The organism is Pandoraea soli (assembly GCF_902459595.1).
GTDB lineage: Bacteria > Pseudomonadota > Gammaproteobacteria > Burkholderiales > Burkholderiaceae > Pandoraea > Pandoraea cepalis.
The window spans coordinates 114,786-172,456 of sequence record NZ_CABPSG010000006.1; the positions used below are offsets into that span (position 1 = coordinate 114,786).

49 protein-coding genes (2 of these 49 cut by a window edge) are annotated in these 57,671 nt (G+C 65.4%); 19 read left to right on the top strand and 30 right to left on the bottom strand.

Going from position 1 to position 57,671, the window contains the following annotated elements; translation table 11 throughout:
• A protein-coding gene (gene hpnC, locus PSO31014_RS12590) for a squalene synthase HpnC (protein ID WP_150551934.1) crosses the window boundary here: on the top strand, positions 1–606 show its 3' portion. It extends 258 nt beyond the left edge of the window; 606 of the gene's 864 nt are visible here — the last part of the coding sequence; the start codon falls outside the window, past its left edge; the stop codon is at positions 604–606.
• A gap of 198 nt (positions 607–804) precedes the next feature.
• A complete protein-coding gene (locus PSO31014_RS12595; protein WP_150551935.1) occupies positions 805–1,983 on the top strand; it encodes an NAD(P)H-dependent flavin oxidoreductase in 1,179 nt (392 codons plus the stop codon).
• A gap of 6 nt (positions 1,984–1,989) precedes the next feature.
• Here the strand turns inward: PSO31014_RS12595 and PSO31014_RS12600 are convergent, their stop codons facing one another.
• On the bottom strand, positions 1,990–2,631 hold the full coding sequence (locus PSO31014_RS12600; RefSeq protein ID WP_150551936.1) for a hypothetical protein: 642 nt from the start codon (positions 2,629–2,631) through the stop codon (positions 1,990–1,992).
• A 181-nt stretch (positions 2,632–2,812) separates the two neighbouring features.
• Positions 2,813–3,544, bottom strand: coding sequence for an SDR family NAD(P)-dependent oxidoreductase (locus PSO31014_RS12605; protein ID WP_150551937.1), 732 nt, complete (start codon positions 3,542–3,544; stop codon positions 2,813–2,815).
• 166 nt (positions 3,545–3,710) lie between these two features.
• Here PSO31014_RS12605 and PSO31014_RS12610 point away from each other — a divergent pair, with 166 nt between their 5' ends.
• Positions 3,711–4,664, top strand: coding sequence for a LysR family transcriptional regulator (locus PSO31014_RS12610; RefSeq protein WP_150551938.1), 954 nt, complete (start codon positions 3,711–3,713; stop codon positions 4,662–4,664).
• 21 nt (positions 4,665–4,685) lie between these two features.
• Here the strand turns inward: PSO31014_RS12610 and PSO31014_RS12615 are convergent, their stop codons facing one another.
• From PSO31014_RS12615 to PSO31014_RS12630, 4 genes are all read right to left on the bottom strand, one after another.
• Entirely contained in the window at positions 4,686–5,126 is a 441-nt protein-coding gene (locus PSO31014_RS12615) for a hypothetical protein (RefSeq protein WP_150551939.1), read from the bottom strand.
• A gap of 108 nt (positions 5,127–5,234) precedes the next feature.
• Positions 5,235–6,683 carry a short-chain fatty acid transporter gene (locus PSO31014_RS12620; protein ID WP_246176613.1) on the bottom strand — a complete coding sequence of 483 codons (1,449 nt, stop codon included), beginning with the start codon at positions 6,681–6,683 and terminating at the stop codon, positions 5,235–5,237.
• Between the two features lie 126 nt (positions 6,684–6,809).
• A complete protein-coding gene (gene lhpI / locus PSO31014_RS12625) occupies positions 6,810–7,754 on the bottom strand; it encodes a bifunctional Delta(1)-pyrroline-2-carboxylate/Delta(1)-piperideine-2-carboxylate reductase (protein WP_150551940.1) in 945 nt (314 codons plus the stop codon).
• A 34-nt stretch (positions 7,755–7,788) separates the two neighbouring features.
• Positions 7,789–11,250 (bottom strand): molybdopterin-dependent oxidoreductase, encoded by a 3,462-nt coding sequence (locus PSO31014_RS12630; RefSeq protein WP_150551941.1) that lies wholly within the window; start codon positions 11,248–11,250, stop codon positions 7,789–7,791.
• A 98-nt stretch (positions 11,251–11,348) separates the two neighbouring features.
• On the opposite strand from PSO31014_RS12630, the gene PSO31014_RS12635 reads away from it, so the two are divergent.
• Complete coding sequence (locus PSO31014_RS12635; protein ID WP_150551942.1) at positions 11,349–12,275, top strand: LysR family transcriptional regulator; 927 nt, start codon at positions 11,349–11,351, stop codon at positions 12,273–12,275.
• Between the two features lie 38 nt (positions 12,276–12,313).
• Here the strand turns inward: PSO31014_RS12635 and pdxA are convergent, their stop codons facing one another.
• The 3 genes from pdxA to PSO31014_RS12650 form a co-directional block, all read right to left on the bottom strand.
• Positions 12,314–13,315, bottom strand: coding sequence for a 4-hydroxythreonine-4-phosphate dehydrogenase PdxA (gene pdxA / locus PSO31014_RS12640; protein WP_150551943.1), 1,002 nt, complete (start codon positions 13,313–13,315; stop codon positions 12,314–12,316).
• Positions 13,316–13,409: 94 nt separating this feature from the next.
• Complete coding sequence (locus PSO31014_RS12645) at positions 13,410–14,702, bottom strand: four-carbon acid sugar kinase family protein (protein WP_150551944.1); 1,293 nt, start codon at positions 14,700–14,702, stop codon at positions 13,410–13,412.
• Positions 14,699–15,688: a 2-keto-3-deoxygluconate permease gene (locus PSO31014_RS12650; protein ID WP_150551945.1), complete on the bottom strand. Its 990-nt coding sequence runs from the start codon at positions 15,686–15,688 to the stop codon at positions 14,699–14,701. The genes PSO31014_RS12645 and PSO31014_RS12650 overlap by 4 nt, the downstream gene beginning before the upstream one ends.
• Before the next feature lie 338 nt (positions 15,689–16,026).
• Here PSO31014_RS12650 and PSO31014_RS12655 point away from each other — a divergent pair, with 338 nt between their 5' ends.
• Entirely contained in the window at positions 16,027–16,791 is a 765-nt protein-coding gene (locus PSO31014_RS12655) for a DeoR/GlpR family DNA-binding transcription regulator (protein ID WP_150551946.1), read from the top strand.
• A gap of 70 nt (positions 16,792–16,861) precedes the next feature.
• Here PSO31014_RS12655 and PSO31014_RS12660 read toward each other — a convergent pair whose 3' ends face one another.
• Both PSO31014_RS12660 and PSO31014_RS12665 read right to left on the bottom strand, forming a co-directional pair.
• On the bottom strand, positions 16,862–17,014 hold the full coding sequence (locus PSO31014_RS12660) for a hypothetical protein (protein ID WP_246176614.1): 153 nt from the start codon (positions 17,012–17,014) through the stop codon (positions 16,862–16,864).
• Complete coding sequence (locus tag PSO31014_RS12665) at positions 17,011–17,937, bottom strand: PhzF family phenazine biosynthesis protein (RefSeq protein ID WP_150551947.1); 927 nt, start codon at positions 17,935–17,937, stop codon at positions 17,011–17,013. Before PSO31014_RS12665 ends, PSO31014_RS12660 begins: the two co-directional genes overlap by 4 nt.
• A gap of 322 nt (positions 17,938–18,259) precedes the next feature.
• Here PSO31014_RS12665 and PSO31014_RS12670 point away from each other — a divergent pair, with 322 nt between their 5' ends.
• Positions 18,260–19,159, top strand: coding sequence for a helix-turn-helix domain-containing protein (locus tag PSO31014_RS12670; RefSeq protein WP_150551948.1), 900 nt, complete (start codon positions 18,260–18,262; stop codon positions 19,157–19,159).
• Between the two features lie 21 nt (positions 19,160–19,180).
• Here the strand turns inward: PSO31014_RS12670 and PSO31014_RS12675 are convergent, their stop codons facing one another.
• The 6 genes from PSO31014_RS12675 to PSO31014_RS12700 all read right to left on the bottom strand — a co-directional run bounded on the left by PSO31014_RS12675 (position 19,181) and on the right by PSO31014_RS12700 (position 25,589).
• Entirely contained in the window at positions 19,181–19,933 is a 753-nt protein-coding gene (locus PSO31014_RS12675) for a cupin domain-containing protein (RefSeq protein ID WP_150551949.1), read from the bottom strand.
• Positions 19,934–20,022: 89 nt separating this feature from the next.
• Positions 20,023–21,495, bottom strand: coding sequence for an NAD-dependent succinate-semialdehyde dehydrogenase (locus tag PSO31014_RS12680; RefSeq protein WP_150551950.1), 1,473 nt, complete (start codon positions 21,493–21,495; stop codon positions 20,023–20,025).
• Positions 21,496–21,583: 88 nt separating this feature from the next.
• Positions 21,584–22,078, bottom strand: a complete 495-nt coding sequence (locus PSO31014_RS12685) for an Lrp/AsnC family transcriptional regulator (RefSeq protein WP_130025303.1) — start codon at positions 22,076–22,078, stop codon at positions 21,584–21,586.
• 119 nt (positions 22,079–22,197) lie between these two features.
• Positions 22,198–23,601, bottom strand: a complete 1,404-nt coding sequence (locus tag PSO31014_RS12690) for an aminotransferase class III-fold pyridoxal phosphate-dependent enzyme (protein WP_150551951.1) — start codon at positions 23,599–23,601, stop codon at positions 22,198–22,200.
• A 163-nt stretch (positions 23,602–23,764) separates the two neighbouring features.
• A complete protein-coding gene (locus PSO31014_RS12695; protein WP_150551952.1) occupies positions 23,765–24,691 on the bottom strand; it encodes a 2-hydroxyacid dehydrogenase in 927 nt (308 codons plus the stop codon).
• A 13-nt stretch (positions 24,692–24,704) separates the two neighbouring features.
• Complete coding sequence (locus PSO31014_RS12700) at positions 24,705–25,589, bottom strand: GNAT family N-acetyltransferase (protein WP_150551953.1); 885 nt, start codon at positions 25,587–25,589, stop codon at positions 24,705–24,707.
• 333 nt (positions 25,590–25,922) lie between these two features.
• On the opposite strand from PSO31014_RS12700, the gene PSO31014_RS12705 reads away from it, so the two are divergent.
• The 11 genes from PSO31014_RS12705 to PSO31014_RS12755 all read left to right on the top strand — a co-directional run bounded on the left by PSO31014_RS12705 (position 25,923) and on the right by PSO31014_RS12755 (position 38,732).
• The gene (locus PSO31014_RS12705; protein WP_150551954.1) at positions 25,923–27,401 is read left to right on the top strand and encodes an aldehyde dehydrogenase family protein; all 1,479 of its coding nucleotides are present in this window, start codon (positions 25,923–25,925) and stop codon (positions 27,399–27,401) included.
• A 309-nt stretch (positions 27,402–27,710) separates the two neighbouring features.
• Complete coding sequence (locus PSO31014_RS12710; protein ID WP_150551955.1) at positions 27,711–28,379, top strand: haloacid dehalogenase type II; 669 nt, start codon at positions 27,711–27,713, stop codon at positions 28,377–28,379.
• 48 nt (positions 28,380–28,427) lie between these two features.
• The gene (locus PSO31014_RS12715; RefSeq protein WP_150551956.1) at positions 28,428–29,705 is read left to right on the top strand and encodes an NAD(P)/FAD-dependent oxidoreductase; all 1,278 of its coding nucleotides are present in this window, start codon (positions 28,428–28,430) and stop codon (positions 29,703–29,705) included.
• A 74-nt stretch (positions 29,706–29,779) separates the two neighbouring features.
• Positions 29,780–31,393, top strand: coding sequence for an ABC transporter substrate-binding protein (locus PSO31014_RS12720; protein WP_150551957.1), 1,614 nt, complete (start codon positions 29,780–29,782; stop codon positions 31,391–31,393).
• 115 nt (positions 31,394–31,508) lie between these two features.
• The gene (locus tag PSO31014_RS12725; protein WP_130025295.1) at positions 31,509–32,465 is read left to right on the top strand and encodes an ABC transporter permease; all 957 of its coding nucleotides are present in this window, start codon (positions 31,509–31,511) and stop codon (positions 32,463–32,465) included.
• Positions 32,462–33,406, top strand: a complete 945-nt coding sequence (locus PSO31014_RS12730) for an ABC transporter permease (protein ID WP_150551958.1) — start codon at positions 32,462–32,464, stop codon at positions 33,404–33,406. Before PSO31014_RS12725 ends, PSO31014_RS12730 begins: the two co-directional genes overlap by 4 nt.
• Positions 33,403–35,289 carry an ABC transporter ATP-binding protein gene (locus PSO31014_RS12735; RefSeq protein ID WP_246176615.1) on the top strand — a complete coding sequence of 629 codons (1,887 nt, stop codon included), beginning with the start codon at positions 33,403–33,405 and terminating at the stop codon, positions 35,287–35,289. Before PSO31014_RS12730 ends, PSO31014_RS12735 begins: the two co-directional genes overlap by 4 nt.
• Positions 35,286–35,660: a (2Fe-2S)-binding protein gene (locus tag PSO31014_RS12740; RefSeq protein WP_150551959.1), complete on the top strand. Its 375-nt coding sequence runs from the start codon at positions 35,286–35,288 to the stop codon at positions 35,658–35,660. The genes PSO31014_RS12735 and PSO31014_RS12740 overlap by 4 nt, the downstream gene beginning before the upstream one ends.
• A complete protein-coding gene (locus PSO31014_RS12745; protein ID WP_150551960.1) occupies positions 35,645–37,084 on the top strand; it encodes an FAD/NAD(P)-dependent oxidoreductase in 1,440 nt (479 codons plus the stop codon). Before PSO31014_RS12740 ends, PSO31014_RS12745 begins: the two co-directional genes overlap by 16 nt.
• On the top strand, positions 37,081–38,298 hold the full coding sequence (locus tag PSO31014_RS12750; RefSeq protein WP_150551961.1) for an NAD(P)/FAD-dependent oxidoreductase: 1,218 nt from the start codon (positions 37,081–37,083) through the stop codon (positions 38,296–38,298). The genes PSO31014_RS12745 and PSO31014_RS12750 overlap by 4 nt, the downstream gene beginning before the upstream one ends.
• Positions 38,299–38,390: 92 nt before the next feature.
• Positions 38,391–38,732, top strand: coding sequence for a helix-turn-helix domain-containing protein (locus tag PSO31014_RS12755; RefSeq protein WP_246176629.1), 342 nt, complete (start codon positions 38,391–38,393; stop codon positions 38,730–38,732).
• 35 nt (positions 38,733–38,767) lie between these two features.
• On the opposite strand, the gene PSO31014_RS12760 is transcribed toward PSO31014_RS12755, so the two are convergent.
• From PSO31014_RS12760 to sauS, 3 genes are all read right to left on the bottom strand, one after another.
• Positions 38,768–40,144, bottom strand: a complete 1,377-nt coding sequence (locus PSO31014_RS12760) for an MFS transporter (protein ID WP_150551963.1) — start codon at positions 40,142–40,144, stop codon at positions 38,768–38,770.
• Positions 40,145–40,263: 119 nt separating this feature from the next.
• A complete protein-coding gene (locus PSO31014_RS12765; RefSeq protein WP_425494876.1) occupies positions 40,264–41,871 on the bottom strand; it encodes an AMP-binding protein in 1,608 nt (535 codons plus the stop codon).
• A gap of 8 nt (positions 41,872–41,879) precedes the next feature.
• The gene (gene sauS, locus PSO31014_RS12770; RefSeq protein WP_150551964.1) at positions 41,880–43,343 is read right to left on the bottom strand and encodes an acylating sulfoacetaldehyde dehydrogenase; all 1,464 of its coding nucleotides are present in this window, start codon (positions 43,341–43,343) and stop codon (positions 41,880–41,882) included.
• 287 nt (positions 43,344–43,630) lie between these two features.
• Here sauS and PSO31014_RS12775 point away from each other — a divergent pair, with 287 nt between their 5' ends.
• Complete coding sequence (locus tag PSO31014_RS12775) at positions 43,631–44,395, top strand: IclR family transcriptional regulator (protein ID WP_017235448.1); 765 nt, start codon at positions 43,631–43,633, stop codon at positions 44,393–44,395.
• On the opposite strand, the gene PSO31014_RS12780 is transcribed toward PSO31014_RS12775, so the two are convergent.
• The 6 genes from PSO31014_RS12780 to PSO31014_RS12805 all read right to left on the bottom strand — a co-directional run bounded on the left by PSO31014_RS12780 (position 44,385) and on the right by PSO31014_RS12805 (position 51,696).
• The gene (locus tag PSO31014_RS12780) at positions 44,385–45,797 is read right to left on the bottom strand and encodes a four-carbon acid sugar kinase family protein (protein WP_246176616.1); all 1,413 of its coding nucleotides are present in this window, start codon (positions 45,795–45,797) and stop codon (positions 44,385–44,387) included. The genes PSO31014_RS12775 and PSO31014_RS12780 overlap by 11 nt on opposite strands.
• A gap of 11 nt (positions 45,798–45,808) precedes the next feature.
• Positions 45,809–47,089 (bottom strand): ribulose-bisphosphate carboxylase large subunit family protein, encoded by a 1,281-nt coding sequence (locus tag PSO31014_RS12785; protein ID WP_150551965.1) that lies wholly within the window; start codon positions 47,087–47,089, stop codon positions 45,809–45,811.
• Positions 47,086–47,640 carry a VOC family protein gene (locus tag PSO31014_RS12790; protein ID WP_150551966.1) on the bottom strand — a complete coding sequence of 185 codons (555 nt, stop codon included), beginning with the start codon at positions 47,638–47,640 and terminating at the stop codon, positions 47,086–47,088. The genes PSO31014_RS12785 and PSO31014_RS12790 overlap by 4 nt, the downstream gene beginning before the upstream one ends.
• Before the next feature lie 155 nt (positions 47,641–47,795).
• A complete protein-coding gene (locus PSO31014_RS12795; protein WP_150551967.1) occupies positions 47,796–49,715 on the bottom strand; it encodes a TRAP transporter large permease in 1,920 nt (639 codons plus the stop codon).
• 1 nt (position 49,716) lies between these two features.
• Positions 49,717–50,769, bottom strand: coding sequence for a TRAP transporter substrate-binding protein (locus tag PSO31014_RS12800; RefSeq protein ID WP_150551968.1), 1,053 nt, complete (start codon positions 50,767–50,769; stop codon positions 49,717–49,719).
• Between the two features lie 111 nt (positions 50,770–50,880).
• Positions 50,881–51,696, bottom strand: a complete 816-nt coding sequence (locus tag PSO31014_RS12805; protein ID WP_150551969.1) for an SDR family NAD(P)-dependent oxidoreductase — start codon at positions 51,694–51,696, stop codon at positions 50,881–50,883.
• 215 nt (positions 51,697–51,911) lie between these two features.
• On the opposite strand from PSO31014_RS12805, the gene PSO31014_RS12810 reads away from it, so the two are divergent.
• On the top strand, positions 51,912–52,934 hold the full coding sequence (locus PSO31014_RS12810) for a LacI family DNA-binding transcriptional regulator (protein WP_150551970.1): 1,023 nt from the start codon (positions 51,912–51,914) through the stop codon (positions 52,932–52,934).
• 132 nt (positions 52,935–53,066) lie between these two features.
• Here PSO31014_RS12810 and galE read toward each other — a convergent pair whose 3' ends face one another.
• The 4 genes from galE to pelG form a co-directional block, all read right to left on the bottom strand.
• Positions 53,067–54,089, bottom strand: coding sequence for a UDP-glucose 4-epimerase GalE (gene galE, locus PSO31014_RS12815; protein ID WP_150551971.1), 1,023 nt, complete (start codon positions 54,087–54,089; stop codon positions 53,067–53,069).
• 30 nt (positions 54,090–54,119) lie between these two features.
• Positions 54,120–55,952, bottom strand: coding sequence for a glutamine--fructose-6-phosphate transaminase (isomerizing) (gene glmS, locus PSO31014_RS12820; RefSeq protein ID WP_150551972.1), 1,833 nt, complete (start codon positions 55,950–55,952; stop codon positions 54,120–54,122).
• 162 nt (positions 55,953–56,114) lie between these two features.
• Positions 56,115–57,014, bottom strand: coding sequence for an endo alpha-1,4 polygalactosaminidase (locus PSO31014_RS12825; RefSeq protein ID WP_246176617.1), 900 nt, complete (start codon positions 57,012–57,014; stop codon positions 56,115–56,117).
• Positions 57,015–57,040: 26 nt separating this feature from the next.
• Positions 57,041–57,671 carry the 3' portion of an exopolysaccharide Pel transporter PelG gene (gene pelG, locus PSO31014_RS12830; protein WP_150551973.1) on the bottom strand. The gene runs 749 nt beyond the window's last position, so the window shows 631 of its 1,380 coding nt (coding positions 750–1,380); its start codon lies off the right edge, out of view; the stop codon is at positions 57,041–57,043.

Below are 57,671 nucleotides of genomic sequence, written 5' to 3' on the forward strand. Positions count from 1 at the left end.
GCCGAGCATCGGCTTTCCGTCCAGCCGTTCTCCGACCTGCTGAGCGCGTTCGATCAGGACATCGACGTCAAGCGATACGCCACATTCGCCGACCTGCGCGACTACACGCGCCGCTCGGCCGACCCGGTCGGGCGCATCATGCTCGCCCTGTTCAAGCTCGACACCCCCGAAAACATCGCCTGCTCGGACGACATCTGCACGGCCCTGCAACTCATCAACTTCTGGCAGGACGTGGAAGTCGACTGGCGCAAGGCGCGCGTGTACCTGCCGCAGGACGACATGGCCCGCTTCGGCGTGACCAACGCCGACATCGGCGCGCAGACGTTCGACGATCGCTGGCGCGCGCTCATGCGCTACGAGGTCGACTTCGCGCGGCGGATGATGCTGCGCGGCGCGCCGCTCGCCAACCGCGTACCTGGCCGTTTTGGGCTCGAACTGTGCTGCGTGGTGCATGGCGGGCTGCGCATTCTCGACCGGATCGAAGCCGTCAACTACGACGTCTTCCGTCATCGCCCGCAACTGGGGAAGGCCGACGGGCTGCGCGTGTTCCTGCGCGGCCTCGGCATGAAACTGAGCGGCACGCCGCCCAAAGCCCGCGCGGACTAGCGTCTGCTCACAAGCGGCCACTCGCGGGGCCAGCGGCTGCGGCGTCATGCCGCAGGCTCCGCACCGCCTGAGCGCGCCCGCGCTTGACCCATCGCAAGACCCGTTCGCGGGGCAGGTGCCAGACTGCCCTTTTCGCGTGGGCGCGCCGTCACACGGCGCCATCGCCCGCGCGAGCCCACCTCGACGAACGGAACTGACATGAACGAGCAATGGTTGACGCTGGCTGGCCGCCGGCTGGTGCCGGTAGTGCAAGGCGGCATGGGCATCGGCATCTCCGCGCACCGGCTCGCCGGCACGGTGGCACGGCACAACGGCATGGGGACGATCGCGAGCATCGATCTGCGCCACCATCATCCCGACCTGCTCGCCGAAGTCGACGACATTCACGCCCCAGAGGGCAAGAAGGCGGCCATCGAGGCAGTCAACCTGATTGCGCTGGACCGCGAGATTCGCGCCGCCAAGGTGATTGCCGACGGTAACGGACTGGTGGCGGTCAACGTCATGAAGGCGGTGAGCGCGCACGCATCGCTGGTACGGCAGGCGTGCGAGAGCGGCGCCGACGCCATCGTCATGGGTGCCGGATTGCCGCTCGACCTGCCGGAACTCACGGCGTCTCATCCAGGCGTCGCTCTCATCCCGATTCTGTCGGACTCGCGTGGCATCAGCCTTGTATTGCGCAAGTGGCTGAAGAAGGGCCGACTGCCGGACGCCATCGTCATCGAGCATCCGGCGCATGCGGGTGGGCATCTCGGCGCGTCGCGCATCGAGGAGTTGGGTGACGCACGCTTTTCATTCGATCGCGTGCTCGCGGAGTGCCGCGAGATCTATGCGACGCTCGGCATCGAATGGTCCCGCGTGCCGCTGATCGTGGCCGGCGGGATCCACCGTCACGAGCAGGTTCGGCACTGGCTGGAACATGGCGCGGCGGGCGTGCAGTTGGGCACGGCGTTTGCCGTGACCGAGGAATCGGACGCGCACCCGGCGTTCAAGGCGGTGTTGGCGAGCGCACGGCCGGAAGACATTGCCGAGTTCACCAGCGTGGCCGGGCTGCCTGCGCGTGCAGTGCTGACACCGTGGCTGAAGAAGTACCTCTCGCGAGAGACGGCCTTGCAGGCAAAGGCGAAGGTGCGCCAATGCCTGGAAGGGTTTGATTGCCTGCAGGCCTGCGGGCTGCGCGACGGCGTGGCCCGCATCGGGCAGTTCTGCATCGATCTGAAACTCGCCCAGGCGGTACGTGGCGATGTAGCGCGCGGACTCTTCTTCCGTGGCCGCGACCCGTTGCCCTTCGGCGAGCGCATTCGCCCCGTGGCCGATCTCATGCGTTACCTGTTGACGGGCGAGCAGCCGAACGACGGCGACACGACTGTGCTCGCATAGCCGTGCTCACTTGGCCGGCGCCGCCGGTACGGACGGCGCGCTGGCCGCGGCATCCTCCCCCGCGCTCGGAGAGCTGGCCCCCCCGGCATCGTCCGCACTGACCGGTGCGGCACGTGCCGCAATACGCCGGTCAAAGAACGCGGCGAGCGCCGGGTCATTTACCTTGAGATCGAACTGACGGTCATCCACCGCCGAGAAATAGCCGTCGCACAGATCCGCTTTCGCGCTCTCGGTCGGCTGATCGTCGATGCTGCGGGAATAGACGACAAACTGGCGCTCGACAAGCATCGGCAATTGGTTGCGCAGCAAGTCGTTGAAGCGCGCGCGGGCTTCGGGATCGGTATAGGTGGATTGCAATTCGGCGCGCACCCGCCGGCCCTCGGCGAGATAGTCGCGATGACGCGTCTGCCACGCGCGCAATGCCGCATTCCCGTGCGTTCGGGTGGAGGCGCCATAGAGCCCGCACTTCTGCACGAGCCGCCCCAGCACCTCACCGACACCTTCGGGGGACGCTATCGCCGCCCCCATCAACTCGGCATCGTTCTTGTACTGCGGCGGCTGCGCCAGCGCCGCGGGGGCGTACCAACCTGCTACACCCAGGATCACGCAGGCGAACAGGCGTCGCCCACCGTTACGAAATGGCTTCATTGCCGGATTGTCGGGATGGCGGGCTCAGGCGGCCCCACTCTCGGAGATATCGCATCGGCCACGACGTCGATGCATGCATCTTAGCCGAAGTGGTGTCCCGAGGTGCGCGGCGGTAACGTCTTTCGCCGAACGCTGCACTCGACAGACCGCTGCGGCAGCAGCAATCCGTTGTGGCGCATCATCACCATGGCACCGTACGGCCGAGATAGTCGACGTAGTGCAGTCCGGCGCGCCCCTCGTGCGCCGTGATGGTATCGATCAAGTTGGGGATGCTTTCCTCGATGCTCAGACGCGCATCCGCCCCGCCCATGTCCGTGCGCACCCAGCCGGGGGCCGTCAGCAGCAACGTGCGCGAGTCGTCGCCATGCCGCGCCGCGAAACTGCGCATCAACATGTTGAGCGCCGCCTTGCTGGCCCGATAGACCTCGTAGTGGCCGTTCGTGTTGTTCGTCACGCTGCCCTGCCCGGATGACATCACGCCCAGCGTCCCGCCGGGAGGCACAAGCGACTCGAACGTCTCGATCACCCGCATTGGACTCAGCGCGTTCGTCACCATGACGCGCACGAACTCGTCGGTCGACACGTCGGCAATCGTCTCTCGGTCGTCGTTCTTCACCCCGGCGTTCACGAACAGCAAATCGACACGGCGCCCCGCCAATCGCTCGCGCAATGCGGTGACTTGCGCCGGTATCGCGATATCGACCGTTTCGACCTCCAGCGTACCGCCGGTGGCTGCGCCCAAGCTATCAACCAACGCATCGAGCGCGCCAGACGACCCTTGCCGAGCCGTGGCGATGACATGCCAGCCGCGCCCGAGATACGCCTGCGCCATTGCGAAACCCAGACCGCGCGATGCGCCGAACAGCAAGACAGTTTTTTGCGGGGAAACTTGGGGGATTGTTTCGTTCTGCATGCATCGTTCCTCGTATCCAACGTCGCCCGCACGTCCGCGACGGAATGCCGGGATGCGGTACGACGTGTGCTGTGAGGGACTATAGGGCGATGCAAGACATGGCGGAAGACGCAGCCGTTGCACTGATAACATGCACATAACGCCACATCTCGTTCCGTCGCCGCCGATGACCGACCCCGATCTGAACCTGCTCATCGCGCTGGACGCCCTGCTCGCCGAAGTCAGCGTGGCAAGCGCCGCACGCCGGTTAGGGCTGAGCGCATCGGCGATGAGCCGTACGCTGAGCCGCCTGCGCGAAACCACGGGCGATCCGCTGCTGGTTCGCGCCGGTCGCCGCATGGTGCTCACGCCGCACGCCGAGCAATTGCGGACGCGCAGCCGGGCGGCCGTCGACGAAGCTCGCATTCTGCTCGCGCCCGCCACATCATCGCCAGACTTCGCCACACTGCGCCGCACCTTCACGCTTCGCGCCAACGATGGCTTCGTCGACGCCTTCGGTGCGTCGTTGATTGCCGCGCTCACACAGGCGGCCCCGTTCGTGAACCTGCGCTTTCTGTCCAAGGCGGAAAAGACCGCGATGCCGTTGCGAGGCGGGGAGGCCGATCTGGAAATCGGCGTGCTGGGGGGCATCGGAGAAGCCAGCAACATGGGGCCGGAGATTCGCGTGCAGACCCTGTTCCGCGATCACTTCGTGGGCGTGGTGCGTTCGGGCCATCCGCTCGTCGCGCACGGCGCGCCGGACGCCGAGCGATACGTTGCGTTCGGGCATGTCGTGGCGTCGCGGCACGGCGTGGGCCGGGGGCCTGTCGATGTCGCGCTTGAGGCGTTGGGTCTGCACCGCGACATTGTCGCGGTGGTGCCAAGCTTTCCGGCGGCGTTGTCCGTGGCGCAAGCGTCCGACTTGATCGCGCTGGTGCCTGCGTCACTCATGAGGCAACGCGCCGCACAGTGGGTCGCAACCTCATCCGCGTCGGTCCACGTGTTCGACCTGCCGGTGACGACCGGACAGATTGCCGTGTCGTTGATGTGGCATCCTCGAATGGACGCGGACCCCGTTCATCGCTGGCTTCGACAACAGGTGCTGTCGGTGTGCCGCCCGGACGATGCCGCATCGCGATAATCGAAAGCGGTAAGACGGCGCTTATCGTGAGGTGGTCGCCCCACATTGCACCTGCCCCGACACCGGATCTCGCTTGCAAGCGGTGGGCCCCTGCTCGTTGAAGTAGACCGCACCCTGCGCGTTCGTCGACGCGCCCGGGAAACGACCTTGCGGCGCGCGTTGCGGATCCGTCAGTTGCCTCATCTGCATATCGTTCGTCGCGGACGACTCGCGCTGGCGTTGCGCCTGCCGCTCACCCTCCGCCATGCCCTGCTTGAACCGAGCGCCAACGCCGCCTTCCCTGTTATGTGTCGACGCAGGCGGCGTAAGCCCCACGCCGGGCTGACCACCCGGCAAAGCCTGATTCGATTGGCGGATGCTGTTCAGATCGCCACTCTGCAAGTAGGACTGAGCGACCGCGCCACCGGCCACCGATATTCCTGCGGTGGCCAGGCAGGCGATCAGCAAGGTTCTGGCTGACATGTTTCGAATTCCCCCGTGAAGTGCGACATGGATCACTTTTTTCGGGGCACAGTGTAGCGCCAATCGCAATCCGCTTCGACATCCGAAGTTCCCGCGACAACCTATACTTCACGGCATGACCGGCGGGTGATACGTCAATGTCTGCGCGAGCAGCCACAGCATGACGATGACCACGGGGAAGTGCACCACCAACTGCGTGAACGTGTATCCGACAATGTCGCGCGCGCGCAGGCCTAGCACCCCCAGCAGCGGAAGCATCCAAAACGGATTGATCAGATTCGGCAGCGCTTCGGCAGCGTTGTACACGGTCACCGCCCACCCCAGGTGCACGTGCAGGTCGTTGGCCGCCTGCATCACGTACGGGGCCTCGATGATCCACTTGCCGCCGCCCGACGGCACGAAGAAGCCCAGTACCGCCGAATACACGCCCATCACACCCGGGAAGGACGTCTGTGACGAGATCGCCACGAAGAAGCTCGACAGGTGGTGCGAAAGCGTCGCCCCATCGATGCCCGGCGCTTTGGTCAGCAGGTAGGCAATGCCGCCGTAGAGCGGGAACTGGATCAGCACGCCCGCCACGGACGGCACCGACTTCGCGATCGCATCGAGAAACCGGCGGGGACGCCAGTTCAGCAACATGCCCAACATCAGGAACACGAAGTTGTAAGTGTTCAGATTGGAGATCGCCAGCAACGGATCCTTTGTCGTGAACTCATGTCCGATCCAGAGCACGCCCAGCGCCACGATCAGCACCGTGACTACGGGGCTGTATTCAAGCCAATCTCCCGGGCGCTGCGCACGCACGTAAGGCTTCGCCATATCGTCGAGCGACACACCGAGGTCGGCCGCGATGGTTGCGCGGTCGTCGCGCGGTGCCGAGTAATAAGCCAGCGCCACCGACACCACCGTCAGCACGGCGGCAATCGCCATCGATTGCGGCAGGAAGATGGTGTCGGCGAACGGAATCACGCCGGTGATCTCGACCAGCGCCTTCGGTAAGCTTGCCGGGTTGGCCTGCAACTGTGCCGCCGACGAACTCAGGCCGAGCGCCCACGTCGCCCCCATGCCCAGATACGCCGCGGCGCCCCCTGCACGGTAGTCCATGCGAATGTCGTCGCGGCGCGCAATCGCGCGCACCAGCAGGCCGGCGAAGACCAGGCTGATGGCCCAGTTGAACAGCGAGAGCACGATACTCACAAATGCCACATAGGCCACTGCGCTACGACCGCTGCGCGGCAGCGTGGCCATCTTGCGGATGAGCAACGCCGCGGGCGGCGAGACGGCCACCACATAGCCCGAGATCGCCACGATGGCCATCTGCATCGTGAACGGGATCAGGCTCCAGAAGCCGTCGCCGAAGGCCACACCCACTTTGACCGCCGGCACACCGATGGCGAGCGCGCCGCCCGCGCATACGATGACGGCAAGCGCCGCGAAAAGATAGGCGTCCGGAAACCAGCGCTCGGACCAACGCGTAACCGCCGCCGCCAGACGTTCCAGAAGTCCGCCGTCCTGCGGCGTCTCCGACATGCTCGAAAGTGAATTTCCCGGTTTCATTGCCTGTGTTCCCTTAGGTTTGTCATGATCGGCACCGCCGCACCTCGCGATGCTCGCCCCGTGCCCCGCCCTGCGACAGCGACCTTTCATCGCCGCCGTCGTCCATTGCCCGCTGCCTGCGTCGTGTCAAGCGTGTTGTGTCGCCTGCCAGACGAGCGTGGCGGCCGCGAGATCTTCCAGCGCAGTCCCTACGGCCTTGAATACCGTGCGCTCACCCTCGCCGTTACGACATCCGCGTCCTGCGCGACACAGGTCGGCCAGCGTGCCGCGCACGTCCGACGCGGTGAACACGCCTCGCGACATCGGTCCGAGCAACTCCCCCGATTTCGCCAGCGCTTCGTCGGTGTCGACGTACAACGAGGCGCCGGCAAAGCAGAGATCGTCGGCTTCGCGCATCTGCGGCGTAAAGCTGCCGATCAGATCCAGATGGACGCCCGGCGCCAACCAGTCGCCCTGCACGACGGGCTCGGTCGCCAGCGTTGCGCAGGTGACGATGTCCGCGCCCTCGACGGCCGACTTCGCGGTATGGCACACGACCGCGTCGAGACCTTGCGCACGCAGGCGATCGACCAGACGCCCGGCCGCCTGCGCATCGCGATCCCACACACTCACGCGCGTGATCGGGCGCACCGCGCGATACGCCAGCGGCACCAGCGACCCCACGCGGCCCGCGCCGAGCAGCGCGAGGTGCGATGCCTCCTCACGCGCCAGATACGAGGCGGCCAGCGCCGAGGCCGCCGCCGTGCGCCGCGACGTGATCTCGTTGCCGTCCATCTGCGCGAGCGGCACGCCCGTCGTGGCGTGGTAGAGCAGATAGGTTGAATGCAGCCCCGGCACGCCGCGCCGCGCATTGGCCGGTGCGATGTTGACAGTCTTGATGCCGAGATATCCGCCGGGCTGCCACGCGGGCATGATGAGCACGGTCATCGCATCGCGCGTACCCGATTCTGGGATGACGTGCGTGTGGCGCAGCGGCACTTCGCATCCCGTGACGAACAGGCTGCGAAGCGCGTCGAGCAACGGGCCGAAAGCCAATGCCTCGCGCGTGGCGTCGGCGTCGATGAATTTCATGAGTACAGCTCCTCGTCGAGGTGGAAATGAGATGTCAGGCGTCGAGCACGATGGCTTCGCGCGGCACGGCCTGACAGGCCAGACACATGCCGGGCTCGTCGAGCGCCACGTCGCCCATGTGCTCGACCTCGCCGGCCAGCACGCGCACCGCGCAACTCTCGCATTGCCCGACACGGCAACCGCTTGGCAGTGCCAGCCCCAGCGACTCGGCAAACGACAACAGGCTGCCGTGCGAAGGCGTCCAGACAGCCTCGCGGCCCGAGCGGGCGAACGTAACGGGCCACGCGGCCCCGGCGTCCACACGCGGCGCGCTTGGTGAACGGAACGCCTCCTTGAACATGTCGAACGCGGGTACGCCACGCGCCGCCACCCCCTCCATCACGGCCGTCATCATGGGCGCCGGACCGCACAGGTAGAAGCGTGCGCGGCGCTTGATCAGGTCATCGGACACCACGGCCGCAGACAGCCGTTCTGCCGAGGCGTAGTCGCGACCGAGCACATCCGCCTCGCGCGGCGCGTCGTAGTAGTTGAAGACGCGCACGTTGGGCAGGCGCTGCGCAAGCGCCGCCAGCCGATCCCGAAAGGCATGCGTGGCGCCATTTCGGTTGGCGTAATGCAGCCAGACGTCGGGCAGCGGCAAGGGCGCGCGTTCGGCCTGCTCCGCCAGCGATTCCAGATAGCAGAGGAACGGCGTGATACCAATGCCGCCGGCGAAGCACACCACCGGCTGGCGGCTGCGCAGCGGTATCACGAAGCGCCCGGACGGGGCGCCCAGTTCGATCACGTCGCCCACGCGAGCGCCGGTGTTCAGCCAACTCGAGACCACGCCGTCAAACGGTGCGCCCTCGGACGTGCGCCCCTGCTGATGACGCACGGCAATGCGATAGCCGCGACGGTCGCGCTCGCTGGAGGGCCCGGTGAGCGAGTACGCGCGTGTCACGGGCTGCCCTTGCCCGGGGATCGATACGCGCACGGTAACGTGCTGCCCCGGCAGATAGTCGGGTAGCCCCACGTCGTCGAGCGGATCGAGCGCGATGGCACACACCCCCTCGGCCGCGGCATCGAGCGCGGCAATGCGAAAGCGCGCCATGCCGTCCCATGGGCGGCGGGCCGGATCGCTCGCCGGGTCGCGCGCAACGTCGCATCGAAATGAGCGCAACGGCGACGCACCGCTGATCGGATCGATGTCCTGCGTCGTCACCAGCGCGTTGAAGTTGCTCGACGCATCGCCCGCCATCGCGAAACCGTCACGTCCCACGCTGTCGCAAGCCTGCCACCAGCCGTATTCGGCAAGCAGCACGTCGATGCCCAATCCGGTATCGAACGCCGCGCGAAAGCGCGCGACCCCGGCCGGCGTCGTCACCCGCACCCAATCGCCCTCCGCGATGTGCTTTCGCCTCGCCAGCGACGGATGCAGATGCACCACCGGATCGGGGGCGCGCATGCGCAGGCTCGCGAGTCCGCGATGCTGACTGTGGCAGTAGTAGCCGTTCTTGGTCGAACCGAGCAGCAGCGGGAAGCGTTGCGCCTCGTCGTCGCTCACGGCACGGGGCGCCACGTGCACCGGTACCGGCGGATATCCGTGACGCAGCAGAGGCTCTGAATACAGCTCGACGCGCCGGGTTTCGGTGGCGAATCCGCGCACATCGCCTGCCTCGGTGCGCGCGTATTTGCGCTCATATTGCGGCTGCGGGCGCGAAATGCCCTCGGGATGCGCGCGCAACGTCTGCACGTCGAGCCCGAGCGGGGCGAGTTGATGATTCCAGCCGGCATCGAGACTGCCGCCGAAGAAGGCGTCGCCCATGCCCAGGCGCACCGCGAGATCGAACACGATGTCGTTGTCGCTGCGCGACTCGCCGCGTGGCGACACCATGCGCTGGCGAAGTTGGATCAGTGCGTCGGCGCGATCGTCGATCTCGAAGCCGGCGCGCAAGCCTTCGCGTTCCCACGGCGTGTTCACCGGCAGCACGATATCGGCGAATCGCGCCGACGGTGTCTCGAACAGATCGCAATGGACGTGAAACTCGAGCGCTTCGAGCGCCTCGCGCGCCATCGCATAATCCGCCTGCGACGCCAGCACGTTGGTACCGAAGCAGAACAGCGCGCGCACACGATAGGGCGCGCCATCGAGAATCGCGCGGTAGGTATCGCGCGCGGTCACCCAGCCGCGCGCCGGCGGCCCCAGCGGACGCGCGTCGATGCCCAGCGCCCTGGCCTGCTGCTCGGGGCTCAAAAGATCGTGCTGACTGACCACGTTCAGCGGTTGACGCGTCATCACGCGATTGCCCCCGCGTCTGTCGAAGCTGCCGGTCAGTGCATACAGGACCGCGATGGCGCGCTCGATTTGCGTCGCGTTCGCATGCTGCGCGACACCTGACCATGCGTGATAAGCGACGCGCTGTGCCCCGGTGAAGAGGTCGGCGGCGGCGTCGAACTGCGCCGGAGAAACGCCGCAGAGTGCGCTTACGGTCGCCGCGTCGTAAGCGGCCAGCCCCGCGCAGAGATGATCGAACGCCGGCCGGCAGGCAATGCGCGATCCGTCGCGGGACATCACCGCAAACTCGCCGCGCAGGGCGGCTTCGTTTGCCGCGCGGCGGCTCAGCGCATGGGTCGTCTCGCACGGTTGCGGTGCCGCCGCCGCTTCGTTCCATATCACGAAGGCTTCCGGCGACACGCCGACGTGCGTCGCAGCCACATCGCATGCGCGCAGGAAGTGCCCGTTATCGTTGCGCACGAGCAGCGGCGCATTGGTCCACCGGCGCACGAACATCTCGTCATAGCGTCCGCTGTCGATCAGACGACGGGCGAGACCGAGCGCCAGCGCCGCATCGGTGCCGGGCCGCACGGGCAGCCAAGCATCGGCGTCGGCGGCAAGCGGTGTCTTGCGCGGGTCGACGACGAGCAACTTGGCGCCACGCGCCCGCCCTCGTCCGATTGCGTTCGCCTGACTCAACCATGTACTCGTGGGGTTGTGGCCCCAGACCATGATGACGTCTGCCTGCGCGTAATCGGCGGTCGGCATGCCGCACCCGAACGTGAACGCGTGCGCGAAATCCTTGTGCCAGTTGCAGATTTCCGTCGCGTAAATCGTGTTCGGGCTACCGAACACCCGGATGAAGCGCTCGATCCAGTCGATGCTGTCCGACAGCGGCGTGCCGCTCGGGGTCGTCACGCCAAACGCGACGGCATGCGCACCGCTCTCGCGACGGATGTCGCCCAGGCGCGCAGCGATTTCGGTGAGCGCTTCGTCCCATGAGATGGGCGTCCAACCCGGGTCGTCCGCCCCCTTCGGCGCCGTGCGGCGCAGCGGTGTAGTCAACCGGTCGGGGTGATGCACCAGCTCCGGCGCCGCCTTGCCCTTGCGGCACATCGCGGCGCCATTCGGATGCGACGGATCGGGTTCGACCGCCATCAGCGCATCGTTTTCCACGCGAGCCAGCGTGCCGCAGCGGGAGCGGCACAACGTGCAAAACCCGGGCTTGACCTCCTGAACCATGTCTCATGCGTCTCTATAGGAATCGATGTTCCGATGCTATACAGCCGTCACTTTTATTACTAATATAAAAAATATAGTTTGCAATATTGATTTTTTAAATGAAACCAACCCTGCGTCAGATCGAGTATTTCGTGGCCGTGGCCGAGACAGGACAGGTGATGCGCGCGGCGGAGCGATGCAGCGCGTCGCAGTCGTCGCTGACGATTGCCTTGCAGAATCTGGAAGTGATCGTCGGCACACCGCTTTTCATACGACACGCGAAGGGGCTGCGACCGACCGAGGCCGGCGAGCGATTTCTGCGTCACGCCTACCGTATCCTCAACGCCACCGACGACGCGCTGCAAGAGGCCCGCACGCTTCCGGACGATGCGGGTGGCCGTCTGCGACTGGCCGTCACCGAAACGATTTCGGCGTATCTGCTGCCTTCAGTGGCCAGCACCTTGTCCAAGCGCTTCCCGAACGTCGAACTCACGTTGATCGAGGGCGACCGCCGCGAACTGGAAGCGGCCGTACTGGCGGGCGAGGTCGACCTGGCGTTGCTGTTAGTGTCGAACGTCGTGGCTGACGGACTCGTCTCGCACACGTTGTTGCGCTCGACGCGCCGGCTGTGGACCAGCCCCGGACATCCGCTGCTCGACAAACCAAGCGTCACGCTCGACGACGTGCGCGGACAGCGCTTCCTGCTGCTTGATATGGATGAACACGTGCAGACGGTGCAGCGCTACTGGCACGCCGCGCAGGTCGAACCGGTCGTGCACTTCCGTACTCGCTCGATCGAGGCAATTCGTAGCCTCGTGGCGCAAGGCTATGGTGTATCGATTCTCTCGGACCTCGTCTATCGCCCCTGGTCGATCGACGGTGGGCGAATCCTGCGACGGGATTTGAGCACGGGCGTGCCGTCGATGGATGTGGGACTCGTATGGGCGCAGCGACGTCCGCCTGAGGGATTGACCGAGCGCATCGTCAGCGCGTTGCGCTCGCTGATCCGCGAAATCAACGATCGCGGACACATGGGGGTGGAATGATCAACTGACGACGGCGCTCGAAGCGTCGTCAGCAGCGTTCATGCCCGACGCGTAGCCAGTTCGGCCCCTTGGCGCAGCGCTTCGAGGAGGCTGCGTTCGTCGGCAATACCCTTGCCGGCGATGTCGAACGCCGTGCCATGGTCGACCGACGTGCGCACCACCTGCAAGCCGACCGTCACGTTCACGCCCGCCTCCAGGCCCAGCACCTTGACCGGGCCATGCCCCTGATCGTGGTACATGGCGACCACGAGATCGAAATCCCCGCGTCCGGCGCGGAAGAACAACGTATCGGCGGGCAACGGACCTTCGATATCCCAGCCGCGCTCACGCAAGCGTTGCACGGCCGGTACGATCTTCTCTTCCTCTTCCCCGTAGCCGAACAAGCCGTTCTCGCCCGCGTGCGGGTTGATGCCGCACACGGCAATGCGGGGATTCGCGATGCCCGCCTTGACCAGCGTAGCGTGACCGCGCTCGATCGTACGCTGGACCAGACCCGGCTCGATCTTGCGAATCGCATCGATGATGCCGATGTGGGTCGTGACGTGAATCACACGCAGATTCGGTGCGACAAGCATCATCGACACCTCTTCGATACCCGTCAGGTGAGCGAGCATCTCGGTGTGACCGGGGAACTTGTGTCCCCCCGCGTGCAGCGCTTCCTTGTTCAGCGGTGCCGTGCAGATCGCGTCGATTTCCCCGGCTTCGGCCAGCCTCGCCGCGTGCGCGATGTACCGGTACGCGGCATCGCCCGCGATCGCCGACAGTTGGCCAAACGGCAAGTCCTCGGGAATCAGGCCCAGGTCGATGCACTCGATCACGCCTGGCGTGAAGCGCGCTTGCGCGACCGTCTCGATGCGACGCACGCTCAGCGGCATCTTGACGATGGCGATGGCCTGCTCCAGACGTCGCGCGTCGCCGATCACGACCGGGCGGCATAGCTGGTAGACGCTGTCGTGCGCCAGGCTCTTGACGATAATTTCCGGACCGACGCCAGCCGCGTCACCCATGGTGATGCCAATGACGGGGAGATATTGATTCATGGCGTTTGCGTTGATATCCATTTCGTTGGGACGACATCCGGAAAGTATTCCGGGATGATGTTCTGTTGTTGCGTTACCGGCGGCTCGTGTTGCCTCAACGGCGCTCGCGCACGTCGGGCGCCGTGCGCAAATATCGGTAGGCGCTATGCAGCGCCGCTTCGCCGCCGAAAGCGCCGGCCTTCGTCACAATGCGCATCGGCGCACCATTGGCCGGCCGCCCCACGGCGACACCAGGCTCCACTTCAGCGAGCAGTTCGAGCGCGCCGATACCCACCGCGCTCAACATCGCGCGCGCCGTCTCGCCACCGGTGACGACAAGGCCCGACAAGCGCGCGAAGTGCGGCGCGATCAACGCTGCCAGCGAGGCCGATAGCTGCGCACCCTCTGCCGGATCGAAGGCATCGTCACGCCCGATTCGCACCAGCAGGTCGCTTCCCTGCCCAATGGCATCGCCGATCGCCGCACACCAGCGTGCGCTGTCGGGATGCGACGCGCCGGCGCGCAGGACCGCGGGCGGCACGATCCATTCGACCACCGCGTGCTCCGCGCATAGCCTCGCGCACTGCTGTTGCGACACGGCGGACAGGCTGCCCACCAGCGTCAGCAAGGGACCGGTCGTCCCGGCGTCGCTCGTCACGCGCGCATTGTCTCGCACGTCGCCCTTGCCGCTCGTATCGTCCGTGCCATCCGTCGGCGCGAACAATGCCGATTGTTCGGCCAGTGCGCGAGCGAGACCGCCCGAGCCGACCCAAAAGATGTCCGTCAGCCCGACGCTCGCGCGCGCCAGCATGACGAGATCGTCATCGGTCTGCGCGTCGACGATCAACGCCGTCACGCCGTCGGCGCGCGCCTGCGCAACGACATCGGTCAACGCTGCACGCGCCGCCGCAAAATCCTTGCGCAGCAAATCCGAGGACACGATCTGCGTCCTCACGCCCACAGCCGCCAACATCGGCGCGAGTCGCGCCTCCTGAGCGTCATGCTCCAGTCGCCAGGTGTCGGTCTCGGCCAATGGCACACCGCGCACGAACACTTCTCCGTCCTGCACGACGCGACCGGTGGCAGGGAATGCGGGCGCCACAATGGCAAGGCCCGCGAGCGGCTGCAGCGCAGCCACTTCCGCGACCCAGTTGCCACGCAGCGTCGAGTCGATCTTCTTGTAGAGACGCCGTTCCGGCGCGGCAAGCCGCTGCCACGCGGCGACTGCGCGCGCGGCGGCCTCCTGCGCCGACAGACGGCGCGTGTCGATGTCGATCGCCACCACTTGCGCCGTCGCATTGAAGCCTTCGATATCGAGCGACACGACGCTGCGACGACCGGCGTTGGTAAAGCCGATCGCGCAGTCGGCCGCGCCGGACAAATCGTCGGCGACAATGAGCATGCTCACTGCACCGCTCCCTTGGCCGCAGCCCCCAGACCCCGGGCCGCCACACGCTTGGCAACCGCGGCCGTCAGGATCGGCGAGACGATGGCAGTCACCACCACGCAGGCTGCCACCAGCAGCGTTGCGCTCTTGGCGGCGGCCTCGTAGACCGGATTGGCGGCAGCGATCAGCGCCGGCACCGCGGCGGCATTGCCAGCCGTGTTCGCGGCGGCGGTACCGGCCACGCCCGTCCCGCCCGTCAGGCGGTCGACGATATAAAGCGGAATACCGGTCACCACGACGACGGCAAAGCCAAGCAGGATACCCAGCAGGCCGGCCTGCCAGACCTTGTGCAGATCAAGCCCCGCGCCGAGCGCCAACGCGAAGAACGGAATCATCACCGGCACGGCACGCCCCAGAAAATCACGCATTTCACGATCGAGATTGCCCAGCAACATCCCTACGGCCAGCGGCAGGATGCTGCCCACCAGCGTCGGCCACGGGAACGCGGACAACCCCGCCACACCCAGCGTGACCATCGTCAGGAACGGACCCGATTCCAGCGACATGATCGTATAGGCGCCCACGTCTTCCGAGCGACCGTACTGCCCCATCAGCGCCATGTACAGGCCACCATTGGTGTCGTTCATCGCCGCGACCACGGCCAGCGTGGAAATGCCCGCGAACATGCCCGACGCGACCGGTGCCTCACCCAGGAAATGCCCCAGCACAATGCCGACCACAATCGCCGCGCCGATCTTGGCGGCGAACAACGCCCCGCCTTTCTTGATCAGGTACGGCGTTGCCTTGACATCGATGCTGGCGCCCATACAGACGTAGAACACCGCGAGGATCGGCAGCGCGCCCGTGAACAGCGCGTTGGTAAACGATCCGAAGAACGTCGGCATTCCCGGCATGAAGGTGGCAATCAACGAACCGATCAGCAAGGGAACGATCATCATCCCCCCCGGCACGCGCTCGATGGCGCGCTTGATACGAATTTGAGCCATGGTTGTCTCCCGACCAATGTGGATATAAACCAATCGATCATTATTTTGATCGATTTGATCAGACGGAAGTCTAATCGCTGCCAGAAAAATGTGCAAATATTGTGAACAGTGGGGCTTCTCCCGGTGAAACCCGCTCCCCAAGCGCTTTCATTACGTCGGGATCGTCGACAAAATGATCGAATCAATCATTTTTTCGACGCCCAGCGTGAATGTATCGTCGTCGTTCCGGGCGGCGCGTTGGACGATGGCTGCACGCGGGGACGCTACACTATGCGCGCCGCGCGGCGAACCTGTCCTTCGCTCGCATTTCTCTCGTTTTGCTCAGCACCGATCCACTCATGAAAGTTGCGAACCGCCGCGAGGCGATTTTCAAAGCCGTCCTGTCAGGCATGACGGATGTCGCTGCCTTGTGCGCCCATTTCGGCATGTCGGAAGCAACGGTGCGCCGCGATCTGCGCGCCCTGGCCGACGAGCGTCGCGTCGTGCGCACCTACGGCGGCGCCGCTGCGCCGATACGCATGCACGAACCCGAGGAATCGTTGGAGCTGCGTCGTGAGAGCTTCCGCGAACAGAAAGATGTCATCGCACGTGCCGCCGTGGCACACGTCGTCGACGGCGATACGATCTTTCTCGATGGGGGGACGACCACCGAAGCGATGGCGCGTTTTCTCGCCGGACGTGAGGGGGTGCACGTCGTCACGAACAACTTGCTCGTCGTCGGTGCGCTGGCGGCCAACAAGGTGCCTGTGACGCTGATCGGCGGCGACGTGCGACCGTCAAGCATGAGCGTACTCGGGCCGTTGGCACAACTGGCGCTCTCTCGCGTGTCGGTCGACAAGGCATTTCTGGGTGCCGACGGCGTCGTCGCCGGACGCGGCCTGTGCGAGGCGTCCGCCGAACAGGCGTGGCTCAAGGAGTGCATCGTCCGCCAGTCGGCCGACGTGTATGTGCTGGTCACCGCCAATAAGCTCGATCGCGCGAGTCAGCAGCACTGGACGCCGCTGGAACGACTCTGGACGCTCATCACCGAAGCGCGCGCCGACGATGACAGACTGGTGCAATTCCGCACGCATCCCGAGATCACGATCGAGTCCGCAGACTGAGGCACGGCTGACTTGAGAGGCCGCCCGATGTGACAGGCATAGCCAACAGCGATGCCAGGCAACATCTCGATCAGTCCAGTCGACGACGATGCGAACCGCGCATCTCGCTCATCGCACTGAACTTGACGTCGCCAAGACCCAGTCGCGCACGTGGCTGCATCACCGCGACCACCGACGGCACGTCGAGAACACCGGCCACTTGTGCATTGCTGAAGGTCTTCATGTCGTCGGCTCCAGCATGGCAAACTCCACCGCGCCACTGATCCAGCAGCCCGCCTCGATATGATCGGCATCACGTAACGCCACGCAGATGCACGACGGACGCCCCATCGCGAAGCCCTGATAGACCCGCATCGACGATTCGCCTTCGTTCAGCAAACCATAGTGAATCGCGCCATACAGCGTCGCCGCGGCAGCAATACCGGTGGCCGCGTCCTCCGGATAACCCGACAACCGCGGAAACTGGCGCGCATGCAGCGTCAGTGGCCGCGCGCGTTCGAGCGCGAACGGATACAGCCCCGTCGAGTCCAGTGCGTCGCATAACGTGCGCACGTCGTCCAGAGCGGGCGACAACGCATTGAGCGCCTGCACCGACCGGACCGGGATCAGCGTTTTCGTGCGACTCGTTCGCGCGTTGACGATGCCCAACGGCGCAAGATCGTCCGGATCGAGTCTGAGCACCCGACATACGGCGTCCACGAGTGACCGATCGCCAACGGGCTCGACAATGCCACGCGGCTGGCCGACATCGATACGCCGCGACGTCTCGTCGTAACGTACGTCAACGAGGCCGCTTAGCGTCTCGACGGTGGCATGGGGGGTCGTCCACCGACCGGCTTGGCGCAACAACCACATCGCGCCGAGCGTCGCATGTCCGCACATCTCCATTTCGTGCGCCGGCACAAAAAAGCGGAGCCGAACGGTGTGGCGCGGGTCGCGGCTTTGGCAGACGAAGGCGCTTTCGTGACCATAGCGCGATGCGATGGCCATCATCTCGTCGGATGACAAGTCGTCCGCATCGAACACGACAGGCGCAGGATTACCGCCGCCCGCACCTGCGGAAAACACGCTGACGAAACGCAAATCCGGCGCATCGTGGCGGCGCACGGGCAAATCGGTTGGGGGGTAAGTGTCTTCCAAGTTCATCGGGGCGTTCCGGGAGTCAAGTAGCGCAAGCATGCCGAAGCCTTGAAAAACCGTCGCGCCCGATCGGGCCACTCGGCACGCCCTATCCGGCCAAAGGCGGGCGGCGCCCGTATTTTCGCCCCCCAGGATTCGACGGTCGCCCTGCGGGGATCCGGCAGCCGTTGCCGCTTCCCGTCACCTGGCAACCTGATGTCGCCGCGCCTCTCATCGCGCTTCGCCAAGCGTTATACTGAGCCTCGACTGCCAACACGCCATCCACCGCGTTGCGTTCACGGCCGTCTGCGCGGGCTGCAAGTGTCCCGTCACGCAAAGGAAGCGCCTGGTGAAACCCTATCCGACTGCCCCTCGTCATCTCGATGGCGACCGCGTCGCCGATGTCCGGCATGTCTCGGTCGGCGAATACCGCACGCGGCCGCATCGGCACGACGACGAATTCATGTTCCTGCTCCCCAGGACGGGACAACTCGTACTCAACGTCGAATCGAATGTCGCGCCGGTACGCGTTGCGCCGAAATCGTTCGTCGTCGTGCCGCCCCAACGTCTGCACGACACGCGAGGCTACCGCCCCGATCAGACCCATGTGGCGGTGTACGTCGCGAGCGATTTCGTGGTCTTTTGCGAACGCAAGGCGCGACGCAAGCTATCGTGCGCGCGCATCTCGATCTGGTCGGCGCCATTGCTGTTGCTAGATGCGGCGCGCGTCGCCACGGGCACGGCGCGCTCAAGTGAGGGCCCGACGAGCGAACTTGCGGAATTCCACGCGGAGCTTGCCGCCCGCACCTTGGCCGCAAGCTGTGTGCAAGCCGGCTTGATGGCCGCCGCGTTGCCATCAAATCGCGCCGATGCGCGTGCCGAAATCGTGCGCGACATCTGCGCATTTCTCGATGAAACGCTCGATCAGCCGATCTCGCTGGAGCGTATCGCCTACGAATTCGGGCTATCGCAGCGTTCCCTGACGCGCGTCTTTCGCGAGGCCACCGGCGAGTCCGTCGTCGACTATCAATCCCGGCGACGCGTGGAAATCGCGGCAACGCTTCTGAATTCGCCCGGCATGACCGTGCTCGCGGCCGCGGCGGCCGTCGGCCTGGAGTCGCCGTCGTACCTCGCGCGGCTGTTCAGAAAGTATGGCTACGGGCCGCCGAAGGGGTATAAGGGCGACGCCACGCCGATCGAGCATGCCGCCTCCCTTGCCGCAATCGTGCGCGACGTGCCGACGTCGTAGCGACACCGTCGGCAGGCGGCGTCAGGCGGGGCGGTAGATCGCGTACACCTTTGCCACTTTGTCCCGACTTTCCCAACTGCACTGCGCGTTCTGTTCGACGAGAAAGATGTCGCCGCGCGAGAACGTGCCGCTGCGTCCGGTTTCGTCCACGAAGGTCACGCTGCCTTCGAGTAGATACATGAGTTCGTAATGGGCGTAACGCATCGCGATGCGATGATAAGGCGTCGAATCCCACGTGCCGCAAGTGAATGTCGCATCCGATGAGCGAAAGTCCGTGAAATTGCGGCACACGGGGGCCGGCGTGAGGAGCAGTTCAGCGGCAGGCGCCCCCGAGGGCGTCAACGACGGGCTCGGATCGATCTGCACGAGACTGCGATCGGCAACATTCCCGCCCTCGCAGCGCATGAAGACGATCGATGTGGAACCCTGCGTCGACCACATGAATGCCGAGCCCCGAGGGAGCACCGCGCTGCCCCCCGGCCCGAGCGTGAATGCGCGCTCCCCCTGCTGGAACATGATCGCGCCTTCGGAGACGATGACGAATTCGTCCGCTGGGTGAGACGACACCGCTCCGTTCGCCGCGTCGAGGGCAATGACGCCGACCGTCACAGGCCCCGGCAGTAGCGCCGCCAGACGGCGGCTTGCCAGAAAGCGGTCGTCGCTTGCCGACGTCGCCGGGGCAGTGCCCTGGCGCGCATCCGACGCAAAAGCCTTGAGGTCCAAGAACGATCGGGGGCGATCACACGGCGCCATGGCGCGTTGCAGTTCGGGCATCTTGTCTTCCAGCGAGGTTCATTGAGTGAGCGCGGTTGCCGCCCAGGACTCGGGGACGGCACCGAAAGTCATCGTGCAGGCAAATCCCGTTAGCTCAGATTGCCCTGACAGAGATACTTGATGGCGAGATAGTCGTCCAACCCGTACTTCGATCCCTCCCGACCGTATCCCGATTCCTTGATACCGCCGAATGGCGCCGCCTCGCTCGCGAGCGCGCCCTCGTTGATACCGACAATACCGGCTTCGAGCGCGCTAGCCACCCGCTCGATGCGCCGCAGATTCTCGCTGTAAAAGTAAGCCGCGAGGCCGAAAGGCGTATCGTTGGCTCGCTCGATGGCCTCGCCTTCCGTCTCGAACCGGAACAGCGCCGCCACCGGCCCGAAGGTTTCCTCGCACGACAGCGCCATGTCTTCATGGGCGTCGCACAACACGGTGGGCGCATAGTAGTTCGGCCCCAAGGCCGCAAGACGTTGCCCGCCGGTCATCACGCGCGCCCCCTGAGCGAGCGCATCGTCCACGTGACGCGCAATCTTCTCGACCGCTCGCGCATTGATCATCGGGCCGATCTGCGCGAGGGCATCCGTCGCCGGTGCCACCTTGAGCGAGGCCACGGCCTCGGTCAGCAACCCGGCAAAGCGGTCGTAGACGCCCGCCTGGACATAGATCCGGTTCGGGCTCACACACGTCTGACCGCCATTGCGGAACTTGGCCGCCATCAGCCCGGCGACGGCCGCCGGCAGATCCGCATCGTCGAAAACAATGAACGGCGCATTGCCTCCCAGCTCCAGCGACAGCTTCTTGAGCGTGGCCGCCGACTCACGCGCCAAATGCTTGCCGACCGGTGTCGATCCCGTGAACGTCACCTTGCGCACACGCGGATCGGCGAGCCACTGCGCCACGGCATTCACCCCCTGCTCTCGCGACGCGGCAATCATATTGAGCACGCCGGCCGGCAGACCCGCCTCGTGCGCGAGATAGGCCAGTGCCAGCGCGGTGAGCGGTGTGTCCTCGGCGGGTTTGGCGACCACGGTGCAACCGACGGCAAGCGCCGGGGCGATCTTTCTCGCAATCATCGCGAGCGGAAAATTCCACGGCGTGACGGCCGCGACGATTCCGATCGGTTCTTTCACGGCGCTCATGCGCTTGCCGCGCGTCTGCGTCGGGATAAGGTCACCGTAAACCCGCGTCGCTTCGTCGGCAAACCACGCGACATACGACGCGCCGTAGTTGACCTCCCCAAGTGCCTCGGCCAACGGCTTGCCCTGTTCCCGCGAAATGAGGCGAGCGAGATCGTCGCGATGGGCCACGATCGCCGCATGCCAGCGCCGCAGAAACGCCGCACGCTCGGCGGGTAACGTCGCTCGCCACGCCGGCAGCGCGCGTTCGGCGGCGTCTACCGCATCTCGCGCATCGGCCGGTTGAGCGTCCGACACCATCGCGACGGTATCGCCCGTCGCCGGGTCGACGACTGTGAAACGCTGCCCGGTGGCGGCGCCCCGCCATTGTCCAGCGATCCATAGTTGCGTGCGCAGCAATTCGCCACGCGTGAGGTCAAGCGTCATGATGGGGTTCTCCGACTTGCGGGATAGGGTCGCACGTCAGCCGCCCCGCCATTCGGGGGGCAGACGATTGCGCAAGCCGACGACGATGTCAGCCTTGCGGCGGGAATAGGGTTTCGAGCGGGTAGTGCGTCTTGACGAAGGGTGACTTGATGATCACGAAGCTGAAATACTTCTCGATGCCGATATCGCGTTCGAGCAGCCCCTCGATGATGCTTTGATAGTGACTCACGCTGCGCGTGACGAACTTGAGCAGGTAGTCGTAGCCACCACTGGCGAGATGGCATTCGACGATTTCGTCGACGTCTCGGATCGCATCGACGAAGCGGATGAAATCCTCCCGTCGATGGTCGGCGAGCGTGACCTCGGTAAACACGATCTGAATGTCTCCGAGCTTTTCGAGTTGAATCCGTGCCCCATAGCCGACGATATAACCCGCCTTCTCCAGGCGCTTGACGCGGATCAGGCAGGGGCTGGGCGACAAGCCAACGGCGTCGGCGAGTTCCACGTTCGTGATACGCCCGCGCTTTTGCAGTTGGCAAAGAATGCGCAGATCGATGCGGTCGAGTTTGCTGTCCGTGCCCATCGTAATGTCGAAGCGCCAACAGGGGCGCGGTCAATCGTGAATCGTGAACGATCTTAACACAGCGGATTCGCCGCGCAGGCTCGACCCTAACCGTATCGGTTATCACGTCAATCTCCTGTTTACGCGGCTTTCCGAGCACCTAGCGCGGCGCGTCGAGCGGCACTGACCGCGTCGTCCGCCAGCACTTCGTCGAGCGTTGCCCTCACACGCTCGACCATGAGTGCCACATCCTGTTCGGTGAAACAAAGCGCTGGCGCAAATCCCAGAATGTTGTCGGCAAACGCTCGAAAGATCACGCCATTCCGATACGCCGCGGCCGAGATCTTGTCGGCCAGTCGCAGCGACGGATCGAAACGCGCCTTGCTCGTCTTGTCCGCGACAAGTTCCAGGGCACCCAGCAAGCCACGATGCCGCGAGTCGCCGACCAGCGGATGATCGAGCAACGAATCCAGACCGGCGCCAAACGCGTTGGCCACGGCCTGGCCGTTGGCAATCAGACCGTCTTCGTACAGACGAATCACCTCGAGCGCCACGGCGGCACTCACGGGATGCGCAGAATAGGTCTGCCCATGCCCCACCACTTGCCCCTGCTCGCCGTCGGCGATCGCCTGATAGATGGCGTCGCTCATGAGGACTGCGCCCATCGGCGCGTAGCCTGCGGTCAACCCCTTCGCGATCGTCATCATGTCGGGCTCGACGTTCTCCGCCTCGCACGCGAACATCGGCCCGGTACGACCGAAGCCGGTGATGACTTCGTCGGCGACGAACAGGATATCCAGGCGGCGGCAGGCATCGCGCATCGCCTTGAGCCAGCCCACGGGGGGCACGATCACACCACCGGAGCCCTGTATCGGCTCACAGAAGAATGCGGCAACGTGGTCGCTGCCGCCCAGTTCGGCCACCTTCGCTTCGAGCGCGGCCACACTTGCCGCGATGAGGGCCTGCCCGTCGCGACCGAGCGGGTCGCGATAGGCATAGGGCGACGGAAGGTAGTGTTGCGTTGGCAACGGCACATCGAAGCCGCGATGAAACGACGCGATGGCCGTCAGACCCGCGCCGATCGACGACGACCCGTGGTAGCCGCGTTCAAGCGAGATGAAATGCTTCTTCTGTGGGCGGCCCGTCACATTGCAATAGTGCGTGATGAAGCGCAGCGCTGCGTCCACGGCATCCGAACCACCGAGCGAAAAATACACGTGTTGCAGCGAGCGCGGCGCGATCGACACCAGCTTCTCGGCGAGTTGCGCGGCCGGTGCACTGCCGAAGTGAAAGTAGCCCGTGGCATACGCCAGTTTCGCCATCTGGGCCGAGGCTGCGTCGACCACACTCTGCTGTCCATATCCCACGTTCACGCACCATAACCCGGCAAAGGCATCGAGCAACTCGTTGCCGTCGATGTCGCGCAGATAGACACCGTGCCCGGATTCGAGCAACGTCGCCCCTTGCTGCTCGTGGGCGCGAAAGCTGACGACGGGATGGATGAGATGCCGGCGGTCGGCATCGAGGAGTGCTTGCTTGGACATGGGATCTCTCGGCGTGTCGGATGGGACGGGGGATGAACCTGTGTCCATACTAAAGAGCCGGCAACGCAGATGCGTCGCCAAATTAAGCCGTAAAAAAAACGCGCGCCGCGAAATTGCGGCGCGCGCAGCATTTTGTGCTGCCGGTGTGGGCACCCCGGCGCGCTCAGTACCCCTGTGTGCGATCGATCTGCCCGATCATCGGTAAGCCGGCGCGGTGCCTGCGCAGGTTTTCCAATACCACTTCCACCGCAGTCTCCGGTCGCGTGGCGCTGGCGATATGCGGGGTGATGCGCACCTTCGGATGCACCCACAGCGGATGCGACGGCGGCAGCGGTTCGGGGTCGGTGACATCGAGAATCGCGCCCGACAGATGCCCGCTGTCAAGCAACTCCATGAGCGCGTATTGATTGAGATGAGGGCCACGTCCGACATTGATCAGCCAGGCGCCGCGCGGCAATCCGCTCAGCAAGCGCTTGTCGAGAATGCCACGGGTCGCCGACGTCAGCGGCAACAGGCAGACAAGCATGTCGGTGCGGGCAAGGAAGGCGCCGAGCGACTCGTATCCCGCGTAGCAATCGACCCCATCCACCTGCCGCGGCGTTCGGCTCCACCCTGCGCAGTCGAACCCGAAAGCATGCAGGCGCGACAGCACTGCCTGCCCGAGCATGCCGAGACCCAACACCCCCACACGGCGCTCGCTTGCCGGCACCACGCTCAGTTCCGTCCACTCACGCATGGCTTGCTGCCGTGCGTAGGTAAAGATGTCCCGGTGAATCGAAAGGACCGCCTGCGTCACATACTCGACCATGCCTTCGACGATGCCGGGCTCGACCATGCGAACGACCGGAATATGATCCGGCACCCGCGACAGGTCGAACTGGTCGATGCCCGCGCCCGTCGAGAATACGACTTCCACGTTCGGCAGCAGCGTGTCGAGATCTTCCGGCGGCTTCCAGGCAGCGAGGTAACGCACCTCGCGCGCGTCGCCAACATCGGGCCACAGTCGGAACGCCGTCTCCGGCGCCCGCTGGGCGAACAACCGCGCCCACACCGCCCCGCGAGCCGGATCGGCCTTGTAAAGAAACGACATCTGCGCTCCCGCGTCAGCCGATGGCTTGATTGATGATGGCGAATTGCCGAACCTCGTCGTCGACGACCGGCGTGCCGTTACGGGTCATCTTCACGACCGTGTCGACGCGTTCGAGCCCAAGCACCTCGAGCCACTCGGTCAGCCCACTGTCGGAGGGCGTGTCGATGCGCACAAAACGGCCTTCATGCAGCGTCAGCCAGTGGGCAATCATGGCCTCGGCACGCTGACGGGTGAGTGACGCGTCGTCCGCGCCGCTGACAACGACCACCGGGCCGATCACAAAACCGCGGCCAAAGCGCCTGAACAACGAGAAGCCGAGCAGCTCGCCGTCGCGCTCGATGGCAATGCCATCGGCGACATCAAGAAGCGCGGGCAGAATGCGCCCCCTGTCAAATCCGCTCGCGCGGCTGGCGAGGGTGACGAGCCGGTCGGGATCGTTGGCACTCAGCGGCCGCAAACGTTCACCTGGCGGCAGTTCCATGAGCGGCGGGCGACGAGCCGTCCCCTGGTGCTGATCGATGCTGCCCACCGCATTGAACCCGAGCTTTTCATATAGCGGTTGTCCGGCCGGGGTGGCATGCAACAGCGTCAGGCGGGTTCCCAGTTGATCGAGCATGCGCTCCATCAACGCGCGCCCGATGCCGCGCCCTTGCTGTTCCGGCGAGACGATCACCATGCCTAGCGAGCCGCCGGCCTCACCGTGCTGCCAATACAGTGCGGTACCCACGACATCGTCGCCATCCAGGGCGACGAAGCCTTGTCCATGGCGCGCCAGAAATCGCCAGTCATCGGGTTTGTGCGGCCAGCGCACGGCGCTGGACAGACGATAGCCAGCCGCCACATCCGTGTCGGTAAATGGCCGGTAGACGAGTTGGGAAGATGCATGGAATTCGGACACGCCGAGCCTCCTTGGGGCATTGCCGGATGCGAAACAGTGGGCCACGCCCACCACGACTGCACTATGGCGACCCGAAGAGAAGCTGCATAGGACGATTCTGTTGTTCGCCCGCACGATCGAAGGCCGCAGGACAAACGGCGCATTCATGCCGCCATGGCGCGCAAAAACCCATGCCGCGTGCGGTCCGCGTCATTGTTTCGATGCAATCTGCCAGCCCGCTGCCCCTACCATGAAGAGCGTCGCCGTGCTCAGGCGGCCACGATTACCCGTGCCCTTCCCCTTTGTCGATTGCCCGCCCCGGCGCGTGCGCCGTAACGGCTCCGGAGAATCATCATGGACAGTTTCGATCCCGCGCAGGTGGGTATTCCCACCGGTCATTTCATCGACGGCAAGTTAGTGGAAGCCGGTGGCACCACACTGGACGTCATCTGCCCGTCGAGCGGTCGCCCCTACGCCGACCTCTCGCTAGCCCCACCCGACACGGTAGCCCGCGCGGCAGACGGCGCGTGGCACGCCTTTCGCCACAGCGGTTGGGCCACCCGCGCACCGCGCGAGCGCGCGCGCGTGCTGCGTCGCCTCGCCGATCTGGTCGAGTCCGACGTGCGCACACTCGCGCCGCTGGAGGCCATCGGCTCTACGCGACCGGTCCGCGAAGCAGCGGCCTGGGACGTGCCCTACACCGCCGAATGCCTACGCTTTTACGCGGAGCACGCCGACAAGCACGGAGGCGAGTTGGCGGCCACCGACCCGTCGCACCTCGGCATGACGATCACCGAACCGATCGGCGTTGTGGCGGCCATTGCACCGTGGAACTTCCCGCTCGTCATGGCCGCATGGAAAATCGCCCCCGCGCTGGCGGCAGGCAATGCGGTCGTGCTCAAGCCGTCGGAGATGACGCCGTTCTCGGTACTGCGTCTTGCCGAACTGGCCATACAGGCGGGCGTCCCGGCCAATATTCTCAACGTCGTGCAGGGAGACGGCAGGACGACTGGCGACGCACTGGTGCGCCACCCACGCGTCGGGAAAGTCACCTTTACCGGATCCACGCGGACCGGGGCCGCCATCATGGAGGCCTGTGCGCAATCGGGGACCAAGCCCGTGACGCTGGAACTGGGCGGCAAGAGTCCGCAAGTGGTCTTTGCCGACGTGCCGGATCTGGATGCGGTCGCACGACGTATTGCCATGGGCATCACCGGCAATGCGGGCCAAGTGTGCAATGCGGGCTCGAGGCTTGTGGTCGAAGCGGGCATTGCCGACGCACTGCTCGAAAAGCTGCGCGCCATCTTCGCATCACTGCATCCGGGCGCCACGTGGTCGGCGGGCACAACGCTATCGCCCATCATCAGCGAAGCCCAGGTGCAGCGAATCGACGCGCTTGTCGCGCGGGCACGTGACGCGGGCGCCAACGTGTACTGCGGCGCCAAGCGCGCAACCGCCTATCAGGATGGCGCTTGGTATGCCCCCACCATCTTGACCGACGTTGCGCCGCACGCTGAGATCGTGCGCGAGGAAGTGTTCGGCCCCGTGCTCACCGTGCAGACGTTCACTTCGGAAGAAGAAGCATTGCAACTGGCGCAGCACGACGACTACGGACTGGCGGCGGGCGTTCACACGGCCAACCTGGGGTGCGCCTTGCGCATGGTGCGCGGCATCGACGCGGGCAACATCTGGGTCAACCGTTACGGCCGGTCGTCGGACTTCGTGCTCCCCACGGGCGGCTTCAAGCGCTCCGGTCTGGGCAAGGATCTCGGCCGTCAGGCGTTCGAAGCCAATCTGCGAAGCAAAGCCGTCCTCATCGACTTGAACGGATGAGCGTCTGGCGTTCGCGTTTGCCGCAACGCCTTGTCGCCCAACGTTGATGCGGGTTAACACGGCATCGGAAAAGCACAAAGCATTTCGTGCTGTTCATACCCCTCAAAACGCATCGATTCTATTTTTGCCCTGGATATTTCAACGCCAAGCCGAGATTTTGACCTGATTTAATTTTTCACAGAGACGTCGCAGATGGCGCACCAGGCCGCAGGCCCGCTTCGCCAGTCTCGACCCACGCCGGACCGCTTTAACGCAATCCCTTTTGCCCAAGAATCCCTAGGGATTCGCCCAACACTGAGGATAGAGATCATGATCGACTTCGAGCCGAAATTCATTACCTTCGATTGCTACGGCACGCTGGTCAAATTCCGCATGGCCGACATGGCCCGCGAGATTTACGGCAACCGTCTGCAGGGCGAGGCGCTCGAGAATTTCGTCAAGGTGTTTGCCGCCTATCGTCGCGATGAAGTTCTCGGCGCATGGAAGCCGTATCGCGACGTCGTCGTCGATTCGGTGCGCCGCACCTGCGAACGCACCGGCGTGGTGTTCAATGTCGACGAGGCCGAGCAAATCTATCTGGCCGTGCCGACCTGGGGCCCGCACCCGGACGTGCCGGAAGGCCTCTCGCGCCTGGCCAAGAAGTACAAGCTGGTGGGCCTGACGAACGCCGCGAACGAACAGATCATGAGCAATATCGAGAAGCTGGGAGCCCCCTTCCACGCCGTGATCACCGCAGAAGAGGTCGGCGCTTACAAGCCTCGCATGCAGGGCTTCGAGTACATGTTCAAGAAGCTCGGCGTGCAACCGCACGAAATTCTGCACGTCTCGTCGAGCCCGCGCTACGACCTGATGACGGCCCACGACCTCGGTATCAAGCACAAGGCCATGGTGCTGCGCGGCCACGAACCCGAAGCGCCGTTCTACGAATACACGCCGGTCAAGGACATCATCGATCTTGCCGTGCAGCTCGGGTTGTAACCAACGCTTGCGTTGCCCTTCCCTGCGGCCTTGGACCCTCGCCCTGACATGAAACTCGAATCGTACTGGCTCGACACCGTTGCACGCTTCACCGGCACCCAGGCGGGCCCGGTGGAGGGTCGCGCCGACGTGGTGGTGATCGGCGCGGGCTTCACGGGACTGTCCGCGGCGCTGGCGCTGAGCCAGCGCGGTGCAACGGTCACCGTGATCGATGCGGGCGCTGTCGGCGCGGGGGCATCGGGTCGCAACGGCGGCCACTGCAACACCGGCGTGGCGCAGGATTACGTCGCGCTCACGGCGCAACTCGGCGCCGAGCGTGCGCGGGCCTGCTATCGCGCCTATGCGGCGGCCGTCGACACCGTGGAACGCGTGATCCGCGAGGAAAGCATCGACTGCGACTACAGCCGGCGCGGCAAACTGAAGCTGGCCGCCAAGCCTCACCATATGGCGCATCTGGCGGCGACCGCCGAGTTGATCGCGCGCGATGTCGATCCCGACGTTCAACTGATCGACCGCGCCGGCATCGGCGCCGAAATCGCCTCCGACGCCTTCCACGGCGGCCTGCTGCAACGCCATGGCGGACAGATGCACATGGGCAAGTTTGCGGCAGGCCTGGCATCGGCAGCCGTCCGTCACGGCGCTCGCCTCTACGAGCATGCGCCGGTGACACAGATTGCGCGTCAGGCCGACGGGACGTATCGGGTCAAATCGAATCGCGGTGAGATCGTCGCCACGCAAGTCCTCGTCGCCACCGGCCCGTCCCGTCATGGCCCATTCGGTTGGTATCGCCGGCGCATGGCACCGGTCGGTTCGTTCATCATCGTGACAGAGCCGCTGGGCGCCGCAACGCTCGACCAGCTCCTGCCGAACCGCCGCGCCTACGTCACCAGCCGCCTGATGCACAACTACTTCCGCACCACCCCGGATCACCGGCTCGTACTCGGCGGGCGAGCCCGCTTCACCGCGTCGGAGCAACCTTCGGACGAGCGCAGCGGACGCATATTGCGCGCCAACCTCGCCACGCTGTTCCCGTCGCTCGCGCAAGCACGCATCGACTATTGCTGGGGCGGACTGGTCGACATTACCGCCGACAGGCTGCCGCGCGCCGGACAGCACGACGGCATCTATTACTCCATGGGCTACAGCGGCCATGGCACGCAGATGGCCACGCACATGGGGCAAATCATGGCCGATGTGATGAACGGCCGCGTCGAGGCCAACCCTTGGCGTGATTTCGACTGGCCCGCGATCCCGGGACACACCGGCAAACCGTGGTTCCTGCCGCTTGTCGGCGCGTATTTCCGCATCAAAGATATTTTCTATTGATTTACCCGGCGCGCAATCGCCGATGAAGACTGGCAGTCCTGATCCCTCGGCAACCCCACAAGTGGAGATGTGCAATGAATTCAGATAAAACGGTCAACGGTGTCGACCTGAGCGCAGCACCGGATGAGAACCTGAGTCAGCGCGGCGCCCAGCGCCGGGATCTGCTGCGCGCGATGGCCGCCAGCGGGCTGCTGACCCTGACCGGCACGGGCCTGTTGAGTGTGAGCGGTCAGGCCTTTGCCCAGACGCCGAAACGCGGTGGCAAGATTCGCGTCGCCACGCAATCGGCGTCGGCCGCCGATACGCTCGATCCGGCCAAGGGCGCCCTTGCCACCGACTACGTCCGTGCCAACATGATCTACAACGGGCTGACCGAGCTGGATTCGAAGCTTGGCGCCAAGCTTGCGCTCGCTCAGTCGATCGATACGAAGGACGCCAAGGTCTGGGTGATCAAACTGCGCAGCGGCGTGCAATTCCACGACGGCAAGCCCCTGACGCCGGCCGACGTCACGTATTCGATCCTGCGACACAAGGACCCCGCGACCGCGTCCAAGGCGAAAACGCTGGCCGACCAAATCAAGGAAGCGAAGGCGACCGGGCCCAACGAGGTGACCATCACACTCGAAGGCCCGAACGCCGACCTGCCGGTGATTCTCGCCACCTCGCACTTCCTCATCATCAAGGACGGCACCAAGGACTTCACGACGGCCGTGGGTACGGGACCGTTCAAGGTGAAAGAGTTCTCGCCAGGGGTGCGCACCGTCGGCGTGCGCAACGAGAAGTATTGGAAGTCCGGACAGCCCTATCTCGACGAAATCGAGCTGATCGGCATCGGCGACGAATCCGCCCGCGTGAATGCCCTGCTCTCCGGCGACGTTCAACTGATCAATGCCGTGAGTGCGCGCTCGACCGAGCGTATCAAGACCACACCGGGGTACACGGTGCTCGAAACCAAGACGGGGCAATACACCGACCTGATCATGCGCGACGAGGGCGGCATCACCGGCAACACGGATTTCCGCCGGGGCATGATGCATCTGTTCGACCGCGAACAGATCCGGAAGACCGTATTCCGCGGCTTTGGTGCGATCGGCAACGACCAGCCCATCGACCCGAGCAACAAGTACTACATGGCCGGACTGCCGCAACGGACCTACGACCCCGAGAAGGCGGCCTGGTACTTCAAAAAGGCCAACCTGCCCACGGCGCCGCTTCAGGTCTACGCCACGCCCGCTGCCGAAGGGTCGGTCGAAATGGCGATGATGCTTCAGCAAATCGCCCCGAAGGCCGGTCTGAACCTGCAGATCACCCGCGTGCCGGCCGACGGCTATTGGTCGAACCATTGGATGAAGCACCCGCTGACTTTCGGTTCGGTGAATGCTCGCCCGAGCGCCGACGTGCTGCTCACACAGTTCTTCCGCTCGGATGCCCCGTGGAACGAAGCGAACTGGAAGAACCCCAAGTTCGATCAGTTGCTCCTGGCCGCGCGTGGCGAACCCGACGACGCGAAACGCAAGGCGCTCTATGGCGACATTCAAACGTTGATTCACCAGGACGGCGGCATCGGCATTCCCATGTTCCTCTCGTCACTCGACGCCCACACCACCAAGCTCAAGGGATTGGGGTCGATCCCGCTGGCCGGTCTCATGGGCTTCGCCTTCGCGGAACATGTCTGGCTCGACGCCTGAGATTGACCGAGCGCTGCAGCAGTAAGAGGGCGATGCGCGCCGCCAGGCACGGCGCGCATCGATCCGACCCCGTCGTTTCCCCACAAACGGCGTCGTATAACGGGAGAGGTTTCCGATGAAATCCCAGGTGCAACGACTTATCGCGGCACGCTTCGGCCTGGCCCTGCTGACACTGGTGCTGGTGTCCGCAATCGTATTTACGATCACGGCCCTGTTACCGGGCGACGCCGCCCAGATGGCGCTCGGTCAGGCCGCGACCCCCGAAGCCGTCACCGCGCTGCGTCACCAGCTTGGCCTCGACCAGCCCGCGGTGACCCGCTACTTCCAGTGGCTCGTTCACATGAGCGCGGGCAACTTCGGCGAATCGATGTCGAACAATCTGCCGGTCGCGCAACTCATCGCCAGCCGTCTGCCCAACTCGCTCGTACTCGCGGGCCTGACCACGCTCGTCTCGGTACCGCTGGCGCTGGCCATCGGCATCGCCGCCGCCATGTGGCGCGGCTCGCTGCTCGATCGGGTACTCAATATCCTGACGCTCTCGGCGGTGGCCGTGCCGGAATTTCTGGTCGCCACCATCGCCGTGCTGATCTTCGCCGTCAAGCTGCGCTGGCTGCCGGCTCTGTCGTATTTGTCGTCCGTCAATTCGTTCGACGATCTGGTCCGGATCTACGCCATGCCGGTCATGACCCTGTGCTGCGTGATCGTCGCCCAGATGGCCCGCATGACACGCGCCGCGGTGATCGATCAGTTGAGTTCGTCATACGTGGAGATGGCCATCCTCAAGGGGGCGTCGCCCATGCGCGTCGTCTGGCGACACGTGCTTCCGAACGCCATCGGCCCAATCGCCAACGTGGTCGCCCTGAGCCTGTCGTATCTGTTCGGCGGCGTGGTGATCGTCGAGACGATCTTCAATTACCCGGGCCTCGCCAGTTTGCTGGTCGACGCCGTCACCAACCGCGATCTGCCGCTCGTACAAGGCTGCGTCATGGTCTTCTGCGCGGCCTATCTCTTGCTCGTGTTGATCGCCGATCTGTGTGCGGTCGTCTCCAATCCGAGGCTGCGTCAACGATGAATCCGATTTCTCGCCCACCTGTCAGCCCCGCGGAAACCCTGCCGCCCGCCCTGCCCGCCCCTGCGGCGCCCGACGCCGTCACCTCGCCTGCGGCCCCGCGGTCAAGCCGCTTCGCCGGTCTGCGCGAACGGGTCTCCTGGCTCGGCATGACCGGTGCAGTACTGGTGTTGTTCTGGCTGGTGATCGCCTGCATCGGCCCGCTGATCGCGCCGCATCCGGGCGGTGCCTTCACGTCGGCCGATGTCTTCGCGAGCTACAGCGCAGCGTATCCGCTCGGCACTGACTACCTCGGGCGCGACATCCTCAGCCGGATCCTCATCGGCACGCGCTTTACCGTCGGCATCGCCCTGGCGGCCGCCGTGCTTGCCAGCACGGCGGGCACCTGTTTCGGCCTGTGTGCGGCGGTCGCGCCGCGCTGGGTGGACGAGGTGCTCTCGCGCGTGTTCGATGCGCTGGTGTCCATCCCGAGCAAAGTGCTGGCGCTCGTCGTCATCGCGGCGTTCGGCTCCGGCAACACGCTTCTGATTCTGGTCACCGCGTTTGCCTATATTCCAGGCGCGTTTCGCATCTCGCGTTCGCTGGCGGTGAATCTCATGACGCTCGAATACGTGCAGGTCGCCCGCGCTCGCGGTGAAAAGCTCCTCTACATCGCCCGCGTGGAGGTGCTGCCGAACATGATTCATCCGATGCTGGCCGACTTCGGGCTGCGCTTCGTGTTCATCGTGCTGCTGCTCTCCGGCCTGTCGTTTCTCGGCCTCGGCGTGCAACCGCCAAACGCCGATTGGGGCTCGCTGGTCCGCGAAAACATCGGCGGCCTGGCCGAAGGCTCTCCCGCCGTGCTCATGCCGGCCCTGGCGATCGCCTCGCTGACCATCGGGGTGAACCTGCTGATCGACAATCTTCGCCGGCGCGGTGCGTTCGGCACCGGAGCACCGAAATGACGATGCAGCCCGCAGCAGGCACCGCTTGCCCCCCCGTGATGATCGACGTTCGCGGTCTGCGCGTCGTGGCCCGCAGCCGAGGGGTCACCTCCGAAATCGTGCGCGGCGTCGACTTTTCCGTGCGGCGAGGCGAAGTCCTCGCGCTCATCGGCGAATCCGGTTCCGGCAAAACCACCATCGCGCTGTCCTTGCTCGGCTATGCGCGCAACGGCTGCGACATCGCGGGGGGGCAGATCCGGATCGGCGACGTCGACGTGCTCTCGCTCGACGACCGGGGCCGGCGTGCGCTTCGTGCGCGCACCGTCGCCTACGTCGCGCAAAGTGCTTCGGCAGGCTTCAATCCGGCACGCACGATCATGGATCAGGTGATCGAACCCGCCCTGCTTCATAAAACCGCCACGGCGGCGCAAGCGCGCGTGAAGGCCATCGAGTTGTTCAGGGCGCTGGCGTTGCCGTCACCGCAGACCATTGGCGAGCGGTATCCGCACCAGGTCTCGGGTGGGCAGTTGCAGCGATTGATGGCCGCCATGGCGCTGATCACCGATCCGGCCGTGGTGGTGTTCGATGAGCCGACCACCGCGCTCGACGTCACGACCCAGATCGAAGTCCTCGCCGCGTTCAAGAAGGTGATTCGCGAGTTGGGCACCACGGCGGTGTATGTCTCGCACGATCTCGCCGTCGTGGCGCAGATGGCCGATCAGATCGTCGTGCTCAACGGCGGCACGGTCCGCGAGATCGGTGCGACCGCGAAAATACTGCGCAGCCCCGACGATGCCTACACCCGCGAGTTGCTCGCCGCACGCCGCCACGACGATCTGTCGGTCGCAAGCGCGGCACGCAGCGACACGCCCGCCCCGCCGCTGCTCGAAATTCGCGGGCTGCACGCGGGATACGGCAGTCGCGACCGGCATGGCCTGCCGGCGACGCGCGTGCTCGACGATGTCAGTCTTCGCATCGCAAAAGGCAGCGCGCTGGGCGTGATCGGCGAATCGGGTTCTGGAAAAACGACGTTGGCCCGCGTGGTCGCGGGTCTGGTACCCCGCGCGCGCGGCGAAGTGTGGTTCGACGGCCAGCCGCTTCCCGATTCGTTGAGCGAGCGCAACGCCGAGCACTATCGCCGCATCCAGATTGTCTTCCAGAACGCCGACACTGCGCTGAATCCGAGTCACACCATTGCCGACATTCTGGCGCGTCCGCTCAAGCTTTACCACGGCCTGCGCGGCAACGCCGCGAAGCAGCGAACGTTGGCATTGCTCGACCGGGTCCGCCTACCGGCCACGCTGCTCGATCGCACACCGGGCGGCTTGTCGGGCGGGCAGAAGCAGCGCGTGAATCTGGCGCGCGCGCTGGCGGCCGAGCCATCGCTGATCCTTTGCGACGAAGTGACCTCGGCGCTCGACACGGTCGTGGGCGCCGCGATCATCGATCTGCTCGCGGAACTTCGCCGGGAACTGGGCCTGTCGTATCTCTTCATCAGCCACGATATTTCGACGGTGCGGGCGATCTGCGACGAAGTGATGGTGCTGTATGCGGGCCAGCGAGTGGAGTCGGGGGCACGCGAAGTCCTGAGCTCGCCTCCCTGGCATCCGTACACCCGGATGCTCGTCGAGTCGGTACCGGCCTTGCGTCAGGGCTGGCTCGACGAGCGCCGCGCATGCGTCACGAAGACCCTCCCTCCCTTGGCAGCCAGCGCCGACGTGGCGGAATTGTGCGCGTTTCGCGATCGCTGCCCGGTGCGTATCGACGGCAAGTGCAACGTGACGCCTCCGTCGCTCAAGTTGCTCGACAACGGTGCCGCCATTCTTTGCCACCATGCGAGCGGCGACCTCGATGCGCTGCAGGTTGCGCATCGCGTGCCACGCGAACCGGAGCTGAGCGCATGAGCCCCTCGCGAGATCCCTCGCAAGCACGCTTCGTGCGCGTTGCCGAAACCGGGCGTGCGACGGTGTCGTTACACGTCGATGCCCGCCTTGTGCACGCCTACGAAGGCGATACCGTCATGGTCGCCATTCTGACGACGCAGGGCGGCCTTCGGGATGCCGAGTTCGGCCCCGAGCGCCGCGCCGGCTTCTGCGTCATGGGCGCGTGCCAGGACTGCTGGGTCTGGACCCGCACCGGGCAACGGTTACGCGCCTGCACCACGCCCGTGAAGGCCGGCATGGACATCGTCACACGGCTCGTGCGCGGTGACGACGACACCGCCCCCCTGCGCGCGACGACCGGCGGCGAGGAGGCCCTATGGCCGCTCGCGTGATCGTCATCGGCGCCGGCCCGGCCGGGGTCCGCGCGGCCGAAGCGCTGGTCGAGGCGGGTGTGCGGCCGCTCGTGATCGACGAAGGACGCCGCGACGGCGGCCAGATCTATCGCCGTCAGCCGGAGGGCTTTCGCCGCACCTACGCTGCCCTTTACGGTACGGAAGCCGCACGCGCTCAGCGCCTGCACGGTCGCTTCGACGCGCTGCGTCCTCACATCGACTATCTGCCGGAAACGCTGGTATGGAATATCCGAGAAGGCGTTGTCCATCTGGCCAATGCGCAAGGTGCGAGCCACGCCCGCTTCGACGCGCTGATCGTATGCACCGGCGCCACCGACCGGCTCATGCCAGTACCGGGTTGGCAGTATGCCGGCACCTACAGTCTCGGCGGTGCCCAGGTCGCCCTCAAGTCGCAGGGGTGCGCCGTCGGCGAGCGAACGGTCATGCTCGGCACCGGACCACTGCTGTATCTGCTCGCCGCCCAGTACGTAAAGGCCGGCGTGACGCCCGCCGCCGTGCTGGATACCTCTCCCGCGCGTGCGCGCCTGCGCGCATTGCCGCAATTGCTGGTCAAACCAGCCGTACTGCTCAAGGGCGCGGCCCTGTTGCGCACGCTGCGCGCGGCAGGCGTACCGATACACCGTGGCGTCACGCCGGTACGCATCGACGGCGATGACGAACTGGGCGTGCGCGGCGTACACGTGAGATTGGCCGACGGCACGGCGCTCGACGTGCCGGCCAACGCCGTCGCGATGGGCTATCACCTGCGCCCCGAAACGCAGATCGCCGATCTCGCCGGTTGCGCATTCGCCTTTGACGACGCCGCGGGACAGTGGCTTCCCGAGATTGACGAAGACGGGCGCAGCAGTGTCCCGGGCGTCTACCTTGCGGGAGATGGCGCCCGCGTACGCGGCGCCGATGCCGCCGAGCGCGCAGGGCGGCTTGCCGCGCTGGCCGCGTTGCGCGACGCAGGCGTCGAACCGAAACACGACGACGCCGCGCGGCTGCGTGCCGAACTGGCTCGCTTCTCTCGCTTTGCGGCCGGGCTGCGTGCGGCATTTCCCTGGCCGGCCCACCATGCGCGGCAATTGCCCGACACGACGGTGGTCTGCCGCTGCGAGGGCATCACGGCCGGAGAATTGCGCCGCGTTTGTACGCAGGACGGCGCCGTGGAGGCCAATCGGGCGAAGGCGTTCTCGCGTGTCGGCATGGGGCGATGCCAGGGCCGTTTTTGCGCGCACGCGGGGGCGGAGGTGATGGCCGCCGCGCTGGCAGTGCCATTGGCCGACGTCGGCCGGCTGCGCGGTCAGGCACCGGTCAAGCCGCTCGCGGTCGCGCTCGACCCCGCGCCGTACGCAGACGTCACCGACGCAACACCAGACAACGCGGCGAGCGCAACGCCCCGCAGCATGGAGCTTTCATGAGCACGCATGCTTCGCACACGGCACATGCCGACGTCATCGTTATCGGTGGCGGCATCATGGGCTGCAGTACCGCCTACTTCCTGCGCCGGCACGGGCTATCCGTGGTGCTTCTTGAGCGCAACATGACCGGACAGCAGGCCAGCGGCACCAACTTCGGCGGCGTACGCAGGCAAGGACGGGCGCTGCCACAGTTGGCCATGTCCAATCGCGCGTTGCGGATATGGCGAGCTTCCCGCGAGCTACTCGGCCGCGATGTCGAGTTTCTGCCCTCCGGGCACACGCGCGTGGCCTACCACGCGCACGATGCCGAGTATTTCGACGACTATGCCCGGCAGGCGCGCGACTACGGGCTCGACCTCGAGGTGCTGCACGGTGCAGCGATGCGCCGCCGCTTTCCGTTTCTCGGACCGGACGTGCTCGCCGCCTCGATCTCGCCGCTCGACGGGCACGCCAACCCGCGCCTGGCCGCCCCCGCGTTCGCGCGCGCGGCGCGCGCACTAGGCGCCGACATTCGAGAAAATGCGTCCGTACGCCGGGTCGAGCGAACCGCAACGGGGTTTCGCGTCGAGACCTTCGCCGGCGAGTCCTTTATGGCCGAACGCCTCGCCATTTGCGCAGGCGCATGGACGAATGCGTTGGCATCGCAGTTCGGCGAATCCGCGCCGCTGACGGTGCGCGGTCCGCAGATGGCCGTCACCGAGCCGGTGCCCTACGTGTTTCGCTCGTCGATGGGCGTCTACACGTCGATCAAGGAAGAGAGCATCTATTTCCGGCAGATCCCCCGCGGCAATCTCATTTTGGGCGGGGGCCCGCCGGGTCCGGCCGACGCGGCAACGTCGCGCGCTGCCGTATTGCCCGAGAACACGCTCGGTCAGTTGCGGCAGTTCAGGCGGCTGGTGCCGGGCGTTGCGCCGCTGCACATCATTCGCGTCTGGAGCGGCGTCGAGAGCTATCTGCCCGACGGCGAGCCCGTCATCGGCAAGAGCGGCACGACCGACGGACTCTATTACGCGTTTGGGTTCAGCGGCTCCGGCTTTCAGATCGGCCCAGGCGTGGGCGAGACGCTGGCGGAACTGATTGCCACCGGCCGATCGGAGATTGATCTGCAACCGTTTCGGATCCAGCGCTTCGACGCTCCCGGGCCAAGTACGCCGGCATCGGCGCCGACCATGGCGCAAGGCGGCCCGCCCTCCCCCACGGTAACCTCGTCATGAACGCGACCTCACCTTCGTGCTCGTCGGCCTCAAGGGCTGTGGCGTATCGCAAACCCGCGCCGACCGGCACGCTCGACGACGCACGCGCGTTCATGGAATCTCATTTCAACGAAGCGCTCTCCGTGCCGCAGTTGGCCGAGATGTGTGCGCTGTCGGTGTCGCGTTTCGCCACGGCGTTTCGACAGCGATTTGGCGAGGCGCCCCATCGCTATCTCTGCAGCGTACGCGTTGCCGCTGCGCAGCGACTCCTGCTCGCAGGGGTGCCGGGCTCGCACGTGGCCACCGATGTCGGGTTCTTCGACCAGAGTCATCTGGCACGCCACTTCAAGCGCCTGTGCGGCGAGACCCCGAGTGAGTTCGTTCAGCGGCATCGAACTCACGAACGGCACCGCCCACGCGTGAGGTGGGCGGACACGTCCCTGCCTTTAGGGTGAAGCCGGCGGCGCCGGCGGCGCCCCCGTTACCGACGTTACCGGCGCCACCGCAACGGCCGGCGCAGCGGATGTCGCTGCGGTCCGACTCCGACCCAGGCCGGCGCGGCGGCGGCCGCTCCAGCGCTCGCGTCGCGCTCTGCCGCTTCCTCATCCTTCTCGACGGTCTTGCTCGTGTCGATGAACAGTGCCGCAATCACGCCCACCCCGAGCAACGCGGCCGAGATCGCGAACGGCACGTTGTAGCTGCCGGTCGTCTCGATGAGATACCCGAACGCCACCGGCGAAATCATGCCGGCAAGGCCAAAGCCGGTGTTCATCATCCCGCCCGCCGTGCCCGCATATTTGCCCGCAATGTCGAGCGGCAGCGTCCAGAGCACCGGGTTGGTGATTTCGAGGAAGAAGAACGATGCCGAGAGCAACAGCACCGCCACCATCGGATCGGACACCCTCGTCATCGGCAACAGGAACGCCAGCGAACCGCCCATGCCGACCACCATCACCGATACCCGCGCGAGGCGCAGCCGGCCGGTCATCTTGTACAGCTTGTCCGAGACCACGCCACCGAGCGTGTCCCCAATGACCCCGGCGAGCAGCGGCAGCGACGTGAACAACGCGAGTTGCTTGAGATCGAAGCCCTGCGATTCACGCAGATAGGAAGGCATCCACGTGAGGTACACCCACAGCAGCCAGCCATAGCAGAAGTCCACGAACGTCACCAGCCACATGCGACGCACCAGCTTGCGCCACGGCGTCGACGCACGTTTCGCCCGTTCGCAATCGCCCGAGCGATAACCGATCTCGGCCGTCTCCTCGGGCGTGATGCGACGATGTTGCTCCGGCGTGTTGGTAAACACCTTCATGTAGAGCATCGTCCAGGCGAGGCTCACCACCCCGAGCACGATGAACGCCTCGCGCCAGCCGAACGCCACGACGATCGCCAGCACCACGGGCGGCGTGATGGCGCCCCCCAAGCGTGCGAAGCTGTGTGTGATGCCCTGCGCGAAACCGCGTTCGCTGACCGGCATCCAATACGTGAAGGCGCGCGTGGCCGTCGGAAACGCGCCGCCCTCGCCCACGCCCAGCACGAAGCGCAACGCCACCAGCGTCGCGATGCTGCCGGCAAACCCGGTGGCCAGCGTTGCGGCGCCCCATATCAGCGAAAGCACCGTGAGCACCAGCTTCGGCCCGAAACGGTCAGCGAGCCACCCGCCAAAGATCTGCATCGCGGCATACGGATAGGCGAACGCGGAAAACACGAGCCCGAGTTGCACCGTCGTCAGCCCCATTTCCTGTCGGATGAACGGGCCGGCGACGGCGATGTTGACACGATCGATGTACGAGATGAAATACATCAGGCACATGACCGCCAGGATAATGTGGCGCGTCTTCACGCGACCGGTGCGCTTGTCCATGTTGTCTCCTATGTATTTACGTCACACGCGTCTTGCGCATGCGATCGTGTCCTGCACAGTGAAGCGGGTTGCCCACGATGGCCTGGGGCGTTGAGCTTTCTGCCTTGCGCTGCCGAGCGTCAGCTTTTCAGCAGCTTGAGGCGTTGCACCTTGCCCGACGGGCCACGGGGCAAATCCGTCACGAAACGAAATTCCTTTGGCGTCTTGTAGCGCCCCAGCGTTTGCAGGCAGTGTTCGCGAAGCACCCCCGCATCGGGCGGCGCGCAGTCGCGGCCGTTGGTGTCACTGCATCGCTCGCGGACCACGACGAACGCCACGATGTCTTGTCCATACGCGGGATCGGGCACCCCTACCGCAGCCGCCTCCAGCACCCCCGGATGGCGCATGAGGGCTTCGTCGATCTCGCGCGGCGCAATGTTCTCGCCGCCCTTGATGATCAATTCCTTGGCACGTCCGGTGATATAGAAATACCCGTCGCTATCGCAGTAGCCAAGGTCGCCGGTACGCAGCCAACCATCGGCCGTGAAGGTGGCCGATGTCTCGTCCGGGCGCTTGTAGTAGCCGCACATGACCTGCGCGCCGCGCAACACCAGTTCGCCGGTCTCGCCGGGGGCCGTCTGTGCGCCGTCGCGCCGGATCACCTTCGCCTCGCCGCCGGACGGCAAGCCGATGCTGCCCACCCGTCGCCGGGTCGCTTCGAGCGGATTGCTGAACACTGGGGCCGCCGTCTCGGTCATGCCCATCGTCTCGATGATGCCGATACCGAAGCGCGCCTCGAAGGCTCGATGGTGATCCGCCGGTAGCGCCGCCGAGGCGCTTCGGCAAAAGCGCAGCGCCGCCAGCGCGGTACGTTCCGGCACCTCGCCTTCGAGCAGATAGGCCACGATGGTCGGCACCACGTTGATCCACGAGCATCGCGCGGCCGTCACGTCGCGCCAGAACGTGCGCGCCGAAAAACGCGGCGCCATCGCGACCGAGCCGCCGTGAAACAACGGCGCGAGCAGTGTGACCACGAGTCCGTTGATGTGATAAAGCGGCAGCGACGCGAGCACACGGTCGTCCGGCGTCAGACAGTGCTCCGCGCTGATGAACCCCGCGTTGGCCAGCAGGTTCCCGTGCGTGAGCATCACCCCCTTCGGCACGCCTGTCGTGCCCGACGTGTACATGAGCAATGCGACGCCGTGCATCTCCGCCGGTACCGGCGCGGCAAGTCGCGCCAGCGGGGCAATCTCGGGCAACGTTGTTGCCTCCGGCGAGGTGCAGACGAGCGCCACCGGTCGCGTCATGCCTTGCGCGCGCAACGCGTCCACCGCTTGCGCGATCGCGGGCAGCATCGCCTCGGACACGAAGATCAGCCGTGTGTCCGAGTGCTCTACGATGTACTCCATCTGCGAAGGCTGGCACAGCAGGTTGATGGGGTTGACGATCAGGCCGCTGTACATCGCCGCGAGAATCAAACGCGCCGTCTGCAGGCCGTTGCCCATGCAGACGGACACGATGTCCCCCTGGCGCAGTCCTGCGTCGGCAAATCGCTGGGCTAGTTCGCGGCAATCGTCGCGCAAGCCGCTAAAGGTGAGCGTGGCCGCGTCGTCGCCCGTCTCGGGGGTCGTCAGCAGGTAGGTCTTTTGGCCGAACGCGTCCGCTTGGGTGTCGATGAGCTCGCGCAGCGTGCGCGGCGTCATTCGCGTTTCGTGGGCTGTGACGTCGGCGACCGACGCCGGATTCATGGGCGCGTTCATCGTCCGACGCTCCCGAAATAGTCGCCCAGCAATTCGTCGACGTCGGGCACGGCCGCCGCGATGGGGAACGCCACGCGTGTCACGTTCAGGTACTGACGAAAGCCGAGGTTGTCGGTGAAATTGTTCTTCCCCCAGGTGCCGCAGCCCATCGACAACGAGAACGGCAGGCCGTTGTCGAAATTGCCCCCCGTTGCGAAGCAATGCGCCTGATTGACGATCACGCGTGCGACCGGTAACGTCTCGGCCAACGTCACCGCCTGCGCCGGGTCCGACCCATGCAGTCCGACGGAATGGCCCGCGCCCATGTAGGCGTAGATCCGCTCGACGAGCGATGCCGCCTCGGCGAAGTTCCCGGCACGATAGACCGTGAGTACCGGCGAGAGTTTTTCGCCCGAGAACGGATGATCGGCGCCCACGCCGGACTCCTCGACCATCAGGAACGCCGGTTGCTGTGCCGCCACGTCGTCGAGCCCGGCCAACTGCGCGATCGTTTGCGCGGCTTTCGCCGTGCAGCCGCCCGCCAGCTTGCCGTCCCCCCACATGACGTCCTGAAGTGCGCGCTTCTGGCTGGCGGTCAGCAGCACGCCGCCGGCGGCACGCAGCGCGTCGATCATGGCGTCGTAGACCGGGCTTTCGATCACGACACTGTTCTCCGACGAACAGCTCGTCGCGTTATCGAAAGTCTTGGAGCGCGCAATCTTGCCCGCCGCATCGGTCAAATCGGCGCTGGTCGTCACGATCGACGCCACGTTGCCCGCGCCGACGCCGAACGCCGGCGTGCCGCTCGTATAGGCCATGCGCACGTTCGCCTGCGAGCCGGTGGCGACGATCAGGTCCGCCTGACGCATCAGCGCCGCCGTGGCGGCCTTCGTAATCGGCGCAGGCAGCATCTGCACGAGGTCCGGCGACAGTCCGGCCTTGGCGAGTTCCGCGTGAATGAATTCGAGCAATAACGCGCACGCCGAATGTCCCTTGGGCGACGGCGCGACGATCGCCGCATTGCCACACTTGAGCGCATTGACGATCTTGTTCGCAGGGGTCGCCGCAGGGTTGGTGGAGGGCGTGATGGCCGCGACGACGCCCACCGGACGCGCAATCTCCACGATGCCTTTCTCCGTGTCCCGCGCGATGACGCCATGCGTCTTGCGCCCGTGCAGATCGCGCAGCAGGCCGAGTGTCTTGCGGAAGTTCTTCTGGAACTTGTCGTCGACGTTGCCGAGTCCGGTGTCGCGCACCGCAAGTTCGGCCAGTTGGCGGTTGCGCGACGGCTCCATGATCGCCCACGCCGCCGCACTGGCCGCCATGTCGAGCGTCTGTTGCCCCGCGCTCGCGAAGTCGCGCTGCGCCGCTTGCGCGCGGGCGACGAGTGCCGCGACCTGGGCGTCGACGTCCTGCTGCACAGTCGCCTCTGCCTGATTGCCGGTTGGAGGAACGATGGCTCCAAAGGCCCGTGAATTCATGTGATGTCTCCTGATGCGCAAGGCGCCGGTTGTCGCTTGGTTTCGCGACTCCAATCTAGCCAACCGGGTTGCGTCGCAGGTCTCAAATTCCCGGACAAACCGGACACATTGGACAGGTGTATCGGTCGTCTCGATATTCGGGACCGAAGCGGTCCGCAAAAGTGATGAAAACGATGCAAAATCACGTTAAACAGCGAAGCCGGAATGAGGGAGTCGCAGGTGCCGCGAGTCGGAACTTGTCGCATCCGCAGACCAGGACTGCGCGAGACATGGCATCAGGAGACAACATGACGGCATCGAATCAATCGAACGCAGCCGCGGTGCGGGCATTCCGCGTGCTCGAGACACTGGCGACGGCAGGCGGACCGCTCTCGATGATGGATCTCGTCAACGCGCTGGATTTGCCGAAGCAGACGGTGCATCGCATCCTCACCCAGCTCAAGGACGCCTGGCTCATCACGCGCAGCGCCAACGACCGCCGCTACGAATGCTCGCCGCGCGTTCGTGCGCTGGCGATCAACGTGCTGATGCAGACCGGCGCCGCCGCCGCGCGGCATGGCTTGCTCGAGCAACTGGTCACGCGTATCGGCGAGACGTGCAACCTCACGATGCTCTCGGGCAACGACGTGATTTATGTGGATCGTGTGGAGACGGAATGGCCGCTGCGCATGCACCTGCAGCCGGGTTCGCACGTGCCGATGCACTGCTCGGCCAGCGGCAAGCTGTTACTGAGTTTCCTGCCGAAGGAAAGGCGTGAACGGCTGATCGAAACCCTGCCGCTGCGCAAATTCTCGGAACAGACGTTGACCGACCGCGGTGAATTTCGCACCGAACTCGAGCGCACGCGCCGGCGCAAGATGGGCATCAACAATCAGGAACACTTGCAGGGCTTGATTGCGATTGCGGTGCCGGTCATGCTCAACCGCAATCGCGCCTGCGCGGCCATTGCGGTGCAGGCGCCCATCGGACGGCTGACGCTCGACGATCTCCTCGCCTTCGAGCCGGAGCTGAGATTCGCCGCCGAGGAGACGGCGAAAACCTTCAAGAACTGAGTGACGCGGTGCGTGACGATGTGCCGCGCACCAGACGTTCGAACAGGTCGACCCCGCCCATCTGCCCGCCTTTGAGCAGGATCTCCATACCGTCGAGCGCTGGCGCATCGCTGCGAAGCCGGCACAGGGGCGCGCCCGACGACACCATGCCCGCGTAAGTCAGCCCCCAGGCATCGAGCGCGCGCACGCCGTGGCTCGACGTGTCGCCGCCGGCAATCGCCATGCGGGAGACCGGCACGTCGTCCAACACCTGCCTGAGCAAACGCCCGCCCGCTTGCGCCAATGCCAGCGAAGGGACCGCCCGATCCTGCGTCGACGGGTGGGGCGATGATTCAGTCGATGCGTCGGCGGACGGCACGGTGCAGGCGAGCGTGTGGCGTCCAGCGCGAAGGTGCGTGGCCAGTTGCGCGGCGGCCTCGCGGCAGTAGCGTCCATCCGGCTCGATCAGTCGGGCGGCGTCGAGGCGCACGACCTCGAACGACACGGCGGCCGTCACCTGGGCCGCCGTCACCGGCGACAGGCTTCCCGCCAGCACCAGCACTGGCCCCTTCGCCGTCGGGACATCGTCATCCACCGCCTCGCCGCTTCGCGACATCGCGCTCGCCAGCGCCTGCGTCACGCTGCTCGGCCCTACGGCCAGCAGCGGTGAGCGCCGCGCCGCGCCCCAGAGCTGCGCGCCGATCTGCGGCAAGTCGCCCTGCCGGGCCACGTCCCAGAGCACATTGACCGCACCCTCGGCCCGCAACGCGTCGACACGCGCAGACACGGCATTCGTCGAAGCGGTCTCGCCAACGTCGTCCCCCGGCGGCGTCTCGTAGCATGTCCAAGGCACGAGACCGATATCGCTCAGGCCCTGCTGCGCCAGATTACGCCGCAGATCGGCTTCATGCATCGGCGTCACCGGATGACGGCTCATCGTCGGATGCCGGTCGATGCGCATGACCTCACCGCCCGCGCCAGCCGCAGCGAAGAGATTGCCGAAGAGGCAGTAGCGGCCAAGATTGGGCTGTCCCCCGACGATCGCGACCCACGGACTCGGCATCGACGACGACAACACACGAACGGCCTCGCCGATGCTTCCGACCTCCGGCGCGCTATCGAACGTCGAGCAGGTCTTGTAGTGAAGCACCGTGGGTTGCAAGTGCCGGGCCAGCGCCGCAATCGGCGCCAGTTCTTCGCGCATGCGGGCCGGGGCAAGCGAACGCGACACGCCGGCGATCCCCAGGCAATCGAGTGCCCCGAGCGTCGCGAGACGCGCCGCGTCCGGGGGGGCGAACAACAGGATGCTGCGCAATCCCGCGCGTGCCGCACTCGCCAGGGTATCCGTCGCACCGGTGAAGTCGTCGCCGTAGTACAGCACTTGCGGGCGATGCGTCATTTCCGCCAGAGATTCGATAGGCATGGCAGCACCGGTCAATGGCCGAAAAATCGCAACGCGGCCGCCAGCGCGGGCGCATCGCGAGACGCCGCTTCAAGCGACTGGCCGGCACGCACCGCCGCCCATGCGTCGCGCAGACTCTGCACCCCCGCCGCCGGGCCATCGGGATGCGCCAGAATGCCGCCGCCCGCCATGAAGAGCAGATCGTCGCGGCCAACGGCGCGCCAGGTCGCCAGCACCGTGCCGGCCCATTGACCCGACGAGAACGCCGGCATCACCTGGTCCCGCTCGATGTCCTGCTCGGCAGCATCGACGGCCAGCGGCGCATAGCAGTCGTGCGCCGACTCGATCACCTCCTCGTCGGCCTGCGCGAACTTGCCTTGCAGGCCATGCACATGCATGTGATCGACACCGGCCAATCGCCATAGCGTTTGATAGGCCTGAAAGCCCATCCCCAGCATCGGATCGCGCGACATCGCACCGTAGCCGTTTCGATGCGCGTGGATTGCCAGATCGGTGTGACGGCGCAGCGTCTGCACGGCAGAAAATCCGCACCAGTTCAGGCTCACCATGACGCAATTGCCGCCTTCGCGCGCCACGAGATCGGCATGTCGTCGCATCGCGTCCGTTTCGTCGGTGATGTTGAAGGCCACCATCACCTGTTTGCCGGTACGCGCCCGATGTTCGCGCACGGCAGCCATCACCGCGGGCACACGCTGCGCAAGCGGCGCATGCACGGGGTTGGCACACACTTCGTCATCCTTGATGAAGTCGACGCCCGCCGCGCACAGCCGCGCGACCAGCGCCGCCGTTTCCGCGGCGCTCATGCCGACGTTCGGCTTGAGGATCGTGCCGACCAGCGCGCCTTCGCGCACGCCCGTCGCCTCGCGCGTGCCTGCGATGCCATAGCGCGGAAAGTCGAACTGCTGTCGGTAGCTCGCCGGCAACGCAATGCGCTCCAGCCGCATGCCCGTCACTTCGCCAAGGTCATACAGATTGCCCGCAAGCGTGGCCGCGAGCGTTGGCAGATTGACGCCGACGTTGTCATACGGAAACGCTATCCGAACACGGGCCCGATGCCACGGGCCACGGATGCCCTTGCGCTCGAGAAAGGCATTCGGCAACGACGGCTGCGCCACGTCGCCTGCGAGGTCGACCGCTTCGACCACGGCGCGCGCGCGCTCACGCAGTGCATCGGTCTCGCCCGCCACGCGGGTAAATGTGCCGCAGGACTGCTCGCCGGCCATGACTTCGGCGACCTTGCGCGGATCGAGCGGCGTCTCGATCAGATAGGTGGCAGACAGGGTCGCGCTCATAGCGTCGTGAGGTCCGGAAAGGCGCGCACGGGATCGGTGCCGTCCCAGGCGGCCGCAGCCTCGCGAATCATCTTGAAGAGCTTGCCCTTCGGGCCGGCGACTTCGGACAGCTCGATGGTCGTCCCGGGATGACAGCCTGGGTCGGCGCTGCGGTCCTCGAAATAAACGAAGCGGCCGTTCTCGCCCACCTCGCCGCTCATGCAGACTTCGAACCCCGCGGCGCGCGCGCGCGCCAGATCGGCATCGAAGTCCTCGGTCCAGTAGGCCACGTGCTGCGCGCCGCTGCGCCCTGCATTGAGGAAGTCCCGGTACATCGACGGCACGTCGTTGCGGATCTGCAGCAACTCGATCTGCAACCCGCCCGCGTTCGCCAGCGCCACGGCGTTGTGCGGTTCGAAGCGCTCGCCGCGATAGGTGTAGTTGCGGATCGGCACCTTGGGGTTGTAGTACCACGGTCCGACACCGAGCACGTTCGACCAATAGGTCATTGCCGCCTCGATGTCCGGCACGAGGTATGCCACCTGGCGAATCTCGCCGAAGAATCTGCTCATGGTCTTCTCTTCAATCATTTATTGCGTGAGGTACGGATGCGCGGCGCCACGCGAGGCAGGTCTACCGCGCTCGCCGCCATCATGGAATGGGGTGTTGCATACCCTCCGTATGGGGCACTTGCCGCGTCGTCGCGTCGCCGGTGTCGGCGGCTTCGTCAATGAAGGAAGCCGATCGAGATCCAGGGAATCGCAGCCACGCAGATCAAACCGACGATGAGTGCCGCGAGATAGCCCCAGATGGCCCGCATGCCCTTCGCGGGATCGACCTTGCCGATGGCACAGGCGGCGTAGTACCCCACGCCGAAAGGCGGTGCGAACAGACCCAGCCCCATCGAGAGCACCACGATCATCGCGTAATGCACCTCGTGCACGCCAACCGCGCGGGCGATCGGAAACATCAGCGGCCCGAACAGCACGATGGCCGGAATGCCCTCCAGCACGCTGCCCAGCACGATGAACGCGACGATGGACACCACGATGAAACCCGCACTGCCACCGGGCACGCGTTCCATCGCGGCCGCGAAGTCCTGCGCGAAGCCCGATTGCGTGAGTCCCCACGCCATGCCGGTCGCCGCCCCAATGATGAAGATGATCGCGCCCGACAAGGCCGCCGTCTCGATCAGCATCGGCAGCAGCCGCCGCGCGTCGAACCTGCGATAGAGCAGCAAGCCCGCCACGACTGAATAAGCAATGCCGATGGTCGACACCTCGGTGGCCGTCGCAATGCCCTCGACGACCGCCGCGCGAATCACGAACGGCAGCGCCACCGCCGGCAACGCATACACGAAGGCGCGCCACACTTCGCCCTTCTTCGCCTTCTCCACACCGGACAGATCCTCATGGCGATAACGCCACCACACCACGCTGCACAGCGCGATGCCGAGCACCACGCCCGGCAGCAAGCCCCCGGTGAACAGCGCCGAAATCGACACCCCGGTCACCGACCCGATGGTGATCAGCACGATCGAGGGTGGAATGGTCTCGGTCTGTGCGCCCGTCGTCGAGAGCAACGCCACGAGATCGCCAGGATCCGCCCCGCGCTTCTTCATCTCGGGGAACAGCACGGGCGCGATGGCTGCCATGTCGGCTGCCTTGGAGCCGGAGATGCCCGACACCAGGTACATCCCGCCGATGAGCACATAGCTCAGGCCGCCGCGCACATGACCGAGCAGGCTCGCGAGAAACTGCACCATCGCCCGCGCCATGCCCGTCATCTCGATCAGCAACCCGAGGAAGACGAACAGCGGCACCGCCAGCAGGATCAGGTGCGACATGCCTTCGTCCATCCGGCCGACGAGCACGACCATCGGCGTGCGCGTCGTCAGCGCGAGAAAGCCGAAGGTTGCCAGGGCGAACGAGAACGCGATCGGCACGCCCGCGAACACGCACGCCCCGACAACGCCCGCGAAGAAGATCACCAGATTCCAGCGCCCGAGCGGCGCCAATACCGGTCCAAGCAGCCAGAAGCCGACGCACACCACGCCCACCAGCGCCACGGCCTGGATCACCCGCGCGGCGGGCGCGGTGCGCAACAGCCGCAACACGCTCACCACGAGCATCAAGGCCACGCCGACCGGCAATGCCGCCGCGCGCCAGACGTTGCTGATCTCCATCGCGGGCGTGATCACGAACGCCTCCTCCGACGCGTACTCGTACGCCGGATGCACGATGAGCAGCAGGAACGCGAGCGCGGCGGCGATCGCCAGCACGTCGAGGAATGCCCGCGTCGACGGCGATGCCTTGCCGACGAACGCCGTCATGCGCATATGCTCGCCGCGCCGCAACGCGACCACGGCGCCGAGCATCGACATCCAGAGAAACAGGATGCCGGCGAGTTCGTCGCCCCAGATCAGTGGGGCATGGAACACATAGCGGGCGATGACCCCGGCGAGCATCACGAGGATGTCCGCCAGCACGAGCAGCGCGGCGGGAATCTCCGTAAGCCAACCGACGGCGCGATCGAGGCCGCCAACGAACGCCCGCCAGCCACGCAACGGCAGGTCGGCGGCACCGCTCGCCGGCAGCGAGTCCCCGGCGGTCGCACCGTGCGGGGAATGCGCAGGACGGGGCGTCATCTCAGGCCACCTTGCCGGCCGTCGCTTCGAGAAGCGCCCACGCTTCCGGGCCGAATTTCTTCTTCCACTCCGCGTAGTAGCCCGACTTCTGCAACTGGGCGCGGAACGTCTCCGGCGCGGCCGCATTGAACGCGAGCCCCTTGCTCGAGAGCGCGTTCTGCAGGCCCGTGTTGAGCTTGTAGACGTCTTCGCGCTGCTGGATCGCCGCCTCGTTGAAGGCCCGCGCGGCGATGACCTTGAGGTCGTCCGGCAGCGCGCGCCACGAACGGCCATTCACGACGAGGTGATAGCCGTCCCAGCTATGGTTCGTGACCGAACAGAACTTCTGCACTTCGTAGAGCTTCGCCGTCTCCACAATGGCGAGCGGGTTCTCTTGCGCGTCGACAACGTGCGTCTGCAGTGCCGAGTAGACCTCGCTGAACTGAAGGCTCGTCGGCGACGCCTGCAGCGACTTGAACAGCGAAATGCCCATCGGGCTCACCGGCACGCGAATCTTCATGCCGGCAAGATCGGTCGCCTTCGTGATGGGCTTGTTACCGCTCGTGATCTGACGGAAGCCGTTGTCCCACATCTTCTCAAAGGTGTGGAGCCCCGTCTTCGCGAAGGTCTCGCGAATGCTGTTGCCGAGCTTGCCGTCGACCGCGTGCCACACCTGGTCGTAGTTGGAGAACGCAAAGCCGACCGCCGTAATGGCACTGATCGGCGCGAGCGTCGCAATCACCATCGTGCCGGCGTTGAAAATGTCGATACCGCCGTTGCGCACCTGCGCGAGCATGTCGGTGTCGCCGCCGAGCTGATTGTTCGGGAAGATGCGCAGTTCCATGCGCCCCTTGCTCTCCGAAGCGATGCGTGCCGCGACCTCCTGTGCCCGCACGTTCAGCGGGTGGCTGACCGGCAGATTGTTGCCGTACTTGAACACGTATTCCGGCGCCGCGGCACGCGCCATGCGCGGCAGCGCGCCCGTCACACCGGCAACGCCCACGACACCCAGTGCGGGCAAGGCGGAAAGCGCGCGCAGAATGTTGCGTCGGCCCTGAGAAGTTGAATCGGTCATCCGCATGTCTCCTGATTTATGTTTTTTACACAAGCGTCGGCGCGGCGGTCAGCGCGACGGCGCGAAAAGCCAACACCCCGTTCGCCGAACGATCCGCCCGGCGGCGTGGCGTCAGTTGCAGCGAACGTGCATGCCGCCGTCGACGAGCAATTCCACGCCGTTGATGTAGCGCGCCTCGTCCGACGCCAGAAATACGGCCGCATTCGCCACATCCCAGCCATCCCCCATGCGACCGGTCGGGGACAGCCGGTTGCGCGCATCCACCATCGCCTGCGCGCTCGGGTAAAAACCGGAAATCTGTTGATAAATGTGCGGCGTGTCCATCACGCCCGGCAGAATGCAATTCGCCCGGATGCCCTTGGCCGCGTACTGCAACGCCACGCTCTGGGTGAGCGAATTCACCGCCCCCTTCGATGCCGCATAGGCGCAATAGGCATAGCCGGTCCAGCGCACGCCGCCGAGCGCGCCGATGTTCACGATCGCGCCGCTGCCCTGGGCTTCCATGAGCGGCAGCACGGCCTTGCACGTGAGGAACATGCTCTTGACGTTGACCGTCATCACGCGATCCCAGACTTCCTCGGTGGTTTCCACGGGCCCGCCCTGGGAGGTAATGCCGACGTTGTTGTGCAGGATGTCGACGCGACCGTAGGTCTCGATGGCGGCCGCCACGGCACGCTGCACGTCGTCCCAGCGGGTCACGTCGGCGGCCAGCGCAACGGCGTCGTTGCCTTCGTCGGCGATGACACGGCATGTGACGTCGGCCGCGCCCTGCGCGCGGTCCACGGCCACCACCTTGGCGCCGCTGCGAGCATAGGCCACGGCGGCCGCCTTGCCATTGCCCCACCCGTCGCCGACCGATCCCGCGCCGAACACCAACGCCACGCGTCCCGCCAAACGACGCGGCGCCGACTCACCGACTGCTGCCATCACAATGTCTCCTGTGCATTCGCGTACCGGCCTGGCGGTACGTTCGTGGATATCTTGAAGACGTACGATAGGTCGCAACGCCATGATCGACCAACTCTGAATCGTGATGTGATTTGATGTGTTTTGATGAAGTATGCTGTGATCGTCGACGCGACGGCACGTGAAGCAAAACCGTCGCGGCACATCACATCGAGGGGAAGCGAATGAGACGAAACATGCCCAATCTGGCCGACATCGCACGTCTGGCGGGCGTTTCCACGGCAACGGTCGATCGCGTGCTACATCGCCGCGAGGGCGTGCGGCAGACGACCGTGCAGCGTGTGCTGCATGCGGCCGGTGAACTGCAATACCTGCCCGAGCCGGCACTGGAAGCAGTTCGGGCGGTGCCTCCCACGCAGGTGCTGTTCGTTCTGCCCGGTCGCAGCAGCAAGTTCCTTCGCATGCTGGGCGAATGGGTGCAGTGCTCGCAAAACCAATGGGCGCCGTATCACGTGAACTGTCGCGTCCAGTTCATCCAGGGGTTCGATCCGGACGCACTGTCAGCCGCGCTGCTGCGGCGTGGACGCGGGTGCAACGGGGTGGCCTTCATGCCGCTGGAGCATCCCAAGGTGCGCGAGGCAGTCGACACGCTGGCCGACGCGGACGTGGCGGCCGTGACGTTGGTGTCCGACCTGTCGCACTCGCGGCGCATCGCCTATGTGGGGTTGGACAATGGCTCGGCCGGGCGAACGGCGGCGTATCTGATCGCGCGCTTCGTCGGCGCGAAGCGGCACGCGAAGGTGGCGCTCATCGCGGGCTCGCTCAGCTACAAGGCGCACGTTGAGCGCGAGGCGGGGTTTCTGCAGCTCTTCTCAGAGCAGTACCCGCAGATGCAGGTCGTCGGGCTTCGCGAAGGCTACGACGACGAAGCGGTCAACTACCGGCAGACGCGGGCGTTGCTCGAACAGCATCCGGATCTCGCGGCAATCTACAACATCGGCGGCGGTTCTGAAGGCGTTGGGCAGGCGCTCAAGGAAGCGGGAATGCAACACAAGGTGGTCTTCATCGGGCACGGTCTGACGCCGGATACCCGCGCACTGCTGATCGACGGATCGATGGATGCCGTCATCACGCAAAGCCCGCAAAGCGCCATCATGAACTGCGTGCGCATCTTCGCGAATCTGCGCGAGAAACGCGATCTGTCCGCCGGCATCGAGGCGAATCGCAGCCAGGTGATCTTTCGCGAGAATCTGCCGTGAGCCGTCGCACGGCGGCGAGGCGTTGCTCGCCGTGCCCGCAGGTTTGCGTGAAGCGTAACGGCGCGTCGAACCCGTGCGCCCTTCCCCTTCCCCGTGCCCGACACGCCAACCGACCAAGACAAAACACCAGGCTCAGCGATAGCCGTTCGGGTTCTGCATCTGCCAGCGCCAGTGATCGGCGCACATGCGATCGATACCGTATTCGGCTTCCCAGCCGATGAGATCGCGCGCCATCTCGGTCGCCGCATAGCAGCTACCGATGTCACCCGCGCGCCGCTCGACGATCTCGTACGGCACCGGCTGGCCGCTCGCGGCTTCGAACGCCTTCACGACCTGCAGCACGGTGTAACCGTGCCCGGTGCCCAGGTTGACCGTGAAGCCCCCATCGCGTTGCTTGAGCGCATCGAGCGCGGCCAGGTGCCCGCGCGCGAGATCAACCACGTGAATGTAGTCGCGCATGCCCGTGCCGTCCGGTGTCGGCCAGTCGCCGCCGAACACCCGCAGGCGCTGGAGCTTGCCGACCGCCACTTGCGCCACGAACGGCATCAGGTTGTTCGGCACACCTGAGGGATCCTCGCCGATGCGCCCGCTCTCGTGCGCGCCCACCGGATTGAAATAGCGCAACAGCGCAATGCGCCAGCTCGGGTCCGCCTTGGCCACGTCGTTCAGAATCGTCTCGGCCATGAGCTTGGTCTGACCGTAGGGATTCGTCGCCGACAGCGGGAACGACTCGTCGATGGGTACCGTTGCCGGATTGCCATACACGGTCGCCGAGGAGCTGAACACCAGGTCCTTGACGCCATGCGACTGCATGGTCTCGACCAGCGTGAGCAGGCTGTCGATGTTGTTGCGATAGTAGGAGAGCGGCATTTCGACCGACTCACCCACCGCCTTGAGTGCGGCGAAGTGAATGGCACCGGTAATGCCGAAGCGCGTGAACAGGTCGTCGAGCACGGGCTTGGAGCATGCGTCGCCCTCGATGAAGACCGGGGCGCGCCCGGCAATTTCACCGATGCGCCGCACCGCCTCCCGATGGCTGTTGACCAGATTGTCGAGAATGACCACGTCATAGCCGTGCGCGAGCAGCTCGACGCAGGTATGCGAGCCGATGTAACCGGCACCGCCGGTCACGAGAATGGTTCCGAGTGTATTCATGCTTTGCCCTTGAGGCATCTCATTCGTTGGCTATTCGACGGTCACCGATTTCGCCAGATTGCGGGGCTTGTCGACGTCGGCGCCCCGGGCACACGCCGTATGATAAGCCAGCAATTGCAGAGGCACCACGTGGAGCACCGGCGACAGCTCACCGTAATGCTCGGGCATGCGAATGACACGAATACCGTCCGCGCTGGCAATGCGCATATCGCCGTCGGCCAGCACGTAGAGTTCGCCGCCACGCGCGCGCACTTCCTGCATGTTCGACTTGAGCTTCTCCACCAGCACGTCGTTCGGTGCAACGGTCACCACCGGCATCTGCTCGCTGACCAGCGCGAGCGGGCCGTGCTTGAGTTCCCCAGCAGGATACGCCTCGGCGTGGATGTACGAAATCTCCTTGAGCTTGAGCGCGCCTTCGAGGGCGATCGGATAGTGCAGCCCGCGCCCGAGGAACAGCGCGCTCGGCACGTCGGAAAATTGCGCGGCCCAGGCGATGAGCTGCGGCTCGAGCGCGAGCACACTCGTAAGCGCCGCCGGCAAATGACGCAGTTGCGCAAGGTGGCGCGCCGCCTCGGTCGCATCGATGCGCTTGCGCTCGACGCCGAGCGTGACGGCCAGCATGAACAGCGACACGAGTTGCGTGGTGAACGCCTTGGTCGACGCCACGCCGATTTCCGTGCCCGCGCGCGTGATGAACGACATCGCCGTCTGCCGCACAAGCGCGCTGGTCGCCACGTTGCAGATGGCCAGCGTGCGATCGTGTCCCAGGCTCTGGGCATGCTTGAGCGCGGCAAGCGTGTCGGCCGTCTCTCCCGACTGCGAGATGGTCACGACGAGCGCTTGCGGATTGGGTACCGACTCGCGATAGCGATACTCGCTCGCGATCTCGACCTGCGTGGGAATGCCCGCGAGCGCTTCAAGCCAGTATTTGGCGGTGAGCCCCGCGTAGTAGCTGGTACCGCAAGCGAGAATCAGCACACCGTTCACCTGCGGCAAGACGTCGGCGGCGCCTTCGCCGAACAAGGCCGGGGAAAACTCGGTGATATCGGCAATCGTGTCCGCAATCGCCCGCGGCTGCTCGAAGATCTCCTTCTGCATGTAATGCTGATACGGCCCCAGCGAGACTTCGGATTGATAGGCCGCCATCGGCCGTACCGAACGCTCGACTTCGGCGCCCTGCGCGTCGAGCACTGTCACGCGCCCCGGTGTGAGCAACGCCACGTCGCCTTCCTCGAGATACATGAACCGGTCGCAGTGACCGGCGAGCGCCATGGCGTCGGACGCGAGGAAATGCCCATCCGCCGCAAAGCCGATCACGAGCGGCGAGCCTTGGCGCGCGCACACCATGCGTTCCGGTTCGTCCTTGCTGATGACGGCGATGGCATACGCGCCCCGCAATTGCGCAATGGCCGAGCGCACGGCATGCACGAGCGTGCCGCCGTCGTTCGCCGCGAAATGCGCATCGACCAGATGGGCGATGACCTCGGTGTCGGTCTGGCTCGTGAACTCGTAGCCCTTGGCCCGCAGCGCATCGCGCAGCGCTTCGTGGTTCTCGATGATGCCGTTGTGCACCAACCCGATCCGCTCGCGCGAGAAGATCGGATGCGCGTTCTCGGTCGCCGGCGCGCCATGGGTCGCCCACCGCGTGTGCGCGATACCCAGTCCCGCGCCCATGGCCGCGTCGGCCAGTTCCGCCTGGAGTTGCGCCACGCGCGACACGCTGCGCACGCGCGTGAGCTGACGCGCGGCGTCGAGTACGGCCACGCCGCACGAATCATAGCCACGATATTCGAGACGGCGCAGCCCTTCGACCAGCACCGGTACCACGTCACGGCGTGCCACGCCGCCCACGATTCCACACATGATTTTCCCTCAACAATCGATTGGATGAGCGCAGCACGAAGCCGCCGCCCGAATGCCCGGCGGCGTTCGCCTGCGTGTTGACCTGTCTGATGTCCGGCGTTGTGATGACGGTTCGCCGGGATTGTCTTCCGCCTTCTTCGTTGTCTCGCCCGGTGCGCCGCGTCAGTCCAGCGCCGCGGCGGGATTGACTTGCATGAGGTGACCGTCGCCCACGTAAGGAATGAGGCCCTGCGCACGAATCTGCGCAACAGCTTGCCTGGCGCACTCGGTATCCGCGGGGGCGCAGTAATCGATCGAGATCACTGGCAGGTCGTAGCGCTCGCGCACTTCGCGCGCGCGCTCGAGCAGCCACGCGCGATCGTCGTCCGGCACCGCCACGTAACGCTGATTCCCCTCGTCCCAACCGCGATAGAGCGATTCGAACGCCACGGCCGCCACGTCGCCGTGTACCTCGGGCATCAGCACGAAACCGCGATTCAGAATCAGTTCGGCGCGCGGGAAGCGGCGCCGAATTCGCTTGATGACGGCGACCAGCCCGGCTTGCTGACGCGCACGCTCGGCATCGGTCTTGGCGACCAGTTCATACGAATCGAGCGTGTCGAGGAAAAAGCCGCGATAGCCCTTGGCCCATAACGGCGCGATGACCTTGTCCACGAAAAACTGAGGCCAGCCCGGGGCCGCCTGATCGATCACTTCCGATTTCCAGTCGCCATTGCGGCCAATGCGCCAGGCTTTCGGGATCGCGGCGTAGTAGTCGCGCGTAGACAGGACTTCGCCCACGCTGACATAAGCGATCCAGCGCCGGCCCTTGGGCTCGGTGGCCGGGTCGACGGCCTTCGGCACGAAGCCGTTGTCGGGTTCGATCACCACCTGATCGTAGCCGGCGAGCGCCTTCGGGTCGAGCGTCGCGCCATAGAAGAACGCAATGCGCCCGAAGACAGGCGGTTGCGCCGATGCGGTGTTGAGGAAGAAGCCGGCGAAGACCCCCACCACCCCGCCCATGAATCGCGCCAGTGGGCGGCGCCACCAAGTGGCGTGCGGTTGCTTCGTGTTGTCAGACATGGCGGTGGGCAGCGGCAATATCAGTGTCAGCGCTGCTGTTGCAGCATGTAGGTTTCATATTCCAGCGCGTCGAGCCGGCGATCGAGCAACTGCATCGCCACCATCACGACGACCAGCAGCGCCAGCGCGAAACCGTAGCCGTAGGCATTCGGTCCGAGCATCAGCGTGGCCCACGTGAACAGGCCGTTGGCGACGACCATCGCGGCGGTGAGCGCCAGCACCGTGCCACGCCGGTCCAGATAAAAGAAGATGTTCAGAATCCCGAGGAAAAGCACTTGCAGGCTCGCGGAAATGACGTCGATGTGCAGCAACGGCAGATACAGCACCGAAATGCCGATCAGCCGCAACAGTTTGTCGCCGAACGCGAAGATCAGCAGCGTAACGACCGCCTGGATCTTCAGGATTTCGTACAGACCGGTGCGGACCGAGCGCACCATCATGTCGCGCGATTCCTCGATGTACTTGAGCGTGCCGCCGGTACGCACCGCATTGAAGAATTGATCGTAGTACTCGACGAAATCCGTCTCGATACGCAGCAGAAACACCGCCATGCCCGGAATCACGCACAGGTACGAGAGGAACACCGGAAGATCGTAGATCACCGACGCGCGCAGCGGGCCGATCACGTCCTGCCCGGTCACGGGGTAGAACCAGAAC

Coding starts and splice junctions, on each gene's coding strand:
- PSO31014_RS12595 (WP_150551935.1), top strand. CDS start 805: ATGAACGAGCAATGGTTGACGCTGGCTGGCCGCCGGCTGGTGCCGGTA.
- PSO31014_RS12600 (WP_150551936.1), bottom strand. CDS start 2,631: ATGAAGCCATTTCGTAACGGTGGGCGACGCCTGTTCGCCTGCGTGATC.
- PSO31014_RS12605 (WP_150551937.1), bottom strand. CDS start 3,544: ATGCAGAACGAAACAATCCCCCAAGTTTCCCCGCAAAAAACTGTCTTG.
- PSO31014_RS12610 (WP_150551938.1), top strand. CDS start 3,711: ATGACCGACCCCGATCTGAACCTGCTCATCGCGCTGGACGCCCTGCTC.
- PSO31014_RS12615 (WP_150551939.1), bottom strand. CDS start 5,126: ATGTCAGCCAGAACCTTGCTGATCGCCTGCCTGGCCACCGCAGGAATA.
- PSO31014_RS12620 (WP_246176613.1), bottom strand. CDS start 6,683: ATGAAACCGGGAAATTCACTTTCGAGCATGTCGGAGACGCCGCAGGAC.
- lhpI (WP_150551940.1), bottom strand. CDS start 7,754: ATGAAATTCATCGACGCCGACGCCACGCGCGAGGCATTGGCTTTCGGC.
- PSO31014_RS12630 (WP_150551941.1), bottom strand. CDS start 11,250: ATGGTTCAGGAGGTCAAGCCCGGGTTTTGCACGTTGTGCCGCTCCCGC.
- PSO31014_RS12635 (WP_150551942.1), top strand. CDS start 11,349: ATGAAACCAACCCTGCGTCAGATCGAGTATTTCGTGGCCGTGGCCGAG.
- pdxA (WP_150551943.1), bottom strand. CDS start 13,315: ATGAATCAATATCTCCCCGTCATTGGCATCACCATGGGTGACGCGGCT.
- PSO31014_RS12650 (WP_150551945.1), bottom strand. CDS start 15,688: ATGGCTCAAATTCGTATCAAGCGCGCCATCGAGCGCGTGCCGGGGGGG.
- PSO31014_RS12655 (WP_150551946.1), top strand. CDS start 16,027: ATGAAAGTTGCGAACCGCCGCGAGGCGATTTTCAAAGCCGTCCTGTCA.
- PSO31014_RS12660 (WP_246176614.1), bottom strand. CDS start 17,014: ATGAAGACCTTCAGCAATGCACAAGTGGCCGGTGTTCTCGACGTGCCG.
- PSO31014_RS12665 (WP_150551947.1), bottom strand. CDS start 17,937: ATGAACTTGGAAGACACTTACCCCCCAACCGATTTGCCCGTGCGCCGC.
- PSO31014_RS12675 (WP_150551949.1), bottom strand. CDS start 19,933: ATGCCCGAACTGCAACGCGCCATGGCGCCGTGTGATCGCCCCCGATCG.
- PSO31014_RS12680 (WP_150551950.1), bottom strand. CDS start 21,495: ATGACGCTTGACCTCACGCGTGGCGAATTGCTGCGCACGCAACTATGG.
- PSO31014_RS12685 (WP_130025303.1), bottom strand. CDS start 22,078: ATGGGCACGGACAGCAAACTCGACCGCATCGATCTGCGCATTCTTTGC.
- PSO31014_RS12690 (WP_150551951.1), bottom strand. CDS start 23,601: ATGTCCAAGCAAGCACTCCTCGATGCCGACCGCCGGCATCTCATCCAT.
- PSO31014_RS12695 (WP_150551952.1), bottom strand. CDS start 24,691: ATGTCGTTTCTTTACAAGGCCGATCCGGCTCGCGGGGCGGTGTGGGCG.
- PSO31014_RS12705 (WP_150551954.1), top strand. CDS start 25,923: ATGGACAGTTTCGATCCCGCGCAGGTGGGTATTCCCACCGGTCATTTC.
- PSO31014_RS12710 (WP_150551955.1), top strand. CDS start 27,711: ATGATCGACTTCGAGCCGAAATTCATTACCTTCGATTGCTACGGCACG.
- PSO31014_RS12715 (WP_150551956.1), top strand. CDS start 28,428: ATGAAACTCGAATCGTACTGGCTCGACACCGTTGCACGCTTCACCGGC.
- PSO31014_RS12720 (WP_150551957.1), top strand. CDS start 29,780: ATGAATTCAGATAAAACGGTCAACGGTGTCGACCTGAGCGCAGCACCG.
- PSO31014_RS12725 (WP_130025295.1), top strand. CDS start 31,509: ATGAAATCCCAGGTGCAACGACTTATCGCGGCACGCTTCGGCCTGGCC.
- PSO31014_RS12730 (WP_150551958.1), top strand. CDS start 32,462: ATGAATCCGATTTCTCGCCCACCTGTCAGCCCCGCGGAAACCCTGCCG.
- PSO31014_RS12735 (WP_246176615.1), top strand. CDS start 33,403: ATGACGATGCAGCCCGCAGCAGGCACCGCTTGCCCCCCCGTGATGATC.
- PSO31014_RS12740 (WP_150551959.1), top strand. CDS start 35,286: ATGAGCCCCTCGCGAGATCCCTCGCAAGCACGCTTCGTGCGCGTTGCC.
- PSO31014_RS12745 (WP_150551960.1), top strand. CDS start 35,645: ATGGCCGCTCGCGTGATCGTCATCGGCGCCGGCCCGGCCGGGGTCCGC.
- PSO31014_RS12750 (WP_150551961.1), top strand. CDS start 37,081: ATGAGCACGCATGCTTCGCACACGGCACATGCCGACGTCATCGTTATC.
- PSO31014_RS12755 (WP_246176629.1), top strand. CDS start 38,391: ATGGAATCTCATTTCAACGAAGCGCTCTCCGTGCCGCAGTTGGCCGAG.
- PSO31014_RS12760 (WP_150551963.1), bottom strand. CDS start 40,144: ATGGACAAGCGCACCGGTCGCGTGAAGACGCGCCACATTATCCTGGCG.
- PSO31014_RS12765 (WP_425494876.1), bottom strand. CDS start 41,871: ATGAATCCGGCGTCGGTCGCCGACGTCACAGCCCACGAAACGCGAATG.
- sauS (WP_150551964.1), bottom strand. CDS start 43,343: ATGAATTCACGGGCCTTTGGAGCCATCGTTCCTCCAACCGGCAATCAG.
- PSO31014_RS12775 (WP_017235448.1), top strand. CDS start 43,631: ATGACGGCATCGAATCAATCGAACGCAGCCGCGGTGCGGGCATTCCGC.
- PSO31014_RS12780 (WP_246176616.1), bottom strand. CDS start 45,797: ATGCCTATCGAATCTCTGGCGGAAATGACGCATCGCCCGCAAGTGCTG.
- PSO31014_RS12785 (WP_150551965.1), bottom strand. CDS start 47,089: ATGAGCGCGACCCTGTCTGCCACCTATCTGATCGAGACGCCGCTCGAT.
- PSO31014_RS12790 (WP_150551966.1), bottom strand. CDS start 47,640: ATGAGCAGATTCTTCGGCGAGATTCGCCAGGTGGCATACCTCGTGCCG.
- PSO31014_RS12795 (WP_150551967.1), bottom strand. CDS start 49,715: ATGACGCCCCGTCCTGCGCATTCCCCGCACGGTGCGACCGCCGGGGAC.
- PSO31014_RS12800 (WP_150551968.1), bottom strand. CDS start 50,769: ATGACCGATTCAACTTCTCAGGGCCGACGCAACATTCTGCGCGCGCTT.
- PSO31014_RS12805 (WP_150551969.1), bottom strand. CDS start 51,696: ATGGCAGCAGTCGGTGAGTCGGCGCCGCGTCGTTTGGCGGGACGCGTG.
- PSO31014_RS12810 (WP_150551970.1), top strand. CDS start 51,912: ATGCCCAATCTGGCCGACATCGCACGTCTGGCGGGCGTTTCCACGGCA.
- galE (WP_150551971.1), bottom strand. CDS start 54,089: ATGAATACACTCGGAACCATTCTCGTGACCGGCGGTGCCGGTTACATC.
- glmS (WP_150551972.1), bottom strand. CDS start 55,952: ATGTGTGGAATCGTGGGCGGCGTGGCACGCCGTGACGTGGTACCGGTG.
- PSO31014_RS12825 (WP_246176617.1), bottom strand. CDS start 57,014: ATGTCTGACAACACGAAGCAACCGCACGCCACTTGGTGGCGCCGCCCA.